The sequence below is a fragment of the Bacillus sp. 165 genome (assembly GCF_017742235.1).
In the GTDB taxonomy this organism is placed as follows: Bacteria; Bacillota; Bacilli; order Bacillales; family Bacillaceae_G; genus JAGHKQ01.
In genome coordinates, this window is sequence record NZ_JAGHKQ010000006.1 from 57672 (window position 1) to 115342 (window position 57671).

A 57671-nucleotide genomic window follows, 5' to 3' on the forward strand; every position below is an offset into this window, starting at 1 on the left:
TTTGCTTTCGAACCAATCGTGTTAATTTCACGATGCATTTCCTGTACAATAAAATCTAATTTGCGTCCAACTGGATCTTCAGAGTGCAAAGCTTCTTTAAATTGCTCTAAATGACTGTTCAAACGGACAGTCTCCTCTGTAATATCACAACGGTCTGCAAACAATGTCACTTCGGTCAGTAGACGTTGTTCGTCTATTTGCATTGTTTGTAATTCCTTCAATTTATTTTCAACACGCTCCCGATATTTTTCTACTACAGCAGGAGCATATGGAATAATCGCATTTACACATTGCTCTATGTCGTCTAACCGATAGAGCAAATCATTTAGTAATTGATTGCCTTCACGCTGGCGCATTTGCTTTAAAGCCGCGGCTGCATTACGGACAGCTTCATATAAACTTACTTCAAATTTCTCATTTATTTGTTCAGCTTCTTCTATCGATGTAACTTCAGGCATCATAATCAATTCCTTAGCTGAAATGGACTCATGTAACTGAAACTCATCTTGCGTTTGCTGCAAAATGCTCCTGTATTCCTTCAGTAACTCCCAATCTACACGAAGTTTTCTCTTAATAAGCCCTTCTCCTTCAACAAGAATGGAAACTTCTAAGCGTCCCCGTTTTACCTCTTCTTGAATGATTTTTCGAATTTTATCTTCAAATGCCATCATTTGTTTTGGAAGGCGGATGTTCATTTCTAAAAAACGGTGATTGACCGATCTCATTTCCACTGTAATCTGAAATTGTTCTCTTTCAGCCTTGGCTCGTCCAAAACCCGTCATGCTAGTAATCATTAGTATCACTTCCAAATAGTAATTTACAATGAAAAAGGTAATAGAGACACCCCTACTACCTTTTCCGATTATAACATATTATTTTCTTCTTGACTATTTCAAGTTGACTTGTTTTTTGTAAATAATTGGTTTTTCCTTGTTTTTCGTTAAAAGAGAGCCTACTAATAAAAATGTTGGAATAGCAGACAACCCAATAATCAGTAACCAATCACGCGATTTAATTGGCAATGTATCAAAAATTGGCTGGAATGGAGGGTAGTAAATAACTACCAGCATCAAAAGCAAGGAGATAATGACAGAGCCCACTAAATACATGTTTCCGAATGGATTGCGATGAAACACGGAATGTTCGCTTCGACAGTCGAAGACAAGAATTAATTGTGATAAAACTAATGTCGCAAACGCTACCGTTTGAGCATATTTTAATTCGTTTGGATTTTGATTGTAGGCAATAATAAAAGCGAGAAGCGTAACAAACCCAATCATAAAGCCGCGGCTAATAATTTTCCATCCCAACCCTCTTGCAAATACTCCTTCTTTCGGATGACGTGGCTTTCTTTTCATTACATCATCTTCAGGAGAATCCAGTCCAAGTGCCATAGCCGGCAAGCCATCTGTTACAAGATTGACCCACAAAATTTGGATAGGTACGAGCGGGAGTGGCAATCCGAGCAGCATTGCGAACAGCATAACAAGTATTTCACCCACGTTCGAGGCTAATAAATAACGAATGAACTTGCGAATATTTTCATAAATATTACGTCCTTCATTGATTGCGGCCTTAATCGTAGCAAAATTATCATCTAATAACACGAGAGATGATGCTTCCTTAGCAACATCTGTTCCTGTAATACCCATTGCTACACCAATGTCGGATGCTTTGATAGCAGGAGCATCATTGACTCCATCCCCCGTCATAGCTACAATATGTCCTTTATTTTGTAGTGCTTTTACAATCTTTAATTTATGCTCTGGGGATACCCGTGCAAATACATACGTTTCTTCTACTCTCTCCTCTAAGTCTTCGACGGACATTTGTGCAAGCTCTGCTCCTTCAATAACCATACCTCCTGCTGGCAAAATGTCCAGCTGAGAGGCGATTGCTGCTGCTGTGACCTTATGATCTCCTGTAATCATAATAGTTTTAATACCCGCTTCCCTGCACTCCCTGACGGCCTGCTTCACTTCCGGCCGCGGCGGGTCAATCATGCCTTGCAATCCGATAAACATAAGATCGCTTTCTGCCTCTCGTTCTGTTGCCACTTGACCTTCTCCAAGAGGTTTATAGGCTATGGCAATTGTCCGCAGCGCTTGCCCGCCCAACTCAGTAATCGCTTGTTGTACACCATTTTTATAAAATAAAGTTAGCGGCTGCTGCCTATCATTCCACAATATTGTCTTACTTAATTGAAGAAGCACGTCAGGAGCACCTTTTGTTACGACAAATCGTTTTCCGCGACGATCCTTTACAATAACACTCATCATTTTTCGGGTGGAATCAAATGGAAACTCTTTTACCACTTCAAATTGCTCTGTCAGCGCTTCTCTTGTCAATCCTGCTTTCATCGCTGCAACTACAAGCGCTCCTTCAGTCGGATCTCCATCTAATATATATTCTTTCTTCTTACGAGTGATATTGGCGTTATTGCATAGATATCCAAACGTTAATAGTTGATAGACAGATCGCACCTCTGTCGGATTTACTTTAGTGCCGTCCCGAGAAAATTCTCCACTTGGCGTATAGCCTTGCCCGTTCACAGTCCAAGTATTTCCGCCTGACCAAAGATGTGTGACCATCATTTTATTTTGTGTTAATGTTCCTGTTTTATCTGAACAAATAACGGATGCACAACCTAATGTCTCAACTGCTGGAAGCTTGCGTACAATCGCTTTCTTTTTAATCATCCGCGTCACACCAAGCGATAAGGCAACTGTTACAATAGCCGGCAGTCCTTCCGGAATTGCAGCTACTGCTAACGAAACTCCTGCCAAAAACATATGATAGATGTTATTTCCTTGATATACGCCAATTAAAACAACTAAAGCTGTTAAAAATAATGCCACCATAATCAAGATTTTACCTAACTGTTCTAACCTGCGCTGTAACGGCGTTTCCATTTCTTCTGCATTTTGCAGCATATTTGCAATTTGTCCCATTGCTGTATTCATGCCTGTGCCAACAACAACTCCTGTTCCTGATCCGCGGGTGACCATTGTTCCCATAAAGGCCATGTTTGACTGATCACCAATTCCAATATTTCCTCCACTAATGACATCTACCTTCTTTTGAACTGGTACTGATTCTCCAGTTAGCGCAGACTCTTCTATGTATAGACTTGCTGCTTCCACAATTCGGATATCTGCTCCGATACGGTCTCCGCTGCTAAATTTGATGATATCTCCAATAACGAGACCCTTTGAAGGAATCTTCAACCAATTCCCATTTCTCCTTACAGTAACTTGCGGAGCTGCCAGCTCTTTTAACGCTTCCAGTGACTTTTCAGCGCGGCGTTCTTGGATAAAGCCAAGAATTCCATTAATGATAACGATGGCCACAATTGCTACCGCATCCACTATTTCTCCAAGCAACGCAGAGATGATAGTTGCACCTATGAGCACTAGCACCATAAAATCTTTAAATTGTGCTAAAAATACAAGAAAAGCAGATGGGCGTTTTGCCTGCTGAAGCTCATTCAGACCGAAATGTTTCAGTCGCGCATGTACCTCCTGCTCAGATAAACCTGCCTTTACATTCGTATTGGTTTTCTCTTCGACTTCATGAGTACGCAGTTCATACCAATTCATTCTTTCACCTCTAATCTTTTCTCTACTGCAATCTTATTCAGACTCGTCCTAAAACATGCTATAATTAAACATCAATTGTAGTAGAAAGGGGTGTAATAAATGTCTTTTGACGGTTTATTTACACGAGCAATCACAGATGAGCTAAACATAGTAGAAACCGGACGTATTTCAAAAATCTATCAGCCGTCCAAATATGAGATTCTTTTACATATACGAGCAAAAGGAACAAACCAGAAGCTACTTCTTTCTGCGCATCCCACCTATGCACGCTTACATATCACTGCACAAAGTTACGATTCTCCTTCTGTACCTCCAATGTTTTGCATGTTGCTTCGCAAGCATTTGGAAGGCGGGGTTATTGAAAAGATTGAACAGGTGGACTTAGAACGCATCGTCCATATTACAATTCGCAGCCGCAATGAAATCGGCGATGAATCTTACAAAACATTAATTATCGAAATCATGGGACGCCATAGTAATATCATCTTGATTGATGCACAAACCGGAACCATTTTGGACAGCATCAAGCATTTATCACCAGCCGCTAACCGTCATCGTACGGTACTGCCAGGATATTCATATATCGCACCGCCGCCGCAGCATAAGGTGAATCCTTTCGATATTGAAACTCAAGAAGAGTTTTTAAGAAAGCTCGACTTTCTGGCAGGGAAAATGGATAAACAACTAGTGAATACATTCGCAGGACTTTCTCCATTATTTTCAAAAGAAGTAACAGAAACTGCCGGTCTGATAAACGAACAAACACTGCCAAATGCTTTTTTTACGCTTCTTTCGTTCATAAAAGAACGCCGGTATACCCCAACTATCTCAAAACATGAAGGGAAAGAGCATTTTTATATGCTGTCTCTTACTCATTTAAAAGGAGACAAAAAAATATTCGCTACACTTAGCGAAATGCTTGACCGCTTTTTCTTTGGCAAAGCAGAACGGGATAGGGTAAAACAGCAGGCTCATGATTTGGAAAAATTTATTCAAAATGAGTTAGCAAAAAATGAAAAGAAACTCAAAAAGCTTACACAAACTCTGCAAGATGCCGAAAAGGCAGATCGCTTTCAGCTGTACGGGGAACTGTTGACAGCCAATATGTATGCCATGCAGCGAGGACAAAAGGAAATTGAGGTAATTAATTATTACGATGAAAATAACGGGACTGTCCTGATTCCATTGAATCCGTTAAAATCCCCCTCCGATAATGCACAAAACTATTTTCAGAAATACCAAAAAGCTAAAAATTCTGTTGCGATTATGCACGAGCAAATTGAAAAAACAGAGGAAGAAATTAATTATTTCGATGGTTTACTACAGCAAATGGAGTCTGCTTCTCCAAAAGATATAGAAGAAATTCGCGAAGAGCTTGCAGAAGGAGGCTATATTCGCAGACGAATGAAGGCTCAAAAAAAGCAAAAACCTTCCAAACCTGTATTTGATACATATTTATCCACAAACGGAGTCGAAATTTTAGTAGGTAAAAACAACAAACAAAATGACTATTTAACAACAAAGCTGGCAAAACGCGATGAAATTTGGCTTCACACAAAGGATATACCGGGTTCTCACGTTCTCATACGTTCTACAGAGCCAGATGAACAAACATTATTAGAGGCTGGAATACTAGCTGCCTACTTTAGCAAAGCCAAGGAATCTAGCTCTGTTCCTGTCGATTATACAAAAATTCGCCATGTTAAAAAACCGAGCGGTGCAAAGCTTGGCTTTGTGACATACGATAACCAGCAAACACTATACGTAACCCCTAGTGAAGATGTAGTAATAAAATTAAAAAAATAGTCTCCTTCTTCACTCTTTAAACTGTTCTTTAAAAACGGGACCTATATGAAAACCAGACTGTCTGTCCTTTGTAGAGTACAAGGGACAGACAGTTGAATTATTCTAAGATTTGCATTGCTAGAGACTTTTATAAATGGAAATCTTCACTGTTCTAATGAGCGAAAAACATTTCCAGCATAGAACTCCCCTATTGCGGCAGACTCGCCATTACTGGATTTAAACAAATGTTACAGCCTTTAAATTATCGAATAGCTGCAATCGCTATGGTCGCGTGAATTATTTCCATCATTATTATTTACATTTTAATATCTTTGATGATTGAGGAAAATTCTTTTAAAATAGCACTCCTAAAAGTCTTCAGGTATAGTGATTTCAGCATTAGAAAGCTGATGATAGGCTATAATCTATGGTTTATTATCCTTGATTTTTTAATCGGTATTCCTGTAACCTTCATATCCAATTCTTCATTTATGAATTCCATTACTGCCGATATGCATTTGACGCTCCCTGTAAAAGTGAATTGGACTAGTGTTCTCATTAATTTTATTATCTTAATCGCAGCCTATTATATTTCTATTTGGCTTAATCATAAAAAATTGAAAAGCATTCACATGATGGAAGCAATTAACCGAAGTTCAGAATAAAATAATACTTGGCATTTAGGTTAATATACCTAGACAACAACTAAGGGCGCTGTTCTATCATAGAGAAAGCGCCCTTTTTTATAAGCTGAATACGTTTACTTTATTTCTTCTTCCGACGGAATAAATCGATAGTTTTGTACCCCTGTGAAAGAATCTCAACCATTTGTTGTTGACGTTTATTTCTTGTTTGTTGTTGCTTGGCGGAGAATATGTACCGTGCCCAGTCTTTTTGATATCCAGGTGTTAAACTTTGATAAAATGCAAGTTCATTTGGTTGATCTGCTAATAAGGTCTCCACATCCTTTACTTTATCCTCATAATCCGCAACGCAGTGACTAGTATCGGATGTTTTGCTCACTTTCTTTTTTTCACGCTTTAAGCCTATAACCGTGAACACATCATCCATGCTTACCATCCGTGAGAACTTGAGATCACTTTTACCTATGTGTCCATCCTCTCCTACCTGCATAGCTGGAAAAATTCCATCTCTGTGAACAAAGGTTTTGTAGCGAGAGTTACCTTTTTTGGGATAGGCAAAAAACACATAGCCTTTCTCAAGTAAAAGCTGTTCATCATTAAGAATACGGTGTGTATATGCAACCATTTCATCAAGTGTTTTCACAAAAATAAAAATAGCATCATGGTTCTTGGAAAGGAAATTCCTTTGCTCAGTAAAAACATCGTAATCATCTGGCTGATTGATCACGGTCATATTAGCGTATTTATTTAGCTTTAATTTATCAATAATTGTCATCACAGGCTCCTTAGTTTAAATTTTTCTATTTGCTGACCATTTCCCATACAGACAAATATTTCTTTCGGATGTACGAAAATACTTATATATTTAATTAGCAAGCCCTAGTAACACCTTCCATTGGCATTGCGATCGGCTCTTTTGGATTCCTTATTTTTTATCACAGTACGAGAATAGATCCTTCTATTAAAATCATCTTGATATTATCTTGTAATCCTCTGTCACAATAATTGTAATATCATGAGTAGTAGCATATTCTATAAGCTCTCCATAAATAGTGTCCGGAGTAAAGTTAATAATTCGCAGGCTCATTCCCTTATTCAATTTCACAATAGTTCCTTTAGTTACCCAACCAAACCGAGCGAACTTCATTTGAGCAATTTGATTCGCATACACATCTTTTTTAAATACAGGTATCCGCATAAAGTATATTTGATACGTTATGTAGCCTTTCTCAATTCGAACCGTATAGTGTATACACATTCCGATTAAAACGAATAGAGAACCTATAATGTTTAAATACAGTAGTGAACCACTCGAAATATGCAAATATGATATTGCATTTATTAAAAATAATGCTGCTAATACTCCTCTTTGACTTTTTCCCTTGTAAACCAAAAAACTCCCCCTTACATGCGTATATGAAGTTCACCACTGCATAAAATTTCGCAGAAATAAATGATTTGGTTTTGAATCAATGGCTGCAACGATGTTTTTCATCCTATCTTCTGCCATACTGTTATGCACACTCCAATATAAAGAATATTACAAAAATAAAAAACGGTTTGTCACCAAAATTTACTGTCGAATATTTATAACAGAAAAGTTCTTATACCAATGGTTTCACCATTGTAAAAAAACTGCTCCCAGGTGGATAATCTTTAATTTCACCTACAACTTTATATCCTTTTACTTCATAAAAAGAACGTGCTTGAAATTCAAAAGTCCTTAACAATGCCTTCGTTGCACCTTTTTCCTTTGCAATTTCTTCTAATCTGTCCAGTAATCTTCCGCCTAAGCCTTTCCTCCGAAATTCCTCCTTAAACCAAAAATCATTAATTTCTACCCAATCCCAATACACCTCTGCACTTATCCCGCCAATCCATTGCTTCGTATCATCGGATACTATAATATTTATTGGGCGTACAGCCCCTTCCTTTCTTATTTCTTTATGATGAAACGAGTGTTTGTTATTAAACTCTTTTATCTTAGTTTTTAAGTAAGTTGAAAATTCTTCATGATTTCCCAATAAAACTTCTATATTATAATCCATCTCATCGCTCCTTCATTTAATTCCTTTGCCTATATTATAATGCTTTATTTTCTTATGTAGCTCTTTACATCGTTGAGCCTCTGACAGCTCAGAAGATAATACTACCTGCTGTTTCTTTACTTTTCACCTTAGTTCCTGCCTCGATTGATATCAAAAATACGACTGAAACAGCATAATTCAACCGTATTTTTGATTATAACTATACTATCATATCAATTGTTCCTGCAAAGTTCTTGCTTTTCTCATTCTACAAAGTGGTCACCCAGCATATGATTTATATCCTCTTACGTAATACTACACTATTGAAATTCAACTCTCTTCTTAATAAACGGAATTATCTTAGATGTTCAATAATTACTCCTCTAACATATATTGTGACAATCTCCTATAAACCGAGCCTCCCATGTCCTTTTTAAAAATCTGATATTTTCCCCATTTTTGCTATCCAGCTTACAAGATCATCTTCTGCTCACGTAATATCGTTAAATAATAAAGAAAAACATACCTATCATTACAACAATTAACATAATACAAACAGATAATAATACAACAATCCCAGTCGCAGATCGAAAGGTTTGCTCATTAATATTTTTTCGTTTTTTAAGATAATCTAAAGTTGAACCTAGCATAATAGTAATCCCAGTAACTACAGATAAAATCCCTATACCATCAGAAATTAGTTGTTTAGCCTCCGTAAGGGATGTCCGCATGGCATAGTGTAAATTTGTAATTAAAAATCCAATACCGATTATTGCAATGGATGTACGAATCCAAGCTAAATAGGTACGCTCATTCGCCAGATGCTGTTGAATATAATTAGAATCTATCGTCTTCTCGTTTTTTTTAGCCGCTTCCATATTTTTCTCCCCCGCTCTGTACTAATATTTAACACCATTAACCTTATTATATACCTATATGGGTATATAATGAACAAAAAGAAACGGTAAAGGATAATCCCTTACCGCTTTATTCTGTTTCTCCCTTCCATGCAGACATACCCCCTAACATATTATGCACCCTATAACCATGGGAGGCTAAATATTCAGATGCCCTTTGACTTCTTCCTCCAGCATGACAAACAATCACATATTCTTTCGTTGAATCAAGCTCATTGGTTCGATTTTCCAATTCACCTAATGGAATATGCTTTGCACCTGGAATTTTCCCTTCTTGTACTTCCTCTAACTCACGAACATCTATAATATTTTTCTTTTCTCCGCTTTCCAAGATTCTCTGCAATTCATCTGCCGTAACTGTTTTATACATTATATTTCCTCCATTTTCTATGAAATGATCTATGCATGATTCGGAAATGCAGTAGAATACAGCTTATAACCGCCATCTAAGTTTTTAACTTTATATCCGTGCTGCGTTAATATACGCGACGCTAAATAACCTCTCATACCGAGCTGACATGTCACATACAACTCTTTATCTTTTGGTACTTCATCTAGACGATCCCGCAATTCATCTAGCGGTATATTAACAGATCCATTTATTTTCCCTTGCTCTAATTCATACGGCTCCCGAACATCGATTAAATACCCGCCCTTTTTAATTAATTCGTCAATTTCATGCCATTGAACGTTTTCTACCAATCCTTCTATAACATTAGAAGCCGCATAGCCTACTAAGTTTACAGGATCTTTTGCTGAAGAATATGGGGGAGCATAAGCAAGCTCTAAATCAGGTAAATCCGTAGCTTTTAATCCAGCTCGAATTGCGGTTGCAAGTACGTCTATCCGTTTATCTACTCCGTCTCTTCCTACACATTGAGCCCCGTATATCTTCCCTGTATCCTTACAAAATAATAGCTTAATTAAAATAGGATGTGCACCCGGGTAGTAGCCTGCATGAGAGTTGTACTGAACATGTACTGTCTCAAACGGAATATCCAATCGTCTTAACACTTTTTCATTGTTTCCGGTTGCAGCTACTGTAGTTTCAAACACTTTAACGATAGATGTTCCCATTGTACCAGGATATGAAGCTTTTCTACCGTTAATCGTGTCAGCAACCATACGCCCTTGTCTGTTTGCAGGCCAAGCAAGCGGAATCATTGTGTCTCCGCCATTGATATAATCTTTTACTTGAATTGCATCTCCTACAGCATAGATGGATGGATCATCTGTTTGAAGAAATTCATTTACCTTCATCGTACCTCGAATACCTAAAGGCAAGCCTGCTTCTTTTGCTAGTGTGCTTTCTGGTTGAACTCCAATTGATAAAACAATCATATCAGTTTCCAATCTTTTTCCACTTTTTAAAAAGACTGAAGCACCGTTGTTTTCAAAGGAGTCAATTCCGTCCTCTAAAATAAGATCTATTCCTTTTTCACTGAGAAGCTTGTGTACCCCTGCAATCATTTCAAAATCTATAGGGGGCATAATTTGATTGGCCATTTCGACCAGCATCACATGTATCCCACGCTCATGTAGGTTCTCCGCCATCTCTACCCCAATAAACCCTCCTCCGATTACTACAGCTTTTTTCGGCTTCTGCTGATCGACAAATTCTTTTATACGATCTGTATCGGGAATGTTACGTAACGTAAATATATTATTCGCTTCATGTATTCCAGAAAGAGGAGGCGTAATTGGGTTGGCTCCTGGTGAAAGGATAAGCGTATCATACGACTCTTCATACACTTCGCCTGTTTGTAAATTTTTCGCAGAAATCGTCTTAGCATCACGATTGATACTGACCACCTCTGTCATTACTCTGATGTCTAATTTAAACCTCTTAGACATTTTTTCTACCGTTTGCACGAGCAGCTTCCCTCTTTCTTGAATGACACCGCCGATATAGTATGGTAAGCCGCAATTGGCAAATGAAATATATTCGCCCCGTTCAAACATGATAATCTCATCTTGTTCGCTAAGCCGACGCAGCCTAGCAGCAGCAGACGCTCCTCCTGCTACCCCTCCCACAATGATAATTTTCTTCATTCTTTCAGCTCCTTTTATAACGTGAAATACTAATATAGTATACCCTTACCTCCATTCGATTATTTTTTAAAATGCTTGTATCTCTCTGCTTTTCACTCAACCAAGGGTTCTGTGAAACAAGAACTGTAACATCTAACATCATTTATTTAACTCCTGTTATTGACATATATATACACTTTTATCCATAAAAAAGACAAGCACCTTGCAAACTGCAGAAGTACTTGTCCTTTGTTACAATAAAACTATTCTATTTTTCCAGTCCAAGCGAGCATCCCCCCGCTCATATTTGCTACATTATATCCGTATCGTTCAAGAAGCTCCGCAGCCCTAAAGCTTCTGCCTCCAGATTGACACACCACAACATACTCTTTGCTTTTCTCTAGCTCATGCATACGAAACTCTAGTAAGCCTAACGGAATATTAATGGCATGAGGAATTTTTCCTGTCGCTACTTCGGCTGCCTCACGCACATCAATGATTGACAATTCTCCCTTTTCATGCAGCCTTGCTTCTATTTCTTTTGCTGTGCATTCTTTCATAAATTGTCCTCCTTCCTAACTTATCTCCAAGTATTCATTCCGCCCGTAACATTTGTTATACTCTTAAAGCCTTGCTTCTTTAACATTTTAGCTGCTCGTTGACTTCTCATGCCGCTCTGGCAAATAACAATAACTTCTTTATTCTGGTCTAGACTGTTTACTTTCTGTGATAGTTGATGAAGCGGGATGTTCTTAAATCCTCGGATATGATTTCCTTTAAATTCTGCAGGAGTACGAACGTCAATATACTGCTTGTCTTGTTTTCCTAGTTCTGTTTTCAAGCCCTCCGTTGTAATGCTTTTGACTCCTTTCGTAGGTAAAAAGCGAGACAAAACAAACCACACGATAAATGCTATAAATACTACGTTTAAAATTGTCCCCATCTCCATCTTAACGACCTCCATTAGTCATATTTTTCATATATTATTCCTTCTAAGGTAAACCTTCTTGCTCATGCACTATATGGATATATTGTTTCTTTAGAATTACATGGACATTCTGTTAAGCTGTAACTCTGTACTTTAAATCCTTTTTTGGTTAAAAAACGTAAACATAGATTACAATCTAATTTATTCCTCGCTACAACATGAATGGGCTGTTTAGGAATTTCATTATAATAACGCGGTAAATACGCATAAGGAATTTGCATTGTACCATCATTGTCTATGCCTTCGTCATTATAATCCCTGATATCGAGTATAATCACATCTTTAGTCGTCTGGATGTGCTGATGAACACATGGAACGCTGCGAACAGGAAAATAACGTCTATAAAGCATAACTGCAACTAACGTTATAAATGAAGTTAAAATATAAATCATATTCACCGCCATCTTAAAGTAATATTGTTGGTTACGAATTTTATTATATACCCCCGTTGGTATATAATCAAGTTTTTTTATGCTATAAAATACACATAAAAAATGTGCAAAGTTAAGGCTGCCCGTTTTATATACACTTCCTTATCCCCTAACATAAAATGCATAAAAAACTATTGTCCATTTTCTTTCTTCTATACCGTCGCTCCCTCATATATTAACAGCACAAATACGCTCAAACATTCACAATATTTAACATTTTAAAAACCAAAAAACCTGCTCTGATACAGCAGGGTTTTTTGGTTTCCTTTTACAATATTTAGTCATTGTTTATTTCACTCGAAGAACAGTAACTAATTTCTTGAGTGTAGTGCCCTGGCCTAACAATGAAAAGACAACATTGCTGAATGTCAGTGCCAAAAGGAGCTCTCTCCCTTCAAAGCTGGGTGACACGCTTAATATAAGTGCAATGGAAAGAGATCCTTTTAACCCGCCCCATGCAATGACGTGCTTCCAAGCCAGGGGAATGCTTTTATCCAATGTAAGGCTTCCATACACAGCGACACATCTTGCAAAAATTACGATGGCAATGCTTCCTACAATAATAAAGCCTTTGTCTAAAAAGTTGATACTTCCCACTTCGAGTCCAACCATAAGAAAAATAAGAGAATTAGATATGAATGCAATTACTTCCCAAAATGAATCCATTTTTTCAAGTGTCAAATCAGACATCCCGATGTTTTTTCCATATGTACCAAGTATTAGTCCCGCTGTCACTACGGCGATAACTCCCGATAGATGAAAATGTTCTGCAAGCTCGAATGCTCCATAAAATACAATAATGGATAGTCCAATTTCTACTAGATACTGATCGATTCTAGAGGTAATACGGGAAGCTAAAAATCCACATACACCTCCAATCAAAAGTCCACCGCTCACTACTTTAACGAACTCTACTGAACCATGCAATACCCCGGAAAATGTCAAAACAGTTGTGACAAGAGCAATTTTAAATAATACAACCGCTACTCCATCATTCGCCAAGCTCTCCCCTTCTACAATGATGGATAAGCGTTTATTTAACCCCATTGACTTAAAAATGCTTAATACCGAAACAGGATCTGTCGCAGCCATCAATGCTCCAAAAATCAAAGCCTGCTGCAGAGTCAGCTTCAATATAAAATAGCTTAAAGTGGAAACTATCAAAAAGGTTAAAAAGGTTCCTAAGAAAGCCAATAATATAATTGGTTTTTTATTCTTTTTCAACTCGTCAATCGGCAGCTTAAGAGCCGCGTCGCCTAACAAAGCTGACAGGAAAATCAAAATGATTGTTGTTTGAAATATATGATCGCTTGCAGCAAATCCCTTCACTTCGTCTAAGGCAGGAATCGGTGTTATCCCGATGATTAACCCAACAACTACTAGTAAAGTCGGATACGGCTGTTTTAATTTTTCTGCAACAAATACTGTACCAACAGCAATTGCTAATAAAATAATCCAGTATTGCGTCATTATGTTCCTCCTTTCCACTGACTCTTTTAGTAAGCATTACACTTTCTCATACGGTATCATTTTAGAATAAGAACGAAACAGTTCATACTGAGCATGCTCTTCCTAAAGCTAAGTGATTTGTTGTAATTATAGGAGCAATACTCGTATATTGCTCCTGTACATTTTTGTTCTCTATGTTACAATTCCCTCTGATTTTATAATTATTTACTCTTGTATAATATTGCTTGTATTTACAGATTGAGTCGTATCAACTTTTTTATGCGCATCAGTAAGAATATTTCGCTTCCCAGCGAAGCTTTCCAATAGCTCTTTTACATCTATACCTGAAGATGTCTTTAACGTTTCTTGAAGAGACGCCATCAAATCCGTTGCATATCCAGTTATTTTTCCAGCCCCACCATTTTTGCCGCTACCTGTATCCACAACAGTAATCTTCTCAATATTGCCAAGCGGGCTTGCAATTTCTTTCGCATATTCCGGTAGCATGCGTAGTACCATATCCATTGTAGCAGCCTGACCATACAGCTCAAACGCTTCTGCAATTTTACGTTTTGCTTCTGCTTCTGCAAGACCCTTCATCTTGATAATATCCGCTTGTGCAAGACCTTTTGCTTTTTCTGCTTCTGCTATTGCTATACCTTGTGCTTTTTCAATTTCTGCTTTGGCTAATCCCTCTACTCGCACTTCTTCAGCACGTGCCCTTGCTTCTGTTTCAATTTTATATTGCTCCGCCTCTGCTTTTTTCATTTGTTTTACCTTTTCTGCTTCTGCAGCCTGCTCTGTTGCATAACGATCAGCATCTGCTTTTTTCTTGACCTCTGCATCATATTGCTTCTCGCGACGGGAAATCTCTTTTTCTTCCAATTCAATTTGCTTTTCACGCTCAATAATTTGTACCCGCATTTGCTCTTGAGTGACATTTTGCTGAGCTTTTGCTTGTTGCAATTGATATGCCAAATCTGCTTCCGCACGTGCCTTTTCTTGCTCTCGCTTGTAAGCTTGCACCTTCAGCTCTTTCTCTTTTTCTGCTTCCGCAATTTGCGCATCACGTTGATATTCAGCCTCTTTTGCTTCTTTTTCTGCACGCGCTGTTTCAATCCTTGCTTCCTTTGCACGTTCTGCGCTGGCCACTGTTGCATCACGCTTGACAGAAGCAATTTGCGGCTGCCCTAAAGCATCCAAGTAGCCATTTCGATCAGAAATTTCCTTAATTGTAAACGAGACAATCCGAAGTCCCATTTTCTTTAAATCCGTTGAGGCTACCTCATGTACTTTCTGAGCGAATTGTTCACGATTACTGTATGCATCTTCCACTGTCATAGAGGAAAGAATGGCACGAAGATGACCCTCAAGCACTTCTTTAGCCTCTGTTTTCAGCTCCTCAGGATTTTTCCCTAAATACTGTTCTGCTGCGGTCGAAACTTCTTCAATTGTCGATCCTACTTTAATGATGGAAACACCGTTTACTGTTACAGGCACACCTTGTTTTGTATAGGTATCACGAGTACCAACCTCTAGTTTATAGTTTAATAAACTAATAGGTTCTGCTTGCTGCATGATAGGGACAACAAATGTGCCTCCGCCGCGAATGATTTTAATTTTCTTTCCATCATCTGTCGTGACAACATTTTTACCGCTGCCCAGCCAACTTCCCGTTACAATTAAAGCTTCATCAGGCCCTACTGTACGATATTTTGTAATAAAAACTAATAAAAGCAATACTAGTATACCTAGCGATACACCGCCAATGATTAATGGAATCATGGCTTTCCCTCCTTTAGATAATGAAATGATTTATGGGAACAAGAGATGTATTGACTTCATCAGTACATCTCTTGAACTTACTTTTTAAAAAATCTAAATTTTCAATCATTAAAACAAACAAAAAGAACCTGCAAACTACAGGTCCTAAAAAACATAGAAGGAGCCTATAGTGACAGGCTCCTCCAAGTGAATCAATTATTTAATTATTCTATTTACAGTATATACCATTTTTTTCTAAAAGTAAATATATAGAAATTATCCAATCGTCCAGTAAATTATCACAAATGTAAGTCGAACTCTACACACGGATGCCCCTGGCTTCGTTGACACTCTATCTATAGAGCTGGTGTTAAAGATTCACAAATAGCCCTTCAGATATGCCTCCGTCAAATAATTTAACCTGCAGGAGGGGTTGCTCCTACACCAGCAGCTCCTCTTTTTCCAAGCTCTTGGTCTACAATTAATAAAGCCGCAGGGTTGTTCTGAGCCAGCTTTAGTCGATCAACAATAGTTTGCGATTGGGCTACTTCATCGATTTGCTCCTTTAAAAACTCTTGTATAATTACTAATGTTTGCGGATCGTTGACTTTATTGACATAGTCGTACGCTTGACGATAGGAGCTGGTTACGAATTGTTCATGCTCCAACACTTTTTGAAATGTATCCAATGGACTGCCAAATTCACTTAATTGTGCTGGTATTGCTTTTACTTCCACCGTTCCACCACGGTCCACCAGATAATCCATCAGCTTTAACATATGCACACGCTCTTCCTCAGATTGCAGCCTTAGCCATGTTCCCATCCCTTTATAATTTAATTTGTTCATATAGTTCGACATCGCCAAATATAACGTTGTAGAGACATGCTCAATTTGAATTAAATTATTAATGAGTTGTTGGATTTGCTCACTAATCACTTTGCATTCTCCTCATAATAGTTTTCAACACTTCATAACTATTACTATTTTCCTCTGGCTCTTTATATTAATACTTTTTGAAATTGATTGCACCTTGTTATTCGTAATTATTGCGTAATGCGGCTGGTACAGATTTATTTTTACTCAACAAAAAAGACTCTTATTTAAGAGTCTCCTTCATCTTTATGCCAGCACCCAAGCTTCATCAGCCGGATTGTTACGCCACTTTGCAAGCTTGCCCATTTCTTCTTCTGTTACCATTCCTTTTTCTGCAGCGACTTCAACTAGCGCAGTATAGTCACTTAGTGAATAGTTTGTAATAGAAGCAGCTTCCAGCTTTTCTTTTCCAGCTTCCAGCTCATATGTGAAAATAGAAACCACACCAAGAACTTCGCAGCCTGCTTCGCGTAATGCTTGTACACATGTAATTGCGCTGCCGCCTGTAGAAATTAGATCTTCTACAACCACGACCTTTTGTCCCTCTGTTACTTTTCCTTCGATTTGGTTTCCTTTTCCGTGTCCCTTTGCCTTACTGCGAACATAGCACATTGGCAAATTCATCAAGTCGCTTACCCAAGCAGCATGTGCAATTCCTGCTGTTGCTGTACCTGCGATAACTTGTACCTCTGGGAAGTGTTCTTGAATTAAGCTTTGCAAGCCCTTGGCTACCTCTTTGCGGATTTCCGGATAGGACAATGTTAAGCGATTGTCACAGTAAATCGGAGATTTGATTCCGGAAGACCATGTAAATGGATTGCTTGGCTGCAAGAAAACTGCACCAATTTCTAGTAAGTGAGATGCGATTGCTTTTTTCATACACGAACACCCTCCCATTGTTTGCTAATCATTTCATATGCAGCCAGCGGATTTTCTGCTTTTGTAATGCTGCGGCCTACTACGATATAGCTGCATCCATTTTCACGCGCTGTTGCTGGTGTTGCTACACGAACTTGATCGTTTACTGCATCAGATGCAAGACGAATGCCTGGAGTCACAGTAAAAAAATGGTCCCCGCATATTTTACGGATGCTCGGCACCTCTAACGTCGAGCAGACTACACCATCTAAACCGCTCTCTTGTGCAAGCTTTGCATAATGAAGAACCGTTTCCTCAAGCGGCTTGTTGATCCATAATTCTTGTTGCATCACTTCTTCTGAGGTGCTTGTTAACTGCGTTACTGCAATACAAAGCGGACGCTTCTTTCCTGCAGCCGTTCCTTCTTCTAATCCCTCTAATGCAGCCTGCATCATCTTTGTGCCGCCTGCTGCATGAACATTTACCATATCTACTTCTAGGCTCGCTAAGCTTCTCATAGCACTTTTAACAGTGTTTGGAATGTCATGAAGTTTTAAATCTAAGAAAATAGAATGTCCTTGTTCCTTTAAGTAGGTAATAATACTTGGGCCTTCTTTGTAAAACAACTCCATGCCTACTTTTACAAACAAAGATTTGCCATTGAACGAGGCAAGAAACTGCTCTACTTCTTTTTTACTTGGAAAATCAAGCGCGACTATTAGCGATTGTGACACGTTTCTTCCAGCTCCTTCCCTGACATTCAGAAATATGCTCATACCCATATTTATCTAACACCTGTGGAAGCTCTTCAATAATTGTCGGACAAACGAATGGATCCACGAAGTTTGCTGTTCCTACCGCTACAGCACTTGCGCCGGCATAGAAAAATTCTAGAACATCTTCTGCCGTTTGCACACCGCCCATACCGATTATCGGAATATTCACCGCCTGGCTCACCTCATGCACCATGCGAACAGCGACCGGTTTTACAGCAGGTCCAGATAATCCCCCTGTACCGTTAGCTAAAATCGGCTGACCCGTTCTCAAGTCCAATCTCATGCCAAGAAGTGTATTAATCATCGTTAAACCATCCGCTCCAGCATTTTCAATTGCTTTGGCAATTTCTACAATGTTTGTCACGTTTGGAGATAGCTTTACGTACACAGGGACCTCTGAAACTTCTTTTACTTTCCTTGTTAGTTCCGCTGCAATTTCAGGAGATGTTCCAAAAGCAATACCACCTTCTTTTACGTTTGGACAAGAAATATTTAATTCTAATGCGTGAACATTTTTTGCTTTGGAAATTTCCTTCGCTACTTGAATGTAATCTTCCGTTTGAGACCCTGCAACGTTTGCAATGATCGGTAAATCAAATTGCTCCAGCCAGCGCAGTTCTTCCTCAATTACTTTATCAAGACCTGGATTTTGAAGTCCAATTGCATTCAGCATGCCGCCCGGTGTTTCTGCCACACGTGGTGTCGGATTGCCAAAGCGCGGCTGTGCAGTTGTTGCTTTAATCATAATGGACCCAAGAACACTTAAATCATAGAGTCCAGCAAATTCACGTCCAAAGCCAAAGCAACCTGATGCTGGCATGATTGGATTTTTCAATGAAAGTCCCGGTAATTCTACTTGTAATCGGTTCATACTACTACCTCCCCAATCGGAAATACCGGTCCGTCGCTGCAGACTTTTTTATAGGAATAGCCATTCGGATCATTTTGCAAATGGCATACACATGCAAAGCAAGCCCCAATTCCGCATCCCATGCGTTCTTCAAGGGAAATAAATCCTCGTCTGTCATGATAACGAGCTTCTAATGCCCGCAGCATTGGAGTTGGTCCGCATGAATATAGTACATCGAATGTTATATCGTACTTCGTTAGTACATCTGTAACAAACCCTTGTGTCCCATGAGTACCATCAACAGTTGCTACATACGTATCTCCAAGAGCAGCGAACTTTTCTTCATAAAATACAGCATCCTTAGACTGAAAGCCGAGCACATGAATAACGCGTACTCCTTTAGCTACTAGCTGCTGAGACAGCTCGTAAAGTGGCGGTACACCGATTCCTCCCCCTACTAAACATGCCGTTTCTCCTTCTTTCGCTTCCTCAACAGGAAAGCCATTTCCTAACGGACCAAGTACATCTACTAATTCCCCTGCTTGACGGCGGGATAGCAGGCTCGTACCTTCTCCTTCGGCACGATACAGCATTGTAAATTGCTTTTTCTCTTTATCTACGTTACAAATACTGATTGGGCGGCGCAACAGAGGGGATGCACCCTCTGTTACTTTTACATGGACAAATTGTCCAGGCTCCCCCATTTGCGCCACAAGCTCGCCTTGCAGAACTAATTCAAAAATATTTGCTGCTATTTCTTGTTGTTTGATGATTGTCATGAGTTCTTTTTGAATCATGAATACACCGCCTCAAGATGCTTGCTTACTGATTTCATTTCATATGCAGAGAAAGTCATAGATTCAAGTACTCGTAAAATTGCTTTTGTTGTATCTAATGATGTTAAGCAAGCTACTCCATTTTCTACAGACTCACGGCGAATGCGGAATCCATCACGGGCAGGCTGCTTTCCTTTTGTTAATGTGTTAATAACAAACTGCGCTTTTCCTTGACGAATGATATCGAGCAGGTTGTAATCTTCTGAATCAATTTTATTTACTACCTGCACCTTAATACCATGCTGCGTCAATGTTCTTGCCGTTCCGTCTGTCGCTAAAATGTTATAACCGATTTCGTAAAAACGTTTTGCGATTTCAATCGATTCTTCTTTATCTTTATCTGCCACTGTAATGATGACAGATCCGTGAGTCGGAATATTAATTCCTGATGCCACGAGACCTTTGTACAGGGCTTTTTCTAGTGTTACATCCTTACCCATTACTTCTCCTGTTGACTTCATTTCCGGACCTAATGTTGTATCAACGGAGCGCAGCTTAGCAAATGAGAATACCGGTGCTTTTACAAACACTTCAGTTGCTTCTGGGTGATAGCCCGTTGCATAGCCTTGACTTTCCAACGTACTCCCTAAGATGACTTTTGTCGCAACATTTGCCATTGGTACCCCTGTAATTTTACTTAAGAATGGTACCGTACGGCTTGAACGCGGATTTACTTCAAGTACATATACTTCATCTTCGAACACTACAAACTGGATGTTCAATAATCCCACAATGTTTAAACCTTTTGCAAGACCGATTGTATAATCAATCAATTTATTTCTAACGGACTCTGTTAAGCTTTGTGGAGGATACACTGCAATGGAGTCACCTGAGTGTACACCTGCACGTTCGATATGCTCCATAATACCTGGAATATATACGTCTTTACCGTCTGAAATTGCGTCTACCTCTATTTCCTTACCAACCATATAGCGGTCAATTAATACAGGATGTTCTGGATTTACTTTTACTGCATTTTCCATGTAGTGCAACAGTTCTTCTTTACGATATACGATCTCCATTGCGCGTCCGCCCAGCACGTAAGATGGTCTTACTAATACCGGATAACCGATTGACTCAGCAATCATAACAGCATCCTCTACATTTGTTGCCGTTTTTCCAAGCGGCTGCGGAATACCTAGTTTTGTTAATGTCGCTTCAAATTTATCGCGGTTTTCTGCACGATCTAAATCTTCTAAAGATGTTCCTAAAATTTTCACTCCGCGCTCTTCTAGCTTCGAAGCAAGGTTGATAGCTGTTTGTCCGCCGAATTGTACAATAACGCCTTCCGGCTGCTCTAGATCGATGATATGCATAACGTCTTCAATCGTTAATGGTTCAAAATACAGCTTGTCGGAAATACTGAAGTCAGTTGAAACTGTTTCAGGGTTATTGTTGATAATGATCGCTTCGTACCCTGCTTCTTTAATAGCCCATACAGAGTGTACTGTAGCATAATCGAACTCTACCCCTTGACCGATACGGATTGGACCTGACCCTAATACAACTACGCTTTTGCGGTCTGTAACGATAGATTCATTCTCATCTTCGTATGTGCTGTAGTAGTACGGTGTAGCTGATTCAAATTCTGCTGCACATGTATCTACCATTTTGTAAACTGGTATAATACCTGATGATTTACGGATTTCATATATTTCGCGTTCTGTTTGGTTCCATAAAGATGCAATATAACGGTCACTGAATCCCATTTCTTTTGCTTTTTTCAAAAGTTCCATGGAGTTTTTATTTTGACGAAGTGTACCTTCCATGTTTACAATGTTTTGTATTTTTTGTAGGAAGAATAAATCTATTTCGCTCCACTCGTGAATTTCTTCAATAGTAACACCTTGGCGAATTGCTTCCGCTACAATGAATAGACGCTCATCATCTGCTTTGGCAATACGTTTTTTCATCGTTTCATGGTCCATATCTTTTAAATGGTCCATCGCTAAATGGTACACACCTAGTTCAAGAGAACGAACTGCTTTTAGAAGCGATTCTTCTAATGTGCGTCCCATTGCCATTACTTCTCCAGTTGCTTTCATTTGCGTTCCGAGAAGACGATTTGCAGATTCAAATTTATCAAACGGCCAACGTGGAATTTTTGCTACCACATAATCTAATGCCGGCTCAAAGCATGCGTATGATGTTTGCGTTACCGGGTTAATGATTTCATCTAATGTTAATCCTACCGCAATTTTTGCTGCCAATTTTGCAATAGGATAACCTGTTGCTTTTGAAGCTAATGCCGAAGAACGGCTTACGCGCGGATTTACTTCGATAACATAATATTGGAAACTGTGCGGATCTAAAGCAAGCTGAACGTTGCAGCCTCCTTCGATTCCAAGTGTACGAATGATTTTCAATGATGTGTTACGAAGCATTTGATATTCACGGTCACTTAATGTTTGGCTTGGTGCTACCACAATGGAGTCCCCTGTATGAACACCTACTGGATCAATATTTTCCATGTTACATACCACGATGGCATTGTCATTTGCATCGCGCATTACTTCGTATTCGATTTCTTTAAACCCTGCAATGCTTTTCTCTAATAAACATTGTGTTACAGGACTATGCTTTAAACCGCTTGATACAATTTCAATCAATTCTTTTTCGTCATGGCAAATTCCGCCGCCCGTACCGCCTAAAGTAAACGCTGGACGAACGATAACTGGATATCCGATTTCGTTTACAAATTCATATGCTTCTTCAAGCGTATGAATTATTGAACTTTCTGGAATCGGCTCATTCAATTCCTTCATTAAATTACGGAATAAGTCACGATCTTCAGCACGCTCAATCGCATCTAGCTTCGTTCCAAGAATTTCCACTCCACACTCTTCTAATATACCTGCTTTTGCAAGTTCAACTGCCATGTTTAAGCCTGTTTGTCCGCCAAGTGTTGGTAAAATTGCATCCGGACGTTCTTTGCGAATAATTCGGCTCACAAACTCTACTGTCAGCGGTTCAATATATACTTTATCTGCCGTTGCCGTATCCGTCATAATGGTTGCGGGATTAGAGTTAACGAGAATAACCTTATATCCTTCTTCTCTCAATGCCTGACATGCCTGTGTTCCTGAATAGTCGAACTCTGCTGCCTGCCCGATGATGATTGGTCCTGATCCGATTACTAAGATTGTATTAATGTCTAAGCGTTTTGGCATAACTCTTCTCCCTCTTTCTTGAAAGTTTCAATCATATTCATAAAGTCTTCAAACAATACATTTGCATCTTCTGGTCCTGGTGATGCTTCTGGATGATATTGCACAGTAAATGCTGGTGCATCTTTATGTTTTAAGCCTTCTACAGTGCCGTCATTTAATGCTATATGTGTAATTTCTAACGGAGTATTTTCGATAGACGCTGCTTCTACTGTATAACCGTGATTTTGGGATGTGATAGCAACTTTACCTGTTTTTAAATGCTTTACTGGATGGTTACTGCCGCGATGACCGAACTTCAGCTTGACAGTATTAGCGCCAGAAGCCAGTGCAAATAACTGGTGACCTAGGCAAATTCCGAATAAAGGTATTTTGCCAACGATCCCTTTAATCATCTCAATTGCTTCTGGTACATCTTTCGGATCTCCAGGTCCGTTAGTTAACATGATGCCATCTGGTTTCAGTCGTAAAATTTCTTCTGCTGTTGTGTTGTATGGCACGACGATAACGTCACAGTTGCGGTTGTTTAATTCTCGTAAAATCCCGTGCTTCATTCCAAAGTCTACTACAACAACACGGTAGCCTCTGCCTGGACTCGGATACGCATCACTTGTTGACACTCGCTTTACATGATCAGTAAACAGTACTGTTGCTCGTAATTCTTCTACCACTTTGTCCACATCTACATCCATTCCGCACAATCTGCCTTTTAATGTTCCGTGCTGACGAATGATTCGTGTTAATTTTCTCGTATCAATTCCAGAAAGACCTGGAATGTTGCGCTCTTTGAAAAACTGATCCAGTGTTTGTTCGTTACGGAAGTTAGATGGGTGATCACAAAGCTCTTTTACTATAAACCCATGAATAGATGGATTAATGGATTCAAAATCATCACGGTTTATACCGTAGTTTCCAATTAACGGATATGTTAACGTAACAATTTGTCCGCAATAAGAAGGGTCAGACAAAATTTCTTGATAGCCTGTCATCCCTGTATTAAACACGACTTCGCCAGTTTTTTCATTTTCTCCTCCAAATGCTTCTCCTACCAATACTGTACCATCTTCTAAAATCAGTTGTCGTTTCATGCTAGTACACTCCCTTTCTCCCATACAAGCTTGCCGTTTACAAATGTTTTAATTGGCCATCCTTTGCATTGCCAACCTGCAAACGGGGTGTTTTTTCCTTTTGATATGAATGTGCTTGGGTCAATGACATTTTCCTGCTCTAAGTCAATAATTGTTATATCTGCTTTGGCTCCTGTCTTTAAGGTCCCCGATTCTAATCCAAATACATCAGCTGGTTTTTTCGCCATAAAATCTAGCAGCTGCTGCAAGGATAGCAGTCCTTTTTCCACAAAGTGGGTATATAGAAGCGGAAAGGCTGTTTCTAATCCTACAATACCAAACGGTGCACGCTGCATTCCCATTGCTTTTTCATCTGCCGCATGCGGTGCATGATCAGTTGCAATCATGTCAATCGTGCCATCTAGTAATCCCTCAATCAATGCTTTGCGGTCATCACTTCCGCGAAGTGGCGGATTCATTTTAAAATTTGTATCAAGTCCTGGAATATCTTCATCACATAAAATCAGATGATGCGGGGAAACCTCAGCTGTCACACGAATTCCCGCACGCTTTGCGTCACGAACGACACGAACGGATTCCTTTGTACTGATGTGACAGACGTGATAGTGACAATTTGCTGCTTCAGCTAACAATACGTCACGCGCGATATGTACCGATTCACACACGGACGGAATACCGTTTAAATCGTTTTTCTTTGAGAACTCACCTTCATGAACGCTCCCTTTATTAATCAATGTGTTTTCTTCACAATGAGCAACGATTGTCATATCCAATTTTGCTGCACGCTTCATCGCTTCAAGCATCATCGCTGCCGATTGTACTCCTACACCATCATCTGTTAGTGCAAATGCACCTAGCTTTTTTAACGTCTCAAAGTCCGTTAGTTCTGCTCCAGCTTGACGTACAGTAATGGATGCGTACGGTAATACATTTACATGTGCTGTTTCCTCAATGCGCTTTTGCAGTGCTTCCATGTGTTCTGCTGAATCAGGAACAGGCCTTGTATTTGGCATAGCGCAGATGGTTGTAAATCCGCCCTTTGCCGCTGCTAATGATCCTGTCGCAATTGTTTCCTTGTGCTCTCCGCCGGGTTCACGCAAATGAACATGCACATCGATAAAGCCTGGAGACAGTAGCTTGCCTTCTACATCGATAATTTCTACATTTTCTGCTTCAACTGTTTCCGCAATCTCTTGAATGATGCCATCTTTTACCAGCATTTCAATTGATTGCAGCTCTCCTTGCTCATTTACCATTTTTGCATTTTTAAACAAATAGTTCATTTGTAATCCCTCCTAGTACAGATGGTAATGCACGTTTTAAAACTGCCATTCTGACATACACTCCGTTTTCCATTTGCTTGAAAATTCTAGAGCGTTCACATTCTACGAGTTCACTTGCAATTTCTACATCACGGTTTACTGGTGCTGGATGCATGATAATGCTTCCTGCTTTCATTCGTTTTTCTCTCTCTGCGGTAAGTCCATGCTTTTCATGATAATCCTTCATAATATCTGCTGCGAAGGAATCATGACGTTCATGCTGCACCCGCAGAAGCATGATTACATCTGCAATCTCCACTACCTCATCAAGAGGAGCATAGGTGCCGTATGGATTCGTTTCATCCTTCCATTCATCCGGACTTGCAAAGTATACCTGCGCTCCTAGTCTCTTTAATGCTTCGGCATTCGATCGTGCTACACGGCTGTGACGAACATCTCCTACTATAGCAATCTTTAACCCTTGAAATCTTCCAAATTCTTGTTTTATCGTTAATAAATCAAGCAAGCTTTGTGTTGGATGGTTGCCGCACCCGTCACCTGCATTTAAAATTGGGATATTGACTTTTCCCTGCAGTTCATCAAAGTATCGATCATCTTGGTGACGAACCACAACTGCTTTTGTTCCAATCGCTTCTAATGTTTTTATCGTATCGTACAATGTTTCTCCTTTTTGTACGCTTGAAGATTCTGCAGAAAAATTCAGCACATCCAAGCCAAGGCGTTTTTCAGCTACTTCAAAGCTAAACCTTGTTCTTGTACTCGCTTCAAAAAACAAGTTAGCTACGAATGTTTGCTCTTTTACTTTTAATGTTTCTCCGCTCGCAAAATATTCCGCATCGCGTAAGATCTCTGCAATTTCTTCTACGGTTAGCTCGCTCATGGTTAACAAATGATTCATCGTCTTGGCTCCCATCTGTTTTATATAATAAACCAAAAGTATTTTTATAACAATATTTGCATAAAAATACCCTAGTCTTTTTTGAGACTAGGGTGTAAAGGTACGCATAACGTTACACCCTTTTAAGCCTCTCTGGACTTTATTAAAAGGTGGATATTTATGAAGCTTTTTTCAAGGTTTCTTTTTCTGCCTTTTCTTTAGGCAAAATTATGTTTAACGCTACTCCGATAATAGCTGCTAAAGCCATTCCTTCAACTTGGAATGATTTTCCTACATGCAGTACTGCTCCCCCGATTCCGATTACTAGGATTACGGATGAGATAATCAAATTTCGTTTGTTTTCTAAGTTAACTTTATCATCAATCATCATTCTTAAGCCACTAGATGCGATTATTCCAAAGAGCAGAATTGATACACCGCCCATTACAGCTGTTGGAATAGAGCTTATTAATGCTGAAATTTTCCCTATAAATCCAAATGCGATGGCTAACAATGCAGATCCGATGAACAAGTACACGCTGTATGCTCTTGTAATTGCTAACACACCAATATTTTCTCCATATGTCGTGTTTGGTGGTCCGCCTATAAGGGAACCTATAATAGTTGCTACTCCATCACCTAATATTGAACGATGAAGGCCTGGTTTTTGAATCAAATCCCTATTAATGACATTTCCAAGTACAAGCTGGTGTCCGATATGCTCAGAAATGGTTACAAGCGCTACTGGAACCATCAGTAATACTATTTTCCACGAAAGCTCAGGTGTGTATGTGACAAATGGAATTACAAATTCTGGAGTGGCAAACCATTTTGCTTCTTTTATTATTGTGAAATCTACTAATCCGAGAAAGCTTGCATATGTGTATCCACCCACAATTCCAATTAATACCGGAATGATTCCGAAGAATCCTCTTGCGAAGATTGAGCATATAATCATAATGCCTAACGTTACTAATGCTACTGAAAAGTGTGGCAAGCTGTATTTACCATCCGCTCCATTCATCGCCATGCCAACTGCGGTACTTGCTAAAGATAATCCGATTACCATGATTACCGGACCTACTACAACCGGTGGAAGCAAGCGCATAATCCAAGCAGAGCCCGATTTTTTAATGAACAACGCTACTACTGCATACACGAGACCCGCTAAGAAGCTTCCTACCATTGCTGCTCCTGGTCCGCCTGCTGCCTTCGCTGCGATAATTGGTGCAATAAACGCAAATGAAGAACCGAGATAGGCTGGCACTTGTCCTTTTGTAATTAATAAGAAAGCCAGTGTACCAAGTCCGCTTGAAATTAAAGCAACCGCCGGGTTCAAGCCTGTTAAAAATGGTACAAGAACTGTAGCTCCAAACATTGCAAATAAGTGCTGTATACTTAATAAAATCCATTGTCCTGGACGCGGTATTTCATGAACACCTAAAACTTGTTTTTGTTTCATAATAATCCTCCTTTGTGCAATAAAAAAACTCTTTGCGATTGCACAAAGAGTCTAGAATATATGCCGAAAGAAGGCATATGAAACCCAGACCCTTTGGCAGCCTCACGGGACTACATTTAAAAGGGTTTATTTTTCATAAATGCTGACCTTATCTTCTTGATCAATTTCCATTAATGCAACAACGATTCGTTCTGCGCCGGAAGTTGGGATATTTTTGCCAACATAATCCGCTCGTACCGGCAATTCACGATGACCTCTGTCTACAAGAACCGCCAATTGAATTTGTGAAGGTCTTCCGATGTCAATCAATGCATCCATCGCAGAGCGAACTGTACGCCCTGTGTATAATACATCATCGACTAGTACCACTTTCTTATTCGTGATATCAACAGGAATATCTGACCCCTTGACCAATGGTTCATTGTCTTTCGTTTGAAGTGTTAAATCATCACGGTATAGCGTAATATCAAGCTCACCAACCGGAATTATTTTCCCTTCAATTTGTTGAATGCGTTCTGCCAATCGTTTGGCGATAAAAATCCCGCGCGTTTTAATACCAACAAGGATGCAATCTTCTACACCTTTATTTCGTTCGATGATTTCATGACTGATTCTTGTTAACGCTCTGCGGATCATTTGCTCATCTAGCACTACTGCTTTTGCGTCCATTGTATTCACCTCACATCCATTTTCTAACAGTATAGTGAATGTGGAAGAAGGGAATTAAAAAAGTCCTCCCACCAGCGTGAGAGGACTTTAGCGTAAGGGCATACTCCACCCTTGTAAATTTAAACCGCTTCCTTCTCAACCTCACGGGGCTGCGTTAAAGGATCATATACTGTTAAGGATATTATTACACTGGTATAAGATTTTGTCAATATGATTTTCGTAAATACTCTAATAAATCTACCATTTCTTGTGGAATCGGTGCTTCAAACTCTAGGTATTCTCCCGTTCTTGGGTGTGTAAAGCCAAGAACTCCCGCATGAAGGGCTTGTCCTTCAATTGCTAAGGTTTTCTTCGGACCATATTTTGGATCACCCGCAAGAGGATATCCGATGTATTTCATATGAACACGAATTTGATGTGTACGGCCTGTTTCGAGTTGGCATTCAACATATGTAAAATCCTTGAACCGTTCTAACACATGAAAATGCGTAACTGCATGCTTACTGTTCTCCTCTGTTACTGTCATACTTTGACGATCGCTTTTATCGCGGCCGATCGGAGCATCAATCGTTCCTTTATCATGACCGATTACGCCATGTACAATCGCTTTGTAACGGCGTGTAACTGTTTTTTCAACAAGTTGATTGACAAGAGATTCATGTGCCAAATCGTTCTTCGCCACCATTAATAAACCCGACGTATCTTTGTCGATGCGATGCACAATACCAGGACGCATAACACCATTGATGCCTGACAAATCCTTGCAATGGTATAGAAGAGCATTTACTAACGTCCCTGTTACATGCCCTGGGGCAGGGTGAACAACCATGCCGCGAGGTTTATTAACTACAAGCACATCACTATCTTCATAGTAGATATCCAAATCCACCTTTTCCGGCAGCACGTCAAGCGCCTCTGGTTCTGGTATACGGACAATAATGCTGTCTCCTTCTTTCACCTTATAATTTCCTTTTACGGATTGGTCATTTACAGTGACAACACCCTCTTTAATCCATTGTTGCACCTGCGTGCGAGACCATTCTTTATTTACAGTTGACAGCATCTTATCAATTCTCTCCAGATGCTGTTCAGCTATTACCTTTACTTCTAAAACTTCCATTTCATTTCTCCTTTTTTCTGCCTTCAAACAATGTTTGAATAAAAATTAATGCTACTCCTACACATAAAGCGGAATCCGCCACGTTAAATACAGGAAAGTTGTATGAGAAAATATACGTGTGAATAAAATCAACAACTTCCTTACGAAACACACGGTCGAGAAAGTTTCCGATTGCGCCTCCTAAAATCAGCCCAAGCGACAGCCCTAAAAACTTATCTTGTTTCCCATACTTCTGAATATAAAATACAACTGCAATAACAAACACAATCGTGATAACGTAAAAAAACCACATTTGATTTTGGAGAATCCCCCAAGCGGCCCCTCTGTTTCGGTGAGACGTTATGTATAATACATCATGAATAATTGGAATGCTCTCGCCCAAATCCATATTTTTTACAATAAGCCATTTAGTAAACTGGTCGACCAAAACCACTAAAAGTGCAATTAAATAGAACATATAACTCCCCCGCTACGACTTTTTTACTTAAGAAATTGTAGCATAGCTTAGCATATTTCACAATGAAGCAGTTTTTTTGCCGAAGCGGGGATTAAAATCTAAATATTGGATATAAAATAACAATATTGTCTGTTTATAAAAATTTAAAGCGCGGATAGCTAAGCTCATTTACCGTTCGTGCAGTGGGAATGATTTTTAAATATTGGATAGGAAGCGACTGTCCGGTTTCCTCACAAATGCCGTATACACCCATGTCCATTTTCAACAGCGCCCGATTGACATCTTTTAAATCTTCCTTGATATGATGAATAATAATTTTTCTTTTCACAGTATTGTCATATTGAGAACCCAATTTTTCTATCAGTTCTGCTCCAAATTCAGTGTCATACTTATTTGTATTTTTCTGGATATTTTCCTTACTTAGTCTTGTTTCAAGCTCTGTTTTTGTCATTTCCAGCTCAATTTTTATTTCAATATATCTTTCCTTCACAACTTGCCCCCCTCGGTGTTGTATTCCTTAGGTAAGCTTTAGTGTGTCCGAAAATACATACATTAGCTAACACAAGTTTTTCCTTTAAAGGATTTGTCTAGTTACGTTGATAGAACAATCCAGCACGGAAGGAGCATCTCGACGCGCTCTGTTTTACCTGCGCTCTTCTTACGTAAAAATACTTATAACGAACTAAGAATCTCCGCCATTATATTCTTTCCCATTAAAAAAGGCTATGCAAGATGCATAGCCTAGGTATTATTTTACGTAATTTTCTTTCACAACATCTGCACAACGTACACATAATGTCGGATGTTCTGAATCTTGACCAATTGTTTTAGAGACAACCCAGCAGCGCTCGCACGTTTCACCCTCAGCTTGTTTTACCACCACGGCTGTACGTTCATATTTTTTAGCTTCTGCCGGCGCATCTTCTATCGTACCTGCTACTGTAAAATCGGAAACAATAAACAATTGCTTCAAGTTCTCTGTAACAGACTCAAGTAAATGCTTCATTTCTGTTGTTGGATATAATGTAATACTTGCGTTCAAGGATTTACCAATGACTTTTTCATTACGAGCCAATTCTAATGCTTTTAATACATCGTCACGTAAAAGCATAAATGCATCCCATTTTTCCTTAAGCTCTTTTGCATCTGCAATCTCTTGTACTTCCGGCATGTCTGTTAATTGGGCACTCTCTTCGCTCATACCAGGAATATACGGCCACACTTCATCAGCTGTATGAGAAAGAATCGGTGATACCAGCTTTGTCAAAGCCACAAGCACTTCATACAGAACTGTTTGGATTGCACGGCGTTCTTGATTATTTGCGGCTTCGATATATAGGATATCTTTTGCAAAATCCAGATAGAACGCACTTAAGTCAATTGTACAGAAGTTATGAACTGCATGATAAATAGCGGCAAATTCATAGTTGTCGTATGATTCTTTCACTTTTGCAATTAAATCATTTAATTTTACCAGCATATAACGATCTACGTCACGCAGCTCCTTACTGGATAATGCATCGCGGGTAACATCAAAATCAGCTAAATTTCCTAATAAAAATCGGAATGTATTGCGAATTTTACGGTATACTTCTGCTACCTGTTTTAAAATATCATCCGAGATACGCACATCTGCTTGATAGTCAACGGATGCTACCCAAAGGCGTAAAATATCTGCGCCAAGCTGATTAATGATTTTTGATGGAACTACGACGTTACCCAATGATTTACTCATTTTACGCCCTTCGCCATCAAGTACGAAACCATGGCTCAGCACGCCCTTATACGGCGCTTTTCCTGTAACTGCAACAGCTGTTGATAAGGATGAGTTAAACCATCCGCGATATTGGTCAGACCCTTCCAAATATAGGTCTGCTGGACGCTGTAAATCATCACGCTCTTCGAGTACCGCCTGATGTGAAGAACCAGAATCAAACCAAACATCCATGATATCTGTTTCTTTCTTAAACATGCCGTTCGGGCTAGATGGATGTGTAAAGCCCTCTGGCAACAATTCTTTTGCTTCACGTTCAAACCACACGTTTGAGCCATGTTCTCTGAATAAACCAGCTACATGATTAATGGTTTCGTCTGTAATAATGGCCTCTCCATTTTCACCATAGAATACAGGAATCGGAACGCCCCACGCACGTTGGCGGGAAATACACCAATCACCTCGGTCACGCACCATGTTAAACAATCGTGTTTCACCCCAAGCTGGTACCCACTTCGTCTCTTCCACAGCTTGTAACAGCTCGTTACGAAAATCCTTTATGGAAGCAAACCATTGAGCCGTCGCACGGAAAATAATCGGTTTTTTCGTTCTCCAATCATGTGGATAAGAGTGCGTAATGAAAGAGAGCTTTAATAACGCACCTGCTTCTTCCAACTTTTCTGTAATCGGCTTGTTTGCTTCATCATAATATAATCCTTCAAAGCCTGGAGCTTCTTTTGTTAAATATCCTTTATCATCAACCGGACATAGTACATCTAATCCATATTGCTGACCTACTAAGAAGTCATCTTCTCCATGTCCAGGCGCTGTATGAACGCAGCCTGTACCCGCATCTGTTGTTACGTGCTCTCCAACCATAACAAGAGAATCACGTCCGTACAGCGGATGCTTAGCGACTGTATATTCTAGTTCGCTTCCTTTTAGTGTACGAATTACTTCAGGATTCTCCCATCCCATTGTTTTCGTGACTTCTTCTAATAAATCTAAAGCAATGATATACTTCGCATCGTTCGCCTGTACAACGCTGTATTCTAATTCTGGATGAACAGAAATTCCTAAGTTAGCCGGAATAGTCCAAGGAGTAGTTGTCCAGATAATGAATTTTTCGTCCCCTTCTAATACTCCTTTACCGTCTTTTACGTCAAATGCCACATAAATAGAGGCTGAACGCTTATCTTTATATTCGATTTCCGCTTCTGCTAATGCAGATTCACTTGTTGGAGACCAATAAACTGGCTTTAGCCCCTTATAAATATAACCTTTTTTCGCCATATCGCCGAATACTTTAATTTGCTGTGCTTCGTACTCCGGCTTTAATGTAACGTATGGGTTATACCAATCACCGCGAACTCCAAGACGCAGAAATTGCTCACGTTGGCGGTCAATTTGTTCATATGCGTACTCTTCACAAAGCTTGCGGAACTCGGCAACTGTCATTTCCTTTCTCTTTACACCTTTATTTGTTAATGCCTGTTCAATCGGTAACCCGTGAGTATCCCAACCAGGTACGTATGGCGCATTGAATCCACTCATAGATTTATAACGTACGATAAAATCCTTTAAAACTTTATTTAAAGCGTGTCCCATATGAATGTCCCCGTTAGCATACGGAGGTCCATCATGCAGAATAAATAGTGGGCGGTCTTTTGTACGCTGTTGTACTTTTTCATAAATGCTCATATCTGTCCATTTTGTTTGTACTTCCGGTTCACGTTTTGGTAAATTTCCACGCATGGGAAATTCTGTTTTAGGCATTAGCAACGTATCTTTATAATCCATTTTCATTCCTCCATTTGTACTCACTCTGTTTAACGGGATAGAAAAAAGACCTTCTCATCCCAGAAAGGGACGAGAAGGTCTCCCGCGGTACCACCCTAATAGACTTATCGAAAGTCCTCTTTACATTCTTAACGCGAATGCACGCTGCAGCTTACTAATTCATTCAGCTCAGAACTCCAGGGTGATATTCGTTCTTTTTTCTTATTTCGAGCTTCCACCATCCCCGATTCGCTGTATAAGAATAAAAGAAGTACTAGTCCCTATCCTCGTTTTCAAAAGTATAATTTGTTATTGAATTATATGTAATATTGAAAAAAACGTCAAGGCTCTTCTTAGTTTTTCACACTATTAATAAAATTATACCGTCTCTTCTTTCTTTAATGCATCTTCTTCTAATTCTAATAACTTGTCCCAGTCGTCATTCGTAAGCATGTCCAGCTGTGCTTCCAATAGCATGCGAAAGCGTGTACGAAATACTTTCGATTGTTTCTTCAATTCTTCGATATCAAATGCAACCTTGCGAGACTTTACAAGCGCCTCATTAATGATGCGGTCCGCATTTTTTTCCGCTTCACGTATAATGAGCTTAGATTCTTTTTGTGCGTTCCGCTTTACGTCTTCTGCCGCCTCTTGTGCTATCAGGATAGACTTATTTAAGGTATCTTCAATATTTGCAAAATGACCTAATTTTTCTTGTAATTCTTCTATTCGCTCTTCTAATTCCTTTTTCTCTCGAATAACAAGTTCGTAGTCTTTAATAACTTGATCGAGAAATTCATTCACTTCATCTTCATCGTACCCGCGAAACCCTCGACTGAATTCTTTATTATGGATATCCAATGGTGTTAAAGGCACAACCGCCACCTCCAAGTAGTCATTTTCATTACAGTTTTTGTTATATGTTGTTTTCGACAAAAAAACAACTTTTCCTTCTTAAAAGCAATTTATTTCCGCGTTCCATATACAACTTTCCACTTATCCCGCTTTGTTTTTCCCTCAATTGACAACAGTTTACTCCGTCCAAATCCCCGTACTGAGAGAACGTCCCCTTCCAAACATTCAAATGAAGGTTGTTCAATTGTTTTCCAATTCACCTTCACAAGACCGCCTTTCACTAAAAGCTGGACCTTTTGACGAGATAGATTGAACATTTCAGCAATGAGCACATCCAAGCGTAAGGAAGTCAACGTTCCGGCTTTCTCCTTCCACTCTTCCTGCACAGCCGCAATAGTTTTGAATGGGACGGAACGAACAGACACTTTTGCTCGCCCAATTGATTCCAAATTCATAATAATATAATCAGCAATTTCCTTAGCTGAAATTATCTGCACTACATCCTCACAAAGTATTATATCTCCAAACTTTTCGCGCTTTAAGCCAAGAGACATCAATGCCCCTAAGACTTGGCGATGTTCAATTTCTTGGAATTTCACTGCATAATCCACTTGCAGAAGCTCCATACTGAAATCCTGTATGTCAGGCTTCACATAGGGTGGACAAATTAAAGCCCTTTTCCGCTCTGCATCAGAAGCAACTCCATAAAAATGGACAGAGACATCTGCATGAGTACCGATTACAAGCTTAATAATTTGTTGTTCGCGCGGATCTAAAAAATCAGTTAATTTTATTTTGTGGTAGTGTTCAGCATATTCCTTCCATTCTTTCACTTTATCCACAAAAACTGCCTCTTCTGGGCGAAAATGATCATAAATGCTCATGTTTCATTAATACCACCCAAGCATTATGAACAGAGACCTCAAGCCATAGCTTGCAAAACGCAATGCCATGATTGCAACAATTGGAGAAATGTCAATCATGCCAAGAGGCGGAATAAATCGTCTAAACGGCTCTAAAAACGGTTCTGTAATCCTTGCTAAAAAGTAGCCAAAACTTGAATCCCGAGCACCTGGGAACCAAGAAAGCAATATGTACACGATTATTACATAGTAATAGATATTAAATAATTGTAAAATCAGTCCTGTTAAAATTCCCATCGAGCTTTACCACCTCTTCGCGTTAATTTCTTCGTCCTCACCTAATAACTCAGATATTGCCCCGACGATGTCAACATTCTCAGGAGTACAAATAAAAGTTTTCACTCCAAGCTTTTGAATGTCTCCTCCTATAGCATAAACAGTTCCACTTAAAAAATCTACAATACGTAATGCTTGATCACTCGACATGCGTTGAAGATTAACCACAACAGCACGTCGGTTCTTTAAATTATCCGCAATCCCCTGCGCTTCGGAATACGCTCTTGGCTCCAGCAGCACTACTTTGGCCCCGTTTTTTGCTTTATCAATGCTGACTACATTTTGCTTTTGCGGCATTTTCGGCAAGGTAATATCTTCTTCATATTGCTGCATTTTCTCTTGATTATACTTTTGGTATTCTTCTTGCTCCTCAGGTGTTTCAAAGAAAAAATCCTTTACTTTGGTTGACCAACTCATCCTTTTTCCCCCTTATTGTTTTTCTCCTACTAGGATTGTGCCTAATCTTATATATGTAGCTCCTTCTTCTATTGCTATCGTATAATCATTTGACATTCCCATAGACAGTTCTTTACAAGGTGCATGTTCTAAATGTAAAGCTTGTACACCTTGCTGCACCTTTTTTAATGTTTGAAAGCATGTGCGAATACGCTGTTCCTCATCTGTGAAAGGAGCCATCGTCATCAAGCCGACAACCTTAATTTTATCGTACTGATGAAGTTCTTGCACAAATGCAAGAACTTCATCAGGATGCAAACCATGCTTCGCTTCTTCAAAGGATGTGTTAACCTGTACAAAACAGTTCACTTTTTTATCTGCCCTCTTTTGAATCTCTGCCGCAAGAGAGAGACGGTCCAAGGAATGTAAAAAATCTATTTTATTGATAATATCTTTTATTTTTCGAGTTTGGATTGAACCAATAAAATGCCAAATGGCATTCTCATTTATCTGGTCATGTTTTTGTAAAAAGCCTTCATTTCGGTTCTCTCCAATATGCCGAATTCCAGACGCCAATACTTCATTAGTAACATCCAATCCAACTGTTTTAGTAACGGCGATGAGCTTCACTTCTTCGGCTGAACGTTGGACGCGTTCACATGCTGCTTTTATTTCATTTTGTACCTGTTGTACGTTTTCTGCTACCGACACTCACTTATTCCTCCTTAAGCCCTATGAAACTCAACATTCTTCCCGTTTTTCCTTTGTCTCTTCTATGGGAAAAGAATAAATTCTCTTCACAGCTTGTACAAAGAGACGAAACAAGAATATGATCTTCCTGTATTCCTGCTTGCCTGCATAATAACCGGTTTACTTCCTTTAAATCCAGTTGATATTGTCCTTCAGACACAACATGAAAAGGTAGGTGAGCATCATGTAATACGTGCTCAACCTTCTGAATAACACGGTCATCCACAACGTAACAACAAGAGCCTATAGCTGGTCCGATAGTGACATAAATATCTTCAACAGCAATCCCCTCTTGCTGAGTCCATTTTGTAATCATTTCATTTACAATATTCTTTACTGTTCCCTTCCACCCTGCATGAGCAAGACCAATCATCCCAGCACTAGGGGCGTAAAAATATAACGGTACGCAGTCGGCATAGCAGGATGTCAGTAATACATTCGGTTCATTTGTGTAAATTCCATCTGTTCCCGGTATACCGTCACCGTATTGGAATACACCTTTTCCTTTATGATTTTGTGTTACTTTTACTACTCGATTTTCGTGTATTTGTTCTGAACAAACCCATGTATGTAATGGAAAATGAAGCTTGGAAGCCACTAACCTCCGATTTTGGTGAACAGCTTCTTCACGATCATTCACATGCAGTCCAAGATTCAAAGTAGAGTAATCGCCTTCACTGCTTCCATCTTCTTTTGTTGTAAATCCGACTGTCAATGCAGGATTCATGGCTTCCCAAGAGTTTAAACGCATTACGCTTTTATCGTATTGAAACGGTTCCTGCTTCATATAAAACCCCTCGTCGAAAAAATTATGGTACTTCTTGTCTATTTTACCATACTTTTATTCTTTCATGACGATGACTTGCAAAAAAGAAAGAAATGTAACATTTTTAATTAAAATGTAGTCGTTTCTGCAGATTCCAATTGATGAGATTCCTGATGTACTTGAACAAGAATCACATCTTCTCCAATTTTAACAATATGCTTCCACGGAATAACGATATCCTCTTCTTTTCCAAACAAGCCTAGCACCTTACCTGGTCTGGAAATCACAACTGCCTCAATTTTCCCTGTATTTAAATCAATATCAATATCCCCTATATTTCCAAGCTTTTTTCCATCTGATACACTAACAACATCCTTTAACTGAAATTCTGAAATACGCATACTTACATCTCTCCTTTTATAGAATGCATAACAAAGAATTCCTAAGGAGCAGGACGGACCGTACCTGCCTTTCTTAAGTATATGAGGCTCAACATTCCTCTATGAAACTTACGAAGAATTTCATGTTATAACCCTTTGCATACTAGTACACTACGATAAATGAAATTAAACACACAGTTATGAATAAAAAATAAAAACTGTTCGTCTGCAGACGAACAGTTTTAGCCTTGAATATTTTTATTCATTTGTTTGATAGCCGACTTTTCCAAGCGAGAAACCTGCGCTTGAGAAATACCAATTTCTTCAGCTACTTCCATTTGGGTCTTTCCTTGGAAAAAGCGTTTGCGAATAATCATCTTCTCCCGATCATTCAACCGCTTCATTCCCTCTTTCAATGCCAACTCTTCTACCCACTGCTCGTCCCGCTGCCGGTCATCACTTAATTGGTCCATAACAAAAATAGGATCACCGCCATCGTTGTATATCGGTTCAAACAGTGAAACAGGATCTTGGATAGCATCTAAAGCAAAAACTATTTCTTCATGAGTGACTCCAAGCACCGCTGCAATATCAGCAGCAGTCGGTTCTTTTGAGTTTTCTGCCATCAGCCTTTCTCTAACTTGAAGAGCCTTATAGGCAATATCACGTAGCGAACGCGATACTCGAATTGGATTGTTGTCACGTAAATATCTTCGGATTTCTCCGATAATCATCGGCACAGCGTATGTTGAAAATTTAACATTTTGACTTAAATCGAAGTTATCGATGGATTTCATAAGTCCGATGCAGCCAACTTGAAATAAATCGTCAACAAACTCCCCTCTGTTGTTAAATCGTTGAATGACGCTTAATACAAGTCTCAAATTCCCGTTTACAAGCTTCTCTCGTGCGGCAATTTCTCCACTCTGCATTTGTTGAAAAAGCTTTCTCATTTCATCATTTTTGAGTACTGGAAGCTTTGATGTGTCTACTCCGCATATTTCAACCTTGTTTCTAGTCAATGTCTTCCCTCCTACCGGGAGTTGCTGTACAGTGTAAAGTATCTCCTTAAGAGGGAATTTTATGCATTGACTAGCATGGTGAAATATTACACCATTTTATTGAATTCCTTTCGTAATCGCTTTATAATGCGCTTTTCCAATCGTGAAATATAGGATTGTGAAATTCCAAGCATATCCGCTACATCCTTTTGTGTTTTTTCCTCCGTCCCATCCAGTCCAAAGCGCAGCTCCATAATTTGTTTTTCCCGTTCATTCAACTGATGGAGAGCTTTCACAAGCAAATTACGATTTACATTGGCTTCTAAATCCTTTGTAATAATATCTTCTTCCGTTCCAAGCACATCGGATAGAAGCAGCTCATTGCCGTCCCAATCAATATTAAGTGGCTCATCAAACGAAACCTCAGAGCGATTTTTATTATTGCGGCGTAAATGCATTAAAATTTCATTTTCAATACAGCGTGATGCATACGTAGCAAGCTTAATTTTTTTCTCAGGATTGAACGTATTTACTGCCTTTATGAGACCGATTGTACCTATACTGATTAAATCTTCAATATTAATCCCTGTATTTTCAAATTTTCGCGCTATGTAGACAACAAGGCGAAGATTTCTTTCAATTAATAGAGATCGCGCTGCCTGATCACCGTTAGGAAGCTTTTGTAACAATACTTCCTCTTCTTCTTTCGTAAGAGGAGGCGGCAACGCTTCACTTCCTCCTATATAATAAATTTCATCGGTCTTAATTCCTAGTTTCAGTAATAATTTATACCATAGATACGTAAAACGAATCTTCCATTTTTGCATGCTTTCTACCTCCTTAAATGTGTATTCCGCTTAGTGACAAGCATATATTCTCATGTACTTGTTTCTTACAAAAAGCTGAGTTTATGCTGTATAAGAAAGAAACATCTTAGGATGTAAAATACAATGGTACTCATTATCTGTGGATAGTGTTGTATGATTCAGTCCAATTAAAACCTTTGTCACGGTATGGTTCTCCCCGTTATGGAGAAGATGAACCGCATCCGGCCGGATTGCGGCTAAAAATTGATGCTGTTGTCCAACACCGCGATATGGAATGATGCGAAGCCTATTCAGCCAAAACGGATCTTCTGTCGTTTCTGTAATTGCCATAATATTTTTAGAATGCTCAATGAGCCAAGCTGGAAATAATTCTCGTGCATGCTGTACATCTAGTATCATGACAGGTAATTTAGAAATGGGGTCGTACAATTGGTTTCCACTATCAATGAGACCGTCGATTTCAATTGTCTGTTCACCAATTGTAATGTTGACCTTTACAATTTGGTCGTATTTCAGTTTTTTGACCTCGATGCTTTCAATTCTTTGTTTTGAGAAATAGAGGATAATCGGAAAGCCAATCAAAACAAACAACCAGCTCACAGGATCTCCAAAGCTAATAGAATTCGCATTTACAACATCATGCGGCAAAATATCAGATTGAATAAAATAATGCAGTCCGATAAGCCCTCCACCTACCATAAATGTTACAAAATAGAACATCATAACCGTTTGAAAAAAAGTACGAAATCTTTGAAAACCAAATACTGTATACACCATAACAACAGAGTACAGCAGTTTAGCGATAGGATGATTCATAATGTACGCAAACGGAGTAAAAGCAAAGATGACGATAGTAGACCCGATAAACGCTCCAAGCAGTACTTTCCATCGCTTCACTTTTCGTTTCAAAATAACTGCTGTCAATAAAAGCAATAAACCATCGATACAAAAGTTTAATAGCCATATCACATCAGCATATACAACCAATCCCCTTATCCCCCCGCATATGGTACGAGCTCTAATATAAACTTGAAACTAGTATAATGCAGAAGAACTAGGAAAGTCTGTCAATTTCTGTAATGAAATACAATATTATTTTGCTGATTTTCCTCTTAATTTGTAAATTCATTCAAAAACACAGCATCCACATCATTTTTTAGTAAATTTCCCCTACTACTTTCATAGAAAAAGAGCGAAGGGATATCCCTCGCTCTTTTGTCTTTTGTTATCGTCTGCGGCGATTTCGTAAAAACGCCGGAATATCAATGTCATCTACTTGAGTATTTGTACGAGATACTTCACGAACTGAAGTTTCCTCACGCTGTGTTTCACGAGTGTTTTCACGGGAAACTTCTTTCTTTGGAGCCGTTGCCGATTGTGCTACTGCATTTGCACGAGTAGCTGGTTTTGGCGGCTGTGTAAGTACGTTTTCATCAAACCCTGTCGCAATTACAGTTACGATAATTTCATCCTTCAAATTCTCATTAATAACAGATCCGAAAATCATGTTTACTTCTAAATCAGAAGCAGACGCTACAATATCTGCCGCTTCTTGTACTTCATATAAACTTAGATTAGTTCCGCCAGTAATATTCATAAGTACCCCTTGAGCACCATCGATAGAGGTTTCAAGAAGCGGACTTGAAATAGCTTTTTTCGCAGCCTCTGCTGCACGATTTTCTCCAGTACCAACACCAATTCCCATTAACGCTGAGCCTCTGTTAGACATAATTGTTTTTACGTCAGCGAAATCAAGGTTAATTAGCCCCGGTACTGCAATCAGATCAGAAATACCTTGTACCCCTTGACGTAATACGTTGTCTGCTTCACGGAAAGCTTCCAGCATCGGTGTATTACGATCCACAATCTCCAATAGGCGATCGTTCGGAATTACAATCAAAGTATCTACATTTTCTTTAAAGGCTGCAATTCCTGAGGCTGCTTGAGTAGCACGCTTTCGTCCTTCAAACGTGAATGGACGCGTTACTACACCTACTGTTAATGCACCTAGCTCTTTTGCAATCTGAGCTATAACAGGAGCTGCTCCTGTACCTGTTCCACCGCCCATTCCAGCTGTAACAAATACCATGTCCGCTCCGCGAAGCGCTTCTTGGATTTGCTCTTTACTTTCTTCTGCGGCTTTCTTTCCTACTTCAGGGTTGGCTCCAGCACCTAATCCTCGCGTAAGCTTTGCCCCAATTTGCATTTTAATTTCTGCTTTTGATAGGTTGAGTGCTTGCGCATCTGTGTTTACTGCAATAAAGTCCACACCTTGTACACCATGCTCAATCATACGATTTACCGCATTGTTTCCGCCGCCGCCAACACCAATTACTTTTATATTTGCCAACTGATCAACACTAGTATCAAACTCTAACATGTCGGAATCCCCCTAAAACTCGAATTTCTTTCGTTGCCTTTATACTATTCCCACAAATAACGGAATACTTTTTTTACTTTTGACATAACTTTTGCATCTTCATTTTGCTTTTGCTTAACCGGCTGCGGGTTATAATTGGCTGTATTTCGGCGGTCGAAGCTTTCTGCTTTTTCCTGTACTGCCTTGCTGCCTTTCAGTTTTGCTTTTTGGTATGCTTTTTTAATCAGACCAACACCGATTGTATACTGCGGCTCACGCACACCGATATAATCTGGAGTAGCAACACGAACCGTTTGGTTTAATACAATTTGTGCTATATCAAGCACTCCTGGCATTGAAACTACTCCGCCTGTTAATACATAGCCTCCAGGAAGTGGCTGCTTGAAGCCGAATCTTTTCAGTTCTTGCTGAACAAAGAGCAAGATTTCTTCCAATCTGGCCTCAATGATATCGGCCAAATCCACTTGCGTATACTGTTTATTTTGATCGCTTCCCATTATAGAAACGGTAAACATCTCTTCTTCCGATGCTGTATCGTAAAAGGCATGTCCATATTTGATTTTAAGCTGCTCTGCTTGCTCTGTAGATGTCTTTAAACCTATGGCGATATCCTTTGTAATGTGATCTCCCCCAAGCGGAAGAACGCTCGACACAACTAATTCTCCGTCTAAAAAGACTGATAGAGTAGTAGAACCGCCTCCAATATCAACTAAAACAACACCCATGTTCTTCTCATCCTTCGAGAGAGCAAGGGAGCCTGCGGCAAGTGGCTGTAAACTAATATCAATTACTTCGAGCCCGGCTCTTTCTACACATCGGAGTAAATTATGTAATAAGGTCTTGGCTCCTGTAACGAGCATTCCTTCCATTTCTAGACGAACCCCGATCATTCCCCTTGGGTCATTAATTTCATCCAATCCGTCGACGATAAATTCACGTGGTACGACCTCAATGATTTCGCGTTCCGGCGGAATAGAAACAACTTGTGCGGCCTCTAGCACACGTTGTACATCTTCATTGCCTATTTCTCGATTTTCACTTGAAACTGCGACAACGCCATGACAAGGAAGCAATTGTACTTGATTTGCACTGACTCCGACCACTACCCGCTCAATATGAATTCCGACCATCCGCTCCGCTTGTTCAATTGCTTTTCTAATAGATTGTACTGTTTCATCTATGTCAACAATGGAGCCTTTTTTTAATCCATTTGATTTAACATTTCCCACACCAATAATGTTCAAAGTATCGTTCATCATTTCGCCAATGATTACTTTTACATTGGATGTACCGATGTCGAGACTTACGTATATTTCATTGCTGTTCATACTGTGGCACCTCCTTTTTATTTATACCATAAAAATTTATCTATTGAACAACAATCGTGTTACAATTATATTTATAAGAAAAATATTCAACATTTACGTACGTTTCCCTTTTTTTACGTTCATATTTTTCTTATTTTTGTGAAGTATTCATTCGTTTTGCAATAATGAGTCTCCGGATTACAGCAATATTTTGGAACAGTCTCACACCAAAGGCGAAAATTGCTGCTAGATATAAGTCTACACCAAGATGGACACCGAGAAAAGCCAAACTTGCCGCAAGGATTATATTAAAAAAGAAGCCAGTGATAAATACCACTTCATCGTATACATTTTGCAAATGAGCCCTTATTCCTCCAAATAAAGTATCCAATGCCGCCAGGACAGCGATAGATAAATAGTTAGAATACTCTTCAGGTATTTGTAAATCTGAACTGAGTCCCAATACAATCCCAATCAGCAATCCGAGAATTGGAAGCCACATGCTATTTTCCCCCTTCTTCTATCCCGACAGCCTCCATATGGGTTAATCGAATCGGGCGTTCGTATGCTTGAATTATAATATTCTTTGACGGCTCGGACATAGTGAGTTCAATATTATCAATTGCAAAATAATCAAAAACATTGGAACCCTTCATTCTGTCATATAACTTTTGATTATCTACAGCAAGAACTTTTATTTCAATTGGCATCGTTCCTAGAGGGACATTGTTGATAGAAGTTCGTCCATTAACATCCCGAATTGATGATGTAACCACAATTCTTTGATCACCAATCATAATTGCTTCTGCTCCGTTTGTATGTAGTTCATTGACTAGATGCTGCAGAGTTTGAGGTGATAAGACAGGCGCAGGTTGGCCAGGCACTATGTCTCCAAATAACGGAGCGAGGCGCAAAATAATTCCTGAACCAGTTATGTCCGTTAATCCGGCCTCCTCTTGTAGCTGTCTCAATGTTTTTTCAAGAGCTTTTTGCTTGTTTTCTTTTTCTTTGCTCTTATAACTTTCGAGCTGTGCTTCGTACTTTCTCACTTCTTTTAGTAAATTTACTTGTGTTTCTTGCTCTGTTTTTAATTGATCCTTCAATTGCCATTCATCTCTTGTATCTGGCTCATTTGGTTGCTTCACTGTTTCATATTGCACAGCAACCATAAAACCAATAATCAATGCAATTAATGAAAAATGCAATTTCTTTTTACTCACAGCCGTTCACCTTTATCCCGCTCCTAAAGATAATTCATATTTTAAAGTCTCTTACTGTCTGTTATTTTTTATAAGAAGGTTCTAATACGATGTCGTTTTTCGTTACTGCTTTTGCCCCAATATTATCCCGTGCAAACTGGTCCATTATCCCTCCTGGAATATGCAATGCCCCATCTAACACTGCTGGGTCTCCTATTGCAGTAATAACAAACGGCGCAGGATGTTCCGTTCCGTCCACATTGATTACCGGACCGATACAAGTAACATATGAATTGTCGGAAAGACGTTGACCATTAACAGCTAATGCACTGGCGCCAGCCGCACGAAGTTCGTTAAGTAGAGCTTGGATATGACCATCATGAACTAAATAGTTATTTACATTTTTATCTGCAGGAATATTCGCAGCATCTGACAATGTAACTTCTACTCCCTCGCCCTTCACCTTCACCGCGCCTAAATACATGCGCAGCTGCCCTACTTCCTTTACTACACCTTTCAATTTGCTTTCTTGATCAGCAAACTTTTGCTCTTCTGCTCTTGCTTTTTCTTGAAGCCTAGCCACTTGGTTCTCAAGTTTTGAATTTGTCTGCTCTTGTTCAATCAGCATAGAGCGAAGCTCATACTCTCTGTCCCATTGCGCATTAGGAGTTTGTGTCACCTTCAGCTTTTTTGACGTAAAAGAATACGAATACGCAACCATAAAACCAAGCACGAGGCAAACCAACGAAAGCAAAACATAATTCCCTTTAATTTTCATTGTTTTTTTCATCCTCCGTAGCATACGGTTCAAAATATGCGCCTACTTCTAAATGGATAATCCCTTTTTTGTATTCCTTTGCTTGCTCTAAAATAAGAGGATACGCTCTCATCTTTTCAGCAAAATCCCGTACAGACGCGCTCACTTCATATCCTTCATTCATGTACAGGGTAATATGTAACGGGTCGGAGGAAAGAGGCGCAAAAGAAATTTCAGAGATGGACCTAAAAATACTGTCAGGCAGCTTTTTCAGCTCAAGCGCCATTTCTTTTATATGCTTGTCCTTGCTCCAATTCAACATAAACGGCGCACTGACCCTTCCTTGTTTCCCCTCTATGGGTGAAAGCAGAGTTCCATTTTCAAGCAAAGGATACCATTTGTCTCTTTTTTTTATGTATCCAACTGTTTTGTATTCTTCGATTGTTACAGCGATTTTATTAGGAAAGATTTTTTTAATAGATGCATTTTTAATTTCTTTTTGTGCAATAAGATTCTGCTTTGCTTTTTTAGCAGAAGTGCGGAAATAGTCAGTCTGATATGTGATGCCGGAAATTTTCATGATTTGTTTGTCGGTTAAATAATGATTTCCTTTGATTGAAATAGAGGATACATCACCTAACGGAGAACGAAAGTATGTAACACACGCCAGCAGCAAGAATAAAATGGAAACATATAAAATTAAGCGTCTATTTGCTTTTTTTCGCTTCTGATCTTTCAGTTTCGGGACCCGATTGTTCAGTTGAATCACTTTTTCCTCTCTCATTCTCCATCCCCCGATATGTAATATAAAGAACGGCATGCTAATCATGCCGTTCTTTTAGCTCCATTATAGCACAAATTTGTGAACATGAAGTAACAAGTTATCTCTTATCTCTAATTATTTCCCAATTATCTCCACTTCTGTCTGCATTTCTACATCGAACTGCTCTTTAATTATTTGTTTTACATGAGAAATTAAATCTAATACATCTTGTGCCGTTGCATTCCCTGCATTCACAATAAAGTTCCCGTGCATTTCCGAAATTTTTGCACCGCCGATTTGATAGCCTTTTAAGCCAGCTCTCTCAACAAGATTACCTGCATAGTTTGGAAGCGGGTTACGGAATATGCTGCCGGCACAAGGAAAGTTCCAAGGCTGTGTATCACGGCGATAGTCTTTATTTTTTTGCATAAGAGCAATTACCTCTTCACGATTTCCTTCTTGCAGTTCGAGTTCTGCTTCCAAAACAATCCCTGGACGTTTTTTTTGCAAAACAGAGGTCCGATACGAAAATTCCATTTCCTCATTTGTAAGCCATTCCATTGTCCCGTCTGCAAACAAGATATGTGCCCGAACCAAGATTTCTGACATATCAGACTTGTGAGCACCGGCATTCATGTAAACTGCTCCTCCGACGCTCCCTGGAATACCTCCGGCAAATTCTAGTCCTGTCAAGCCCTGACGACTCAGTAAAGTAGCGAGCTTAATAAGAGAGTATCCCCCTCCTACCCGTACTTTTGTACCTTCTATTTCCAAATGGTCAAGTCCTTCGCCAAGCTTAATAACAACTCCTTCTATTCCTTTATCGGACACAAGTAAGTTGGACCCTCTCCCGATTATAGTCCAAACTGTATTGTATTTTTTTACAAGTTCAAGAGTTTTCCGGACACCTTCTATTCCATTTGGAATAATCATAATATCAGCCGGGCCGCCAATTTTCATTGTAGTATGCTGCGCTAACCGTTCGTTTTGTGTAACTTTTCCTGCGTTCGCTTCTAATAATTCTCTTGCTAATTGTTCCATGATGATCTCCCCCAAATTAATTCTCCGTACTATAGTAGTATGCAGGGCTTTCACCTAACGTTATTTTCGTACAAGTACTTCGATTATGATCTATTTAATCAATAGTTTAGTTTTCATTTGGTGATAAATGCTTTTTCACTTTATCATAGTGCACATTCATTGTCTTATGGTAAAAATTTACATAAACCTCATGTTATCGCGTCTCCCCGCTTCATGATTATACCATGTTCGTTCACTTGTGAACAAAGACATTTCTCTTTCTTTCCAATAAAAGAAACCCTGCGATTAAACAGGGTTTCTCATGTATATTCCTCACAGCTTCTCTTTGTGAGTATCCCGCATTAATATCTCGAATGTCGGCTTATATTTAAAAGAATTCCTACTGACATAAGCATCAAAGTTAATGAAGAACCCCCGTAACTTAAAAAAGGAAGAGTAATACCTGTTACAGGCATTAATCCCGTCACAACACCGACGTTAATCATAACCTGTATCGCAATCATAGCTATAACTCCGACAGCCAAAAAAGTTCCGTATAAATCCGGTGCTCCCAATGCAACACGGATGCCGCGCCAGAGAAGAAGGCTGAATAATAATAAGACGAACGAGCCTCCAATGAAGCCGAGCTCCTCTGAAAGAATGGCGAAAATAAAATCTGTTTGCGGTTCCGGTAAATAGAAGAACTTTTGTCTGCTTTGTCCAAGTCCTAATCCGAACAATCCTCCAGGACCAATTGCGTAAAGAGATTGAATGATTTGAAATCCCGTTCCAAGAGGATCTGACCACGGATCTAAATAAGAAGTAATCCGCTTAATACGGTACGGAGCCGATGCAATAAGTCCAACAAACCCTGCAACACCCAGCATCCCCATAACTGCAAAATGCATAATTCTTGCACCTGCTACAAAAATCATCACGATACACGTTCCAACCATGACTGTTCCAGTTCCCAAATCCGGCTGTGCCATAATCATCCCAAATGCCAAAAAGACCAATCCGAGGGATGGAAGCAATCCTTTTTTAAAGGACGTAATTTTCTTTTGGTTTTCTGATAGAAATTTTGCTAAAAATATAATCATCGCGATTTTCATAAATTCAGAGGGCTGTATAGAAAATGCGCCTACTCCGATCCAGCTTCTCGCTCCGCCTCTCACCATCCCAATACCCGGGATTAATACAAGGATCAGCAGTAAAAAACAAATCAACAAAATAACTTTTGAATACGTCCGCCATACCCAATAATCGATATTCATGATGAAAAACATAGCTACCACACCCAAACCGGCAAATAAAAGCTGCCGTTTCGCGAAGAAAAAGGAATCATCAAATTTATACGATGCCCACACTGCGCTGGCACTATACACCATGATCATTCCAACAGCTAATAATAACAATGTGACCGTAACAAGAATTAAATCAGGAGTTGATTTTTTTGTTGGCAACGGGAACCACCTCTTTTACATAAAGCCTTCTATACTAGCTTATGCACGGCTTGTATAAACATGTCCCCTCTTTCTTCAAAAGTCTTGAATTGATCCCAGCTTGCACATGCGGGAGAAAGAAGGATGATATCGCCGCTTTCAGAAAGTTCATATGCAGCTTGTACTGCCTGTTCCACATTATCGACATGTTTTATCTGTTTCATTCCAGCCTGCTTCCCTGCGTCAATAAGTTTTGGTGCTGTTTGTCCAAAAACAACAAGTGCTTTAACATGAGTAAAATATGGGATTAGTTCATCAAATGCATTACCTCGGTCCAATCCGCCTGCTAGTAGGATAACAGGCTGTTCAAAGGCAGAAATAGCTGCCTGTGTCGCTAAAATATTGGTAGCTTTCGAATCATTATAAAACTTTCTTCCATCGATAGTAGTCACATATTGTGTACGATGCTTTACCCCACCAAACGTTTGCAGGACCGATTCGATCGCCTCGTTTGGTGTCCCCCACAATTTCACTACACACAGAGCCGCCAATATATTTTGCAAATTATGTTTACCAGGCAAAGCAATATCTTGTACCTTTATAATCTCTTCACCTTTGAAATATAAAGCACCATTCTTTATGCATGCACCATCTTGCAGCACTTTAGAAGTTGAAAAATAAATCTTTTTCGCCTTACTTAGCTTCGAAAGCTCCATCACATCATCATCATCTGCATTGATAATGCTGTAATCATCCCCTGTTTGATTTTTAAATAGGCTTGCTTTTGCAAGTCCATATTCTTTTTTCGTTGCATGATAATCTAAATGAGCGTCAAATAAATTTAACAGCACCGCGATTTTGGGACGGAACTCTTGAATTCCCATCAACTGAAACGAAGAAAGTTCTGTTACAATCACATTGTCTGCTTTGGCCGTTTGTGCCACTTCGCAAGCTACAGTACCAATATTCCCTGCAATTAACGGATGCTTGTTGCCTTGATTCAGCATTTCAAATATTAATGTAGTCGTTGTTGTTTTCCCATTAGATCCGGTAATACCTACAAAAGGAGCTTCTGAAACCTTATAAGCAAGTTCTACTTCAGTGATAATAGGTATTCCCTTTTTGGCAGCTTTTTGCAGAATCGGATTAGAATATGGGATACCAGGGTTTTTTACAATGCATTCAATCCCGCGTTCTAACAAATCAAGTGGATGATGTCCGCAAATGACTTCAAGCCCCATTTCATGAAGTTTTGTCGCCAACGGATTCTCCTCTAACGGTTTCATATCGTTTACGATAACCTTTGCTCCAAGCCTGTGAAGAAGGACACTAGCAGCAAAGCCGCTTTTGGCCATACCTAATACTAATATTTGTTTCCCCTCATAATCTGTTATCATTTTCACTTGACCCACACCTCGATATAAATTCCTAACACTGCAAACAGAAACCCAACAGTCCAAAACGTTACAACAACCCGCCACTCAGACCAACCACTCAATTCATAATGGTGATGAAGCGGACTCATCTTAAATACCCGTTTTCCTCTCGTTTTAAACGATATGACCTGGATGATTACAGAAAGGGTTTCGATTGCAAAAACACCGCCAATGATGGCAAGCAGTAATTCCAGCTTTGTTAAAATCGCTACTGCTGCGAGAGCTCCCCCTAATGCCAAAGATCCGGTATCTCCCATAAATACTTTAGCAGGATGTGCATTAAATACTAAAAATCCAAGTACAGCACCAACCACTGCAATACAGAATATTGCAATCGTATAGTTTTCTTGATTATAAGCCAATACACTGTATGCTCCAAAAGCGATTGCTGCTGTGCCTGCAAGCAGACCATCTAATCCATCTGTCAAGTTCACAGCATTAGAAGCTCCAACAAGCAAGAAAAGAATAAAGAAAAAGTAAGCAAACTGTATGTCAAAGCTGATGTCAGTACCTGGAATCCTGATGTCCGTCGAAAATCCGCCCTGCTTATACAGCAAGAAAAATACAATAGCTATGACGATTTGCCCGATTAATTTTTGTTTAGATGTTAATCCTAAATTTCGTTTCATTACCACTTTGATATAATCGTCTAAAAAGCCGATCAACCCATAGCCAAAGGTAACAATTAAAAGTAAATACGTTTTCGTGTCCATACCATACAGCTTTCCAACCATAATGATAGTTGTAGCCATGATGGAGATAAAAATCACAATTCCGCCCATAGTCGGTGTACCGGACTTTTTTTGATGTGATTTTGGTCCTTCTTCTCGAATGCTTTGTCCAAATTTTAAACGCCTTAAAAATGGAATAAAGATTGGGGATAGTGCAACTGCAATTAAAAATGCCACCCCTAATGTAACTAAAATTCCGTGTTCAAGCACAAATAGCCCCCCTTTTCTCTCGATGCTTACAATCGCTTGAACGTTATTTTTGAAGTATTGCCGCAGCCGCTACGAGGCGGTCATCAAAATCAAATACTTCTGTTCCAATAATTTGATATGTTTCATGCCCTTTTCCTGCGATTAAAATTACATCATTTTCTTTTGCTAAAGAAATTGCATGATAAATGGCATCCTTGCGGTCAAGAATTACCTCAAACTGCTCCCCTTCTACCCCTTTAAGCATATCGTCTATAATTGCTTGCGGTTCTTCGCTCCTTGGATTATCAGAAGTAAAAATCGGTTTATCCGCATAGCGAACAGCAATATCAGCCATCACCGGCCGTTTCGTCTTATCACGGTCTCCTCCGCAGCCAACGATACAGTATACGTCTCCTTTTGCAAACTGCCGAATAGTCTTTAATACATTTTCCAAGCTGTCAGGTGTATGAGCGTAGTCTACAATAACTGAAAAGTTTTGTCCTTCATGCACAACTTCAAAACGCCCAGGCACCCCCGTCATGCGCTCAATCACTTTTATAATTGTTTGAAGCGGCACTTTCGACACAAGACATGCTGCAGTTGCAGCCAAAACATTGTATATACTAAACTTTCCAACAAGTCTCATATGCACTTGAATTGTATCTATAGGTGTAACAAGAGTAAATGATGTTCCTGAGCTGGTCATTTGAATATTCTTTGCATAAATATCACTTTTCGTATCAATCCCGTATGTAATGACCGTTGCTTGAGTGCTAGAAATAAATTCTTTTGTAGCAGCATCATCATTATTTAATATTGCATATTTTACCTTTCCGTGCTGAAAAGAGTTGCCGAGCTGCGCAAACAATAATCCTTTGGCATACTTATATTCTTCCATCGTTTTATGATAATCCAAGTGATCTTGAGTGAGGTTAGTAAATACAGCCACATCATACTCACATCCATGCACACGTCCTAAATGAAGGGCGTGTGAAGATACCTCCATAACTGCTGTGCTTACTTTCTTATTTACCATCTCGTGAAACATTTTTTGTAATGTTAAAGCATCGGGAGTTGTATTTTTGACCTCATATGTTTCATCCCCGATTTTCATATTGATGGTTCCTATCAAACCTGTTATCTGCCCATGCTCTCGCATAATTTCGTTAATAATATGGGATGTTGTTGTTTTTCCGTTTGTACCTGTAATTCCAATCAAGTGCAGCTTTTGTGTCGGCTGACTGTAAAAAAAGTCAGCCAACACTGCCATTGCACGAGTAGAGTCTTTTACAATTACAACCGGCACATTTACATCCAGCGGCTTTTCTGCAATAATAGCTGCTGCTCCTTTTTGAACTGCTTGCTCCGCAAAATCATGACCATCCACAGTAAAACCGTCGATGCAAATAAATAAGCTTCCTTCCTGTACTGCCCGAGAATCCATTTCAATAGCTGTAATAACCGGATTCTCTTTCGGTATATGAGGAAAATCATGCAAGCATGATAATAGTGTGTGTAACTTCATATTACTAAATCCTCTCTGCCTTTTTGCTTAGTTTATCGTAAATCATCTTGTCTCATACTCTTCTTAATCGCCTAAATAGATTCGAATTGTTGACCCCTGCTTCACTTTAATACCCGGCATTGGAGATTGCTCTATAATTTTCTCTCCCTTGCCATATGTTTTGATTTTTAAATCCACAAGCTGACCTTGTAAATCTTTTTTCTTCATGCCTACTAGACTCGGTACCTCTATTAAAGGTGTGTCCGGCCATTTTAATTCTTTTTCTACTTGATCTTTACGCTTCTCTACTCCCATTGCTGGGAGTACTTCCCGTAAAATATTACCCACAATCGGAGCAGCAACTGTACCCCCAAATTGTATCACACCTTTTGGGTTATCTACTGCAACATAGACAACGATTTGGGGATCATCCGCTGGAGCAAATCCCATAAAGGACACAATGAAGTTATTTTCCAAGTATTTGCCGTCTTTTACTTTTTGGGCCGTACCTGTTTTACCGGCTACACGATAGCCGTCAATATACGCTTTGCCCCCTGACCCTTTTGCTACAACATTTTCTAAAGCATAACGTACTTGCTTTGATGTTTCTTCGGAAATAACTCTTCGTTTCGCGACTGGTTCTGTCCGGCTTACGACTTGTTTCGTTTCGGGGTCTATGAACTCCTTCGCAATGTACGGCTGATATAGAATACCTCCGTTTATCGCAGCGGCAACGGCTGCGACTTGCTGAATCGGCGTGACAGAAACCCCTTGTCCGAATGCGGTAGTAGCCAATTCAACCGGACCTACATTTTTTACGTTAAATAAAATCCCTCTTCCTTCTCCTTGCAGGTCAATGCCTGTCTTTTGTCCAAATCCAAAATCATGTATGTAATTAAACAGGCGTTCTGTCCCTAAGCGCTGTCCAAGTTCAACAAATCCGGGGTTACATGAATTTTCTACTACTTCTAAAAATGTTTGATGACCATGTCCTCCTCGTTTCCAGCAGCGCAAACGGGCTCCGTCAACCTCTGCTGCTCCATCATCATCAAACGTATCCTTGTCCAAGTCTACTAATTGTTCATTAAGTGCAGCGGCTAAAGTAATAATTTTAAATGTAGATCCGGGCTCGTACGTACTCCAAACTGGTAAATTACGATTAAACACTTCAGCAGGTACGTTTTGAAAATTAGCCGGATCAAAATTCGGCCTGCTTGTCATAGCTAAAATTTCACCGTTTTTTGGATTCATAGCAATCGCAACGATACCGTCCGGGTTATAGGTTGCCTGTGTTATATCAAGCTCTCGCTCAATAATGGTTTGGACTTTCGTATCAATCGTGAGCTTCAAATCCAGCCCTGGTGTCGGTTCTTTATAGTCATCCGCAATGCTCGGCATTCGTTTTCCCTTTGCGTCAGCATAAAAGCGCACATAACCTTCTTCTCCGCTTAACTCTTTGTCGTACTCAAGCTCTAATCCCATCAACCCTTGATTATCAATACCGGCAAACCCAAGCACATGCGACAAATAATTCCCAAATGGATAATACCGGATAGAATCTTCTGCCACGTACACTCCTTTTAACCCAAGGGCACGAATTTCCTTTGCCTTTTCATGAGAAATCTTCCGACCCTCCGGTTTAATCCACTGACTGCTGCCCTGCTTTGTAATTTGACGATAAATCTCTTCTTTTGACGCATCTAAAACAGCAGCTAGTTTCTCTGCAGTTTCAGATGGATTTTCGATTTGCCTTGGAACAACAAGAATGGATGGAGCACTTTTATTAGTCGCAAGAGGGATTCCGTTACGATCTACGATTTTACCTCTCTCTGGCTCAAACGGTATGTTGCGGCTCCACGAATCTTTTGCTCGGTCCGTCAACCAATTTCCAAGAAAAAACTGCACATATCCAAGTCTCACATCAATCACTGTAAAAATCAGAAGCCCCACTACTAACACAAGTACAAGGCGTTTTCGAACAGTTACATTAGATACTCGCATATACGAACCTCCTCGGGTTCAAATATATGCTTGTACCTTCATGATTAGAACATAAGATACCAAGCTCGTCAAGGTGTTTTATTCCCCCTCAATTAGCCTTGTTAAAAAGGGGAAAGCGGGTTTTATAAAGGCTTTTCTTCCCCCACTCAGTCAACAAGGCTTGGGCCAAATGATCCTTAACCTCCAGTAAACCTCTCTTTTGATTCTTTCTTGTCTTCCTGCTTTGGCTTTTGAGGAGGACTGAATGTAACCTGAAGAGTATCTCCTGCTTTCACCTGCGAACCGGATTGTATGCTTTGCTTTGTAACATATCCTTCACCGGAAGCAGTGAATTTCAGCTCCAACAAATCCGTTATAGCCGTCACTTCTCGAAGCGACCAACCTGTCATATCTGGTAGCGTGCTTTTTCCCTTTGTAATCAAAATAACTCGTTCACCCTTCAGCACACTTTCTTCGCTTGACGGATATTGCTTTTCAACACGTCCATCACCTAACAAAATTGGTTTTGCACCAAGCTTTTCAAGCGCCGCCTTGGCATCCTTTGCCGAAAGCCCTGTTAAATCTGGAACGATGATGCTTTTCTTTTTAACAGCCTTTGACGGCTGCTTCAGTTCTTTCTTTTTAATGTCTCTATATGGCAGCGTATTTTTTGCTACCGATTTAAAGATTTCTGCAAGCGGCGTAGAGCCAGCATCCGTAGGCTTTAATTTTGGCTGCTTAATGGATAAATAGACGATAATATCAGGATTTTCAGCCGGTACCATTCCTAAAAAGGAGAAGCGGTAATTCTCTCTTCCTGTCATATAACGTCCTGTAGTCGGATCAACAATCTGCGCGGTTCCTGTTTTTCCGGCCACAGAATATCCATCAATTCGATATGGCTTCCCTGTTCCTTTTTCCGAAGAAACAACAGTCTCCAATAACTCACGAACTTGCTTGGCTGTTTCCTTGGTAATTGGTTTTGAAACAACCTCTGGACTATTCTGTAGTTGTACCTTTTTTGATTGGGGATTTACAATCCGCTCAATAATATAAGGCTTCATCATATTGCCATCGTTTGCGATGGCTGTCGCCGCTTGAACTTGCTGGATAGGAGTAACAGTTGACCCTTGTCCGAAGGCTGTCGTTATTTTATTGAGGCTTGATTTAGATAAAATGGTGTTTCTACCTTCTCCTGGCAGGTCGATGCCAGTCTTTTTATCTAAGCCAAACTTATGCAAATATTCATAGTACCTGTCGAATCCAAGCTTTTGCTCAGCTAAAATAGAAAAGGCTACGTTAGAAGAGCGCTGCACACCCTCATCAAATGTAATGCTGCCCCAGCCGACATCATTATGATCCTTAATCTTTCTAGTTCCTACCTGGTACGCTCCTGATTGATAATACTCACTTCCGTTATAGACACCTTCGTTAACAGCAGCTGCTAATGTGAAAATCTTCATCGTCGAGCCCGGCTCATACGCGTTATAAATAGGATCATTATTAAAATATGTGATATTTCGTTTATTCGGATCAAAGCTCGGCCTGCTGGACATTGCCAAAATTTTTCCAGTTTTTGCTTCAGCCACAATGGCAATTAAATCGGAAGGCTGATATTCTTCATCCGCTTTTTTCATCGCATTCTCCAAAAAACCTTGAATACGTTGGTTAATCGTGAGATAAACATTGCTTCCGTCCTTCGCAGACTTTATATCTTCAGGAGTTTTAGCAAATTTATTTCCACGTGAATCTCCTTCGAATTTGACGTATCCATCCTCCGCCTTCAAATATTTATCTAGGCTCTTCTCCAAACCAAAGCGTCCTTCAATTTGGTCATCATCATTCATTTTAGCAAACCCAAGTATGTAAGATGCGAAGTCTCCGTTTGGATATATTCTCGCCTTTTCCTCTATAAACGTAATGCCCGGCAACTCCAAATTTTCGATTTGCAGCTTCTGCTCTTTAGAAAGTCCTCGTCCTGCCGTTCCAAATTCCACTTGATACGCTTCAGTATTCAGACGTTTGGCAATCTCTTCTCTATCTACTCCTAAAACGATAGCAAGCTTCTGTGCTGTCTCTTCTTTGTTCTCTACCTTTTCGTCACCTTTTAAGACAGCGACCACTTTATATGCTTTCGTATCCTGTGCTAGCGGAATTTTATTAAAATCGAAAATAGTGCCCCGCTTCCCTTCAATCTTTATAGATTTATTATGCTTTGCTTGGGCCAATTTTTTTAAAGATTCCCCATGCACAGTGGCAAATACCTGTATATACAAAAACCTTCCAAATAATAGAAAAAAGAGCAGGGCAAATAGTAACATTAAACATCCTGCTCCCTTGTTTGTATTTATTTTTTTAGTTGCCAACATTCCTCTCACCCGACTTTATTTTAATCCTTTTACATTATTTTCATTGATTTCAAGTCCCATTTCTTTCGCTTTTTCAGCTATACGCTCATATGTGCTAAGACGTTGTACTTCGACATCTAATTCCCCGTTTGTTTTTTTCTGCTCCAAAATCGACCGTTCAAGCTTGGAGACATCTGAATTAACGGTGAACATACGCCCTTTGTTTGAAATAAAGGTAACAGATGAATAAAGAAGGAAGGCGACAAAAGCGACATACAGCAGCTTTTCAAATCGTGTAACTCCAGACCGTTGGACAGCTTGTTGCTGTGTCTGTATTGGCGTACGGGACTCCCGTTCTTGCTTATTTAGTTTAACTGCAAGATTACTCAATCCTTTCTCCCCCTTTTTATAGTTTTTCAGCGATACGAAGTTTTGCAGAACGTGAGCGATTATTTTCCTCCAGTTCTTCTTGTGAAGGCAAAATTGGCTTTCTTGTAACCAGCTTTAGCTTCGGTTTGAATTCTTCTGGAATAATAGGAAGTCCCGGTGGCAGCGGAGGCGTTGTACTATGTTTTTTAAAAGTCACTTTACATATACGATCTTCTAATGAATGAAACGTGATAACACTGATTCGGCCACCTGGCTTTACAACGTCTATAGCTGCCTCTAACGCTTCTTCAAACACTTTCAATTCATCATTGACCGCAATGCGAATAGCTTGAAATACACGTTTAGCCGGATGCCCGCCTGTGCGCCTTGCAGGAGCTGGAATTCCTTCTTTAATTAACTCCACTAATTCCCCGGTTGTTTCGATAGGTTTTGTATTTCGGTAAGCTTCAATTTTTCTTGCGATTTGCTTTGAAAATTTCTCTTCTCCATATTGAAAGAAAATGCGTACCAAGTCTTCATATGACCATTTGTTTACAACATCATAGGCTGTTAACGAAGCGTCTTGATCCATTCTCATATCTAACGGCGCATCGTGGTGATAGCTA

General features: G+C 39.5%; 54 protein-coding genes, 1 pseudogene and 1 other annotated feature (2 of these 56 cut by a window edge). Of the genes and pseudogenes, 2 read left to right on the forward strand and 53 right to left on the reverse strand.

Going from position 1 to position 57671, the window contains the following annotated elements; translation table 11 throughout:
* Together J7Q84_RS10965 and J7Q84_RS10970 are read right to left on the reverse strand one after the other, a co-directional pair.
* On the reverse strand, positions 1-794 hold the 5' portion of the coding sequence (locus J7Q84_RS10965) for a YicC/YloC family endoribonuclease (protein ID WP_209094599.1). It extends 82 nt beyond the left edge of the window; only the first 794 of its 876 coding nucleotides appear in the window; it begins with the start codon at positions 792-794; its stop codon lies off the left edge, out of view.
* 93 nt (positions 795-887) lie between these two features.
* Positions 888-3599, reverse strand: coding sequence for a calcium-translocating P-type ATPase, SERCA-type (locus J7Q84_RS10970; protein WP_209094600.1), 2712 nt, complete (start codon positions 3597-3599; stop codon positions 888-890).
* Between the two features lie 99 nt (positions 3600-3698).
* On the opposite strand from J7Q84_RS10970, the gene J7Q84_RS10975 reads away from it, so the two are divergent.
* Entirely contained in the window at positions 3699-5405 is a 1707-nt protein-coding gene (locus J7Q84_RS10975) for an Rqc2 family fibronectin-binding protein (protein WP_209094601.1), read from the forward strand.
* 287 nt (positions 5406-5692) lie between these two features.
* Positions 5693-6049: an FtsX-like permease family protein gene (locus J7Q84_RS10980; RefSeq protein WP_348519849.1), complete on the forward strand. Its 357-nt coding sequence runs from the start codon at positions 5693-5695 to the stop codon at positions 6047-6049.
* 100 nt (positions 6050-6149) lie between these two features.
* Here the strand turns inward: J7Q84_RS10980 and J7Q84_RS10985 are convergent, their stop codons facing one another.
* The 51 genes and pseudogenes from J7Q84_RS10985 to rsmH form a co-directional block, all read right to left on the reverse strand.
* The gene (locus J7Q84_RS10985; RefSeq protein WP_209094603.1) at positions 6150-6803 is read right to left on the reverse strand and encodes a YdeI/OmpD-associated family protein; all 654 of its coding nucleotides are present in this window, start codon (positions 6801-6803) and stop codon (positions 6150-6152) included.
* Between the two features lie 192 nt (positions 6804-6995).
* Positions 6996-7421 carry a hypothetical protein gene (locus J7Q84_RS10990; protein WP_209094604.1) on the reverse strand — a complete coding sequence of 142 codons (426 nt, stop codon included), beginning with the start codon at positions 7419-7421 and terminating at the stop codon, positions 6996-6998.
* A 211-nt stretch (positions 7422-7632) separates the two neighbouring features.
* Positions 7633-8076, reverse strand: a complete 444-nt coding sequence (locus tag J7Q84_RS10995; RefSeq protein ID WP_209094605.1) for a GNAT family N-acetyltransferase — start codon at positions 8074-8076, stop codon at positions 7633-7635.
* A gap of 482 nt (positions 8077-8558) precedes the next feature.
* Positions 8559-8933: a YidH family protein gene (locus J7Q84_RS11000; protein ID WP_209094606.1), complete on the reverse strand. Its 375-nt coding sequence runs from the start codon at positions 8931-8933 to the stop codon at positions 8559-8561.
* A gap of 109 nt (positions 8934-9042) precedes the next feature.
* Positions 9043-9342, reverse strand: a complete 300-nt coding sequence (locus tag J7Q84_RS11005) for a rhodanese-like domain-containing protein (RefSeq protein WP_209094607.1) — start codon at positions 9340-9342, stop codon at positions 9043-9045.
* 29 nt (positions 9343-9371) lie between these two features.
* Positions 9372-11024, reverse strand: coding sequence for a CoA-disulfide reductase (locus J7Q84_RS11010; protein WP_209094608.1), 1653 nt, complete (start codon positions 11022-11024; stop codon positions 9372-9374).
* Positions 11025-11266: 242 nt separating this feature from the next.
* A complete protein-coding gene (locus J7Q84_RS11015) occupies positions 11267-11563 on the reverse strand; it encodes a rhodanese-like domain-containing protein (RefSeq protein WP_209094609.1) in 297 nt (98 codons plus the stop codon).
* Positions 11564-11583: 20 nt separating this feature from the next.
* Positions 11584-11952, reverse strand: a complete 369-nt coding sequence (locus tag J7Q84_RS11020) for a rhodanese-like domain-containing protein (protein ID WP_209094610.1) — start codon at positions 11950-11952, stop codon at positions 11584-11586.
* 62 nt (positions 11953-12014) lie between these two features.
* On the reverse strand, positions 12015-12383 hold the full coding sequence (locus J7Q84_RS11025) for a sulfurtransferase (protein ID WP_209094611.1): 369 nt from the start codon (positions 12381-12383) through the stop codon (positions 12015-12017).
* 327 nt (positions 12384-12710) lie between these two features.
* Positions 12711-13892 carry a cation:proton antiporter gene (locus tag J7Q84_RS11030; RefSeq protein ID WP_209094612.1) on the reverse strand — a complete coding sequence of 394 codons (1182 nt, stop codon included), beginning with the start codon at positions 13890-13892 and terminating at the stop codon, positions 12711-12713.
* 204 nt (positions 13893-14096) lie between these two features.
* Entirely contained in the window at positions 14097-15656 is a 1560-nt protein-coding gene (locus J7Q84_RS11035) for a flotillin family protein (RefSeq protein ID WP_209094613.1), read from the reverse strand.
* Positions 15657-16051: 395 nt separating this feature from the next.
* Positions 16052-16570 carry a ferritin gene (locus J7Q84_RS11040; RefSeq protein WP_209094781.1) on the reverse strand — a complete coding sequence of 173 codons (519 nt, stop codon included), beginning with the start codon at positions 16568-16570 and terminating at the stop codon, positions 16052-16054.
* Positions 16571-16756: 186 nt separating this feature from the next.
* Positions 16757-17389: an orotate phosphoribosyltransferase gene (gene pyrE / locus J7Q84_RS11045; protein ID WP_209094614.1), complete on the reverse strand. Its 633-nt coding sequence runs from the start codon at positions 17387-17389 to the stop codon at positions 16757-16759.
* Positions 17386-18102 carry an orotidine-5'-phosphate decarboxylase gene (gene pyrF / locus J7Q84_RS11050; protein ID WP_209094615.1) on the reverse strand — a complete coding sequence of 239 codons (717 nt, stop codon included), beginning with the start codon at positions 18100-18102 and terminating at the stop codon, positions 17386-17388. Before pyrF ends, pyrE begins: the two co-directional genes overlap by 4 nt.
* Positions 18074-19015, reverse strand: coding sequence for a dihydroorotate dehydrogenase (locus J7Q84_RS11055; RefSeq protein WP_209094616.1), 942 nt, complete (start codon positions 19013-19015; stop codon positions 18074-18076). The genes pyrF and J7Q84_RS11055 overlap by 29 nt, the downstream gene beginning before the upstream one ends.
* Positions 19012-19791 carry a dihydroorotate dehydrogenase electron transfer subunit gene (locus tag J7Q84_RS11060; protein ID WP_209094617.1) on the reverse strand — a complete coding sequence of 260 codons (780 nt, stop codon included), beginning with the start codon at positions 19789-19791 and terminating at the stop codon, positions 19012-19014. Before J7Q84_RS11060 ends, J7Q84_RS11055 begins: the two co-directional genes overlap by 4 nt.
* Positions 19788-23000: a carbamoyl-phosphate synthase large subunit gene (carB, locus tag J7Q84_RS11065; RefSeq protein WP_209094618.1), complete on the reverse strand. Its 3213-nt coding sequence runs from the start codon at positions 22998-23000 to the stop codon at positions 19788-19790. The genes J7Q84_RS11060 and carB overlap by 4 nt, the downstream gene beginning before the upstream one ends.
* Positions 22985-24085 (reverse strand): carbamoyl phosphate synthase small subunit, encoded by a 1101-nt coding sequence (locus tag J7Q84_RS11070; protein ID WP_209094619.1) that lies wholly within the window; start codon positions 24083-24085, stop codon positions 22985-22987. Before J7Q84_RS11070 ends, carB begins: the two co-directional genes overlap by 16 nt.
* On the reverse strand, positions 24082-25368 hold the full coding sequence (locus J7Q84_RS11075; RefSeq protein WP_209094620.1) for a dihydroorotase: 1287 nt from the start codon (positions 25366-25368) through the stop codon (positions 24082-24084). Before J7Q84_RS11075 ends, J7Q84_RS11070 begins: the two co-directional genes overlap by 4 nt.
* Positions 25352-26266 carry an aspartate carbamoyltransferase catalytic subunit gene (locus J7Q84_RS11080; RefSeq protein ID WP_209094621.1) on the reverse strand — a complete coding sequence of 305 codons (915 nt, stop codon included), beginning with the start codon at positions 26264-26266 and terminating at the stop codon, positions 25352-25354. The genes J7Q84_RS11075 and J7Q84_RS11080 overlap by 17 nt, the downstream gene beginning before the upstream one ends.
* 157 nt (positions 26267-26423) lie before the next feature.
* Positions 26424-27707: a solute carrier family 23 protein gene (locus J7Q84_RS11085; protein ID WP_209094622.1), complete on the reverse strand. Its 1284-nt coding sequence runs from the start codon at positions 27705-27707 to the stop codon at positions 26424-26426.
* Between the two features lie 126 nt (positions 27708-27833).
* Complete coding sequence (gene pyrR, locus J7Q84_RS11090) at positions 27834-28376, reverse strand: bifunctional pyr operon transcriptional regulator/uracil phosphoribosyltransferase PyrR (RefSeq protein WP_209094623.1); 543 nt, start codon at positions 28374-28376, stop codon at positions 27834-27836.
* 205 nt (positions 28377-28581) lie between these two features.
* Positions 28582-29496 carry an RluA family pseudouridine synthase gene (locus tag J7Q84_RS11095; RefSeq protein WP_209094624.1) on the reverse strand — a complete coding sequence of 305 codons (915 nt, stop codon included), beginning with the start codon at positions 29494-29496 and terminating at the stop codon, positions 28582-28584.
* A gap of 1 nt (position 29497) precedes the next feature.
* Positions 29498-29953 carry a signal peptidase II gene (gene lspA / locus J7Q84_RS11100; RefSeq protein WP_209094625.1) on the reverse strand — a complete coding sequence of 152 codons (456 nt, stop codon included), beginning with the start codon at positions 29951-29953 and terminating at the stop codon, positions 29498-29500.
* 133 nt (positions 29954-30086) lie between these two features.
* Positions 30087-30443 carry a TraR/DksA C4-type zinc finger protein gene (locus tag J7Q84_RS11105; RefSeq protein ID WP_209094626.1) on the reverse strand — a complete coding sequence of 119 codons (357 nt, stop codon included), beginning with the start codon at positions 30441-30443 and terminating at the stop codon, positions 30087-30089.
* 258 nt (positions 30444-30701) lie between these two features.
* The gene (gene ileS / locus J7Q84_RS11110; RefSeq protein WP_209094627.1) at positions 30702-33467 is read right to left on the reverse strand and encodes an isoleucine--tRNA ligase; all 2766 of its coding nucleotides are present in this window, start codon (positions 33465-33467) and stop codon (positions 30702-30704) included.
* 62 nt (positions 33468-33529) lie between these two features.
* Positions 33530-33743: a binding site (T-box leader), on the reverse strand.
* An 81-nt stretch (positions 33744-33824) separates the two neighbouring features.
* Positions 33825-34322 (reverse strand): DivIVA domain-containing protein, encoded by a 498-nt coding sequence (locus tag J7Q84_RS11115; protein WP_209094782.1) that lies wholly within the window; start codon positions 34320-34322, stop codon positions 33825-33827.
* An 89-nt stretch (positions 34323-34411) separates the two neighbouring features.
* A complete protein-coding gene (locus J7Q84_RS11120; protein WP_209094628.1) occupies positions 34412-35185 on the reverse strand; it encodes a YlmH family RNA-binding protein in 774 nt (257 codons plus the stop codon).
* Between the two features lie 6 nt (positions 35186-35191).
* Positions 35192-35461 (reverse strand): YggT family protein, encoded by a 270-nt coding sequence (locus tag J7Q84_RS11125; protein ID WP_209094629.1) that lies wholly within the window; start codon positions 35459-35461, stop codon positions 35192-35194.
* A gap of 6 nt (positions 35462-35467) precedes the next feature.
* Complete coding sequence (locus tag J7Q84_RS11130) at positions 35468-35917, reverse strand: cell division protein SepF (protein WP_209094630.1); 450 nt, start codon at positions 35915-35917, stop codon at positions 35468-35470.
* A gap of 12 nt (positions 35918-35929) precedes the next feature.
* On the reverse strand, positions 35930-36607 hold the full coding sequence (locus J7Q84_RS11135) for a YggS family pyridoxal phosphate-dependent enzyme (protein WP_209094631.1): 678 nt from the start codon (positions 36605-36607) through the stop codon (positions 35930-35932).
* A 4-nt stretch (positions 36608-36611) separates the two neighbouring features.
* Positions 36612-37433, reverse strand: coding sequence for a peptidoglycan editing factor PgeF (gene pgeF / locus J7Q84_RS11140; protein WP_209094632.1), 822 nt, complete (start codon positions 37431-37433; stop codon positions 36612-36614).
* 107 nt (positions 37434-37540) lie between these two features.
* Positions 37541-37813 carry a YlmC/YmxH family sporulation protein gene (locus J7Q84_RS11145; protein WP_209094633.1) on the reverse strand — a complete coding sequence of 91 codons (273 nt, stop codon included), beginning with the start codon at positions 37811-37813 and terminating at the stop codon, positions 37541-37543.
* A gap of 221 nt (positions 37814-38034) precedes the next feature.
* Positions 38035-38814: an RNA polymerase sporulation sigma factor SigG gene (gene sigG, locus J7Q84_RS11150; RefSeq protein WP_209094634.1), complete on the reverse strand. Its 780-nt coding sequence runs from the start codon at positions 38812-38814 to the stop codon at positions 38035-38037.
* Positions 38815-38900: 86 nt separating this feature from the next.
* Complete coding sequence (gene sigE, locus J7Q84_RS11155; RefSeq protein WP_209094635.1) at positions 38901-39620, reverse strand: RNA polymerase sporulation sigma factor SigE; 720 nt, start codon at positions 39618-39620, stop codon at positions 38901-38903.
* Between the two features lie 81 nt (positions 39621-39701).
* Positions 39702-40607, reverse strand: coding sequence for a sigma-E processing peptidase SpoIIGA (gene spoIIGA / locus J7Q84_RS11160; protein ID WP_209094636.1), 906 nt, complete (start codon positions 40605-40607; stop codon positions 39702-39704).
* 238 nt (positions 40608-40845) lie between these two features.
* Positions 40846-42000, reverse strand: a complete 1155-nt coding sequence (gene ftsZ, locus J7Q84_RS11165) for a cell division protein FtsZ (RefSeq protein WP_209094637.1) — start codon at positions 41998-42000, stop codon at positions 40846-40848.
* 44 nt (positions 42001-42044) lie between these two features.
* Entirely contained in the window at positions 42045-43328 is a 1284-nt protein-coding gene (gene ftsA / locus J7Q84_RS11170; protein WP_209094638.1) for a cell division protein FtsA, read from the reverse strand.
* A gap of 93 nt (positions 43329-43421) precedes the next feature.
* Positions 43422-43809 (reverse strand): annotated as a pseudogene (locus J7Q84_RS11175) (small basic family protein).
* A gap of 1 nt (position 43810) precedes the next feature.
* Entirely contained in the window at positions 43811-44527 is a 717-nt protein-coding gene (locus tag J7Q84_RS11180; RefSeq protein ID WP_209094640.1) for a DUF881 domain-containing protein, read from the reverse strand.
* 61 nt (positions 44528-44588) lie between these two features.
* Positions 44589-45284, reverse strand: coding sequence for a DUF881 domain-containing protein (locus J7Q84_RS11185; protein ID WP_209094641.1), 696 nt, complete (start codon positions 45282-45284; stop codon positions 44589-44591).
* Complete coding sequence (locus tag J7Q84_RS11190) at positions 45274-46047, reverse strand: cell division protein FtsQ/DivIB (protein ID WP_209094642.1); 774 nt, start codon at positions 46045-46047, stop codon at positions 45274-45276. The genes J7Q84_RS11185 and J7Q84_RS11190 overlap by 11 nt, the downstream gene beginning before the upstream one ends.
* A 114-nt stretch (positions 46048-46161) precedes the next feature.
* Positions 46162-47067 carry a UDP-N-acetylmuramate dehydrogenase gene (murB, locus tag J7Q84_RS11195; protein ID WP_209094643.1) on the reverse strand — a complete coding sequence of 302 codons (906 nt, stop codon included), beginning with the start codon at positions 47065-47067 and terminating at the stop codon, positions 46162-46164.
* A gap of 341 nt (positions 47068-47408) precedes the next feature.
* On the reverse strand, positions 47409-48509 hold the full coding sequence (gene spoVE, locus J7Q84_RS11200) for a stage V sporulation protein E (protein WP_209094644.1): 1101 nt from the start codon (positions 48507-48509) through the stop codon (positions 47409-47411).
* A 29-nt stretch (positions 48510-48538) separates the two neighbouring features.
* Complete coding sequence (gene murD / locus J7Q84_RS11205) at positions 48539-49891, reverse strand: UDP-N-acetylmuramoyl-L-alanine--D-glutamate ligase (protein ID WP_209094645.1); 1353 nt, start codon at positions 49889-49891, stop codon at positions 48539-48541.
* Positions 49888-50865 carry a phospho-N-acetylmuramoyl-pentapeptide-transferase gene (gene mraY, locus J7Q84_RS11210; RefSeq protein ID WP_209094646.1) on the reverse strand — a complete coding sequence of 326 codons (978 nt, stop codon included), beginning with the start codon at positions 50863-50865 and terminating at the stop codon, positions 49888-49890. The genes murD and mraY overlap by 4 nt, the downstream gene beginning before the upstream one ends.
* Before the next feature lie 43 nt (positions 50866-50908).
* Positions 50909-52369, reverse strand: coding sequence for a UDP-N-acetylmuramoyl-L-alanyl-D-glutamate--2,6-diaminopimelate ligase (locus tag J7Q84_RS11215; protein WP_209094647.1), 1461 nt, complete (start codon positions 52367-52369; stop codon positions 50909-50911).
* 63 nt (positions 52370-52432) lie between these two features.
* The gene (locus J7Q84_RS11220) at positions 52433-54349 is read right to left on the reverse strand and encodes a stage V sporulation protein D (RefSeq protein WP_209094648.1); all 1917 of its coding nucleotides are present in this window, start codon (positions 54347-54349) and stop codon (positions 52433-52435) included.
* A gap of 176 nt (positions 54350-54525) precedes the next feature.
* Positions 54526-56697, reverse strand: coding sequence for a penicillin-binding protein (locus tag J7Q84_RS11225; RefSeq protein ID WP_481747547.1), 2172 nt, complete (start codon positions 56695-56697; stop codon positions 54526-54528).
* A gap of 15 nt (positions 56698-56712) precedes the next feature.
* Positions 56713-57066: a cell division protein FtsL gene (ftsL, locus tag J7Q84_RS11230; RefSeq protein ID WP_209094650.1), complete on the reverse strand. Its 354-nt coding sequence runs from the start codon at positions 57064-57066 to the stop codon at positions 56713-56715.
* Between the two features lie 16 nt (positions 57067-57082).
* Positions 57083-57671 carry the 3' portion of a 16S rRNA (cytosine(1402)-N(4))-methyltransferase RsmH gene (rsmH, locus tag J7Q84_RS11235; protein ID WP_209094651.1) on the reverse strand. Its footprint extends 344 nt past the window's final position, so the window shows 589 of its 933 coding nt (coding positions 345-933); its start codon lies off the right edge, out of view; its stop codon occupies positions 57083-57085.

Excerpts from the sequence above, each read along its gene's own strand:
- J7Q84_RS10970 (WP_209094600.1), bottom strand. The coding sequence starts at position 3,599 with ATGAATTGGTATGAACTGCGTACTCATGAAGTCGAAGAGAAAACCAAT.
- J7Q84_RS10975 (WP_209094601.1), top strand. The coding sequence starts at position 3,699 with ATGTCTTTTGACGGTTTATTTACACGAGCAATCACAGATGAGCTAAAC.
- J7Q84_RS10985 (WP_209094603.1), bottom strand. The coding sequence starts at position 6,803 with ATGACAATTATTGATAAATTAAAGCTAAATAAATACGCTAATATGACC.
- J7Q84_RS10995 (WP_209094605.1), bottom strand. The coding sequence starts at position 8,076 with ATGGATTATAATATAGAAGTTTTATTGGGAAATCATGAAGAATTTTCA.
- J7Q84_RS11000 (WP_209094606.1), bottom strand. The coding sequence starts at position 8,933 with ATGGAAGCGGCTAAAAAAAACGAGAAGACGATAGATTCTAATTATATT.
- J7Q84_RS11005 (WP_209094607.1), bottom strand. The coding sequence starts at position 9,342 with ATGTATAAAACAGTTACGGCAGATGAATTGCAGAGAATCTTGGAAAGC.
- J7Q84_RS11010 (WP_209094608.1), bottom strand. The coding sequence starts at position 11,024 with ATGAAGAAAATTATCATTGTGGGAGGGGTAGCAGGAGGAGCGTCTGCT.
- J7Q84_RS11015 (WP_209094609.1), bottom strand. The coding sequence starts at position 11,563 with ATGAAAGAATGCACAGCAAAAGAAATAGAAGCAAGGCTGCATGAAAAG.
- J7Q84_RS11020 (WP_209094610.1), bottom strand. The coding sequence starts at position 11,952 with ATGGAGATGGGGACAATTTTAAACGTAGTATTTATAGCATTTATCGTG.
- J7Q84_RS11025 (WP_209094611.1), bottom strand. The coding sequence starts at position 12,383 with ATGATTTATATTTTAACTTCATTTATAACGTTAGTTGCAGTTATGCTT.
- J7Q84_RS11030 (WP_209094612.1), bottom strand. The coding sequence starts at position 13,892 with ATGACGCAATACTGGATTATTTTATTAGCAATTGCTGTTGGTACAGTA.
- J7Q84_RS11035 (WP_209094613.1), bottom strand. The coding sequence starts at position 15,656 with ATGATTCCATTAATCATTGGCGGTGTATCGCTAGGTATACTAGTATTG.
- pyrE (WP_209094614.1), bottom strand. The coding sequence starts at position 17,389 with ATGAAAAAAGCAATCGCATCTCACTTACTAGAAATTGGTGCAGTTTTC.
- J7Q84_RS11055 (WP_209094616.1), bottom strand. The coding sequence starts at position 19,015 with ATGAACCGATTACAAGTAGAATTACCGGGACTTTCATTGAAAAATCCA.
- J7Q84_RS11060 (WP_209094617.1), bottom strand. The coding sequence starts at position 19,791 with ATGATTCAAAAAGAACTCATGACAATCATCAAACAACAAGAAATAGCA.
- carB (WP_209094618.1), bottom strand. The coding sequence starts at position 23,000 with ATGCCAAAACGCTTAGACATTAATACAATCTTAGTAATCGGATCAGGA.
- J7Q84_RS11070 (WP_209094619.1), bottom strand. The coding sequence starts at position 24,085 with ATGAAACGACAACTGATTTTAGAAGATGGTACAGTATTGGTAGGAGAA.
- J7Q84_RS11075 (WP_209094620.1), bottom strand. The coding sequence starts at position 25,368 with ATGAACTATTTGTTTAAAAATGCAAAAATGGTAAATGAGCAAGGAGAG.
- J7Q84_RS11080 (WP_209094621.1), bottom strand. The coding sequence starts at position 26,266 with ATGAATCATTTGTTAACCATGAGCGAGCTAACCGTAGAAGAAATTGCA.
- J7Q84_RS11085 (WP_209094622.1), bottom strand. The coding sequence starts at position 27,707 with ATGAAACAAAAACAAGTTTTAGGTGTTCATGAAATACCGCGTCCAGGA.
- pyrR (WP_209094623.1), bottom strand. The coding sequence starts at position 28,376 with ATGGACGCAAAAGCAGTAGTGCTAGATGAGCAAATGATCCGCAGAGCG.
- J7Q84_RS11095 (WP_209094624.1), bottom strand. The coding sequence starts at position 29,496 with ATGGAAGTTTTAGAAGTAAAGGTAATAGCTGAACAGCATCTGGAGAGA.
- lspA (WP_209094625.1), bottom strand. The coding sequence starts at position 29,953 with ATGTTCTATTTAATTGCACTTTTAGTGGTTTTGGTCGACCAGTTTACT.
- ileS (WP_209094627.1), bottom strand. The coding sequence starts at position 33,467 with ATGGATTATAAAGATACGTTGCTAATGCCTAAAACAGAATTTCCCATG.
- J7Q84_RS11120 (WP_209094628.1), bottom strand. The coding sequence starts at position 35,185 with ATGAGCATTTATGATCATTTTCGCCCAGAAGAGGCAGTTTTTGTGGAT.
- J7Q84_RS11125 (WP_209094629.1), bottom strand. The coding sequence starts at position 35,461 with ATGGGAATTTTAACAGGACTGATTTTACAATTATTTAATATCTATTAC.
- J7Q84_RS11130 (WP_209094630.1), bottom strand. The coding sequence starts at position 35,917 with ATGAGTTGGTCAACCAAAGTAAAGGATTTTTTCTTTGAAACACCTGAG.
- pgeF (WP_209094632.1), bottom strand. The coding sequence starts at position 37,433 with ATGAAGCAGGAACCGTTTCAATACGATAAAAGCGTAATGCGTTTAAAC.
- J7Q84_RS11145 (WP_209094633.1), bottom strand. The coding sequence starts at position 37,813 with ATGCGTATTTCAGAATTTCAGTTAAAGGATGTTGTTAGTGTATCAGAT.
- sigE (WP_209094635.1), bottom strand. The coding sequence starts at position 39,620 with ATGCAAAAATGGAAGATTCGTTTTACGTATCTATGGTATAAATTATTA.
- ftsZ (WP_209094637.1), bottom strand. The coding sequence starts at position 42,000 with ATGTTAGAGTTTGATACTAGTGTTGATCAGTTGGCAAATATAAAAGTA.
- ftsA (WP_209094638.1), bottom strand. The coding sequence starts at position 43,328 with ATGAACAGCAATGAAATATACGTAAGTCTCGACATCGGTACATCCAAT.
- J7Q84_RS11185 (WP_209094641.1), bottom strand. The coding sequence starts at position 45,284 with ATGAAAATTAAAGGGAATTATGTTTTGCTTTCGTTGGTTTGCCTCGTG.
- J7Q84_RS11190 (WP_209094642.1), bottom strand. The coding sequence starts at position 46,047 with ATGAGAGAGGAAAAAGTGATTCAACTGAACAATCGGGTCCCGAAACTG.
- murB (WP_209094643.1), bottom strand. The coding sequence starts at position 47,067 with ATGGAACAATTAGCAAGAGAATTATTAGAAGCGAACGCAGGAAAAGTT.
- J7Q84_RS11215 (WP_209094647.1), bottom strand. The coding sequence starts at position 52,369 with ATGAAGTTACACACACTATTATCATGCTTGCATGATTTTCCTCATATA.
- J7Q84_RS11220 (WP_209094648.1), bottom strand. The coding sequence starts at position 54,349 with ATGCGAGTATCTAATGTAACTGTTCGAAAACGCCTTGTACTTGTGTTA.
- J7Q84_RS11225 (WP_481747547.1), bottom strand. The coding sequence starts at position 56,697 with ATGTTGGCAACTAAAAAAATAAATACAAACAAGGGAGCAGGATGTTTA.